General features: G+C 70.1%; 58 protein-coding genes (2 of these 58 cut by a window edge). 43 read left to right on the forward strand and 15 right to left on the reverse strand.

Annotated elements, in window-relative coordinates:
* Both INQ48_22425 and INQ48_22430 read left to right on the forward strand, forming a co-directional pair.
* Positions 1-1014, forward strand: partial view of an NAD(P)/FAD-dependent oxidoreductase gene (locus tag INQ48_22425; protein QRF56108.1) — the 3' portion only. 333 nt of this gene lie to the left of the window's left edge; the window shows 1014 of its 1347 coding nt (coding positions 334-1347); the start codon falls outside the window, past its left edge; it ends in the stop codon at positions 1012-1014.
* Positions 1015-1039: 25 nt separating this feature from the next.
* Positions 1040-1291 carry a hypothetical protein gene (locus INQ48_22430; protein QRF56109.1) on the forward strand — a complete coding sequence of 84 codons (252 nt, stop codon included), beginning with the start codon at positions 1040-1042 and terminating at the stop codon, positions 1289-1291.
* Positions 1292-1321: 30 nt separating this feature from the next.
* On the opposite strand, the gene INQ48_22435 is transcribed toward INQ48_22430, so the two are convergent.
* On the reverse strand, positions 1322-3244 hold the full coding sequence (locus INQ48_22435) for a PhoX family phosphatase (GenBank protein QRF56110.1): 1923 nt from the start codon (positions 3242-3244) through the stop codon (positions 1322-1324).
* 98 nt (positions 3245-3342) lie between these two features.
* On the reverse strand, positions 3343-3870 hold the full coding sequence (locus INQ48_22440) for a thermonuclease family protein (GenBank protein ID QRF56111.1): 528 nt from the start codon (positions 3868-3870) through the stop codon (positions 3343-3345).
* A 200-nt stretch (positions 3871-4070) separates the two neighbouring features.
* On the opposite strand from INQ48_22440, the gene INQ48_22445 reads away from it, so the two are divergent.
* Together INQ48_22445 and INQ48_22450 are read left to right on the forward strand one after the other, a co-directional pair.
* Positions 4071-4793, forward strand: a complete 723-nt coding sequence (locus tag INQ48_22445; GenBank protein ID QRF56112.1) for an SDR family oxidoreductase — start codon at positions 4071-4073, stop codon at positions 4791-4793.
* Between the two features lie 11 nt (positions 4794-4804).
* The gene (locus INQ48_22450; protein QRF56113.1) at positions 4805-5491 is read left to right on the forward strand and encodes an aspartate/glutamate racemase family protein; all 687 of its coding nucleotides are present in this window, start codon (positions 4805-4807) and stop codon (positions 5489-5491) included.
* Between the two features lie 9 nt (positions 5492-5500).
* On the opposite strand, the gene INQ48_22455 is transcribed toward INQ48_22450, so the two are convergent.
* Positions 5501-7198 carry a long-chain fatty acid--CoA ligase gene (locus INQ48_22455; GenBank protein QRF56114.1) on the reverse strand — a complete coding sequence of 566 codons (1698 nt, stop codon included), beginning with the start codon at positions 7196-7198 and terminating at the stop codon, positions 5501-5503.
* Positions 7199-7486: 288 nt separating this feature from the next.
* Here INQ48_22455 and INQ48_22460 point away from each other — a divergent pair, with 288 nt between their 5' ends.
* From INQ48_22460 to INQ48_22550, 19 genes are all read left to right on the forward strand, one after another.
* The gene (locus INQ48_22460) at positions 7487-7927 is read left to right on the forward strand and encodes an OsmC family protein (protein ID QRF56115.1); all 441 of its coding nucleotides are present in this window, start codon (positions 7487-7489) and stop codon (positions 7925-7927) included.
* Positions 7928-7974: 47 nt separating this feature from the next.
* Positions 7975-8940: a tripartite tricarboxylate transporter substrate binding protein gene (locus INQ48_22465; GenBank protein QRF56116.1), complete on the forward strand. Its 966-nt coding sequence runs from the start codon at positions 7975-7977 to the stop codon at positions 8938-8940.
* A gap of 408 nt (positions 8941-9348) precedes the next feature.
* A complete protein-coding gene (locus INQ48_22470) occupies positions 9349-10122 on the forward strand; it encodes a GntR family transcriptional regulator (protein QRF56117.1) in 774 nt (257 codons plus the stop codon).
* Positions 10119-10919: a transporter substrate-binding domain-containing protein gene (locus INQ48_22475; protein ID QRF56118.1), complete on the forward strand. Its 801-nt coding sequence runs from the start codon at positions 10119-10121 to the stop codon at positions 10917-10919. The genes INQ48_22470 and INQ48_22475 overlap by 4 nt, the downstream gene beginning before the upstream one ends.
* Positions 10920-10934: 15 nt before the next feature.
* Positions 10935-11597: an amino acid ABC transporter permease gene (locus INQ48_22480; GenBank protein ID QRF56119.1), complete on the forward strand. Its 663-nt coding sequence runs from the start codon at positions 10935-10937 to the stop codon at positions 11595-11597.
* A 6-nt stretch (positions 11598-11603) separates the two neighbouring features.
* Positions 11604-12257: an amino acid ABC transporter permease gene (locus INQ48_22485; GenBank protein ID QRF56120.1), complete on the forward strand. Its 654-nt coding sequence runs from the start codon at positions 11604-11606 to the stop codon at positions 12255-12257.
* 37 nt (positions 12258-12294) lie between these two features.
* On the forward strand, positions 12295-13023 hold the full coding sequence (locus INQ48_22490) for an amino acid ABC transporter ATP-binding protein (GenBank protein ID QRF60844.1): 729 nt from the start codon (positions 12295-12297) through the stop codon (positions 13021-13023).
* Positions 13024-13215: 192 nt separating this feature from the next.
* Positions 13216-13710 carry an ATP-binding protein gene (locus INQ48_22495; GenBank protein QRF56121.1) on the forward strand — a complete coding sequence of 165 codons (495 nt, stop codon included), beginning with the start codon at positions 13216-13218 and terminating at the stop codon, positions 13708-13710.
* Between the two features lie 29 nt (positions 13711-13739).
* Complete coding sequence (locus INQ48_22500; protein QRF56122.1) at positions 13740-14225, forward strand: GNAT family N-acetyltransferase; 486 nt, start codon at positions 13740-13742, stop codon at positions 14223-14225.
* A gap of 111 nt (positions 14226-14336) precedes the next feature.
* Positions 14337-14906 carry a DUF1439 domain-containing protein gene (locus tag INQ48_22505; GenBank protein ID QRF56123.1) on the forward strand — a complete coding sequence of 190 codons (570 nt, stop codon included), beginning with the start codon at positions 14337-14339 and terminating at the stop codon, positions 14904-14906.
* Entirely contained in the window at positions 14903-15925 is a 1023-nt protein-coding gene (locus INQ48_22510; GenBank protein QRF56124.1) for a glycerophosphodiester phosphodiesterase, read from the forward strand. Before INQ48_22505 ends, INQ48_22510 begins: the two co-directional genes overlap by 4 nt.
* Positions 15922-16203: a hypothetical protein gene (locus INQ48_22515; protein QRF56125.1), complete on the forward strand. Its 282-nt coding sequence runs from the start codon at positions 15922-15924 to the stop codon at positions 16201-16203. The genes INQ48_22510 and INQ48_22515 overlap by 4 nt, the downstream gene beginning before the upstream one ends.
* A gap of 26 nt (positions 16204-16229) precedes the next feature.
* On the forward strand, positions 16230-16655 hold the full coding sequence (locus INQ48_22520) for a hypothetical protein (protein ID QRF56126.1): 426 nt from the start codon (positions 16230-16232) through the stop codon (positions 16653-16655).
* Positions 16656-16756: 101 nt separating this feature from the next.
* Positions 16757-18214, forward strand: coding sequence for a TolC family protein (locus INQ48_22525; protein QRF60845.1), 1458 nt, complete (start codon positions 16757-16759; stop codon positions 18212-18214).
* 1 nt (position 18215) lies between these two features.
* A complete protein-coding gene (locus INQ48_22530; protein QRF56127.1) occupies positions 18216-19601 on the forward strand; it encodes a copper oxidase in 1386 nt (461 codons plus the stop codon).
* 39 nt (positions 19602-19640) lie between these two features.
* The gene (locus INQ48_22535; protein ID QRF56128.1) at positions 19641-20153 is read left to right on the forward strand and encodes a cupredoxin family protein; all 513 of its coding nucleotides are present in this window, start codon (positions 19641-19643) and stop codon (positions 20151-20153) included.
* A 19-nt stretch (positions 20154-20172) separates the two neighbouring features.
* Complete coding sequence (locus INQ48_22540) at positions 20173-20622, forward strand: DUF411 domain-containing protein (GenBank protein QRF56129.1); 450 nt, start codon at positions 20173-20175, stop codon at positions 20620-20622.
* A gap of 35 nt (positions 20623-20657) precedes the next feature.
* The gene (locus INQ48_22545) at positions 20658-20948 is read left to right on the forward strand and encodes a copper-binding protein (protein ID QRF60846.1); all 291 of its coding nucleotides are present in this window, start codon (positions 20658-20660) and stop codon (positions 20946-20948) included.
* 65 nt (positions 20949-21013) lie between these two features.
* The gene (locus INQ48_22550; protein ID QRF56130.1) at positions 21014-21226 is read left to right on the forward strand and encodes an addiction module protein; all 213 of its coding nucleotides are present in this window, start codon (positions 21014-21016) and stop codon (positions 21224-21226) included.
* A gap of 28 nt (positions 21227-21254) precedes the next feature.
* Here the strand turns inward: INQ48_22550 and INQ48_22555 are convergent, their stop codons facing one another.
* Positions 21255-22556 (reverse strand): FAD-dependent oxidoreductase, encoded by a 1302-nt coding sequence (locus INQ48_22555; GenBank protein ID QRF56131.1) that lies wholly within the window; start codon positions 22554-22556, stop codon positions 21255-21257.
* A 47-nt stretch (positions 22557-22603) separates the two neighbouring features.
* On the opposite strand from INQ48_22555, the gene INQ48_22560 reads away from it, so the two are divergent.
* From INQ48_22560 to INQ48_22580, 5 genes are all read left to right on the forward strand, one after another.
* On the forward strand, positions 22604-23638 hold the full coding sequence (locus INQ48_22560) for a P1 family peptidase (GenBank protein QRF56132.1): 1035 nt from the start codon (positions 22604-22606) through the stop codon (positions 23636-23638).
* A gap of 18 nt (positions 23639-23656) precedes the next feature.
* The gene (locus INQ48_22565; GenBank protein ID QRF56133.1) at positions 23657-25183 is read left to right on the forward strand and encodes a C4-dicarboxylate ABC transporter substrate-binding protein; all 1527 of its coding nucleotides are present in this window, start codon (positions 23657-23659) and stop codon (positions 25181-25183) included.
* A gap of 47 nt (positions 25184-25230) precedes the next feature.
* Positions 25231-26979 carry an aminodeoxychorismate synthase component I gene (gene pabB / locus INQ48_22570; GenBank protein ID QRF56134.1) on the forward strand — a complete coding sequence of 583 codons (1749 nt, stop codon included), beginning with the start codon at positions 25231-25233 and terminating at the stop codon, positions 26977-26979.
* Positions 26980-27048: 69 nt separating this feature from the next.
* Positions 27049-27555 carry a MerR family transcriptional regulator gene (locus INQ48_22575; GenBank protein QRF56135.1) on the forward strand — a complete coding sequence of 169 codons (507 nt, stop codon included), beginning with the start codon at positions 27049-27051 and terminating at the stop codon, positions 27553-27555.
* Positions 27464-27925: a carboxymuconolactone decarboxylase family protein gene (locus INQ48_22580; protein ID QRF56136.1), complete on the forward strand. Its 462-nt coding sequence runs from the start codon at positions 27464-27466 to the stop codon at positions 27923-27925. Before INQ48_22575 ends, INQ48_22580 begins: the two co-directional genes overlap by 92 nt.
* A gap of 15 nt (positions 27926-27940) precedes the next feature.
* Here the strand turns inward: INQ48_22580 and ettA are convergent, their stop codons facing one another.
* Positions 27941-29602, reverse strand: coding sequence for an energy-dependent translational throttle protein EttA (gene ettA / locus INQ48_22585; protein QRF56137.1), 1662 nt, complete (start codon positions 29600-29602; stop codon positions 27941-27943).
* A gap of 343 nt (positions 29603-29945) precedes the next feature.
* On the opposite strand from ettA, the gene INQ48_22590 reads away from it, so the two are divergent.
* Entirely contained in the window at positions 29946-31742 is a 1797-nt protein-coding gene (locus INQ48_22590) for a DEAD/DEAH box helicase (protein QRF56138.1), read from the forward strand.
* Positions 31743-31830: 88 nt separating this feature from the next.
* Positions 31831-32862 (forward strand): endonuclease/exonuclease/phosphatase family protein, encoded by a 1032-nt coding sequence (locus INQ48_22595; GenBank protein QRF56139.1) that lies wholly within the window; start codon positions 31831-31833, stop codon positions 32860-32862.
* Between the two features lie 141 nt (positions 32863-33003).
* On the opposite strand, the gene INQ48_22600 is transcribed toward INQ48_22595, so the two are convergent.
* The 5 genes from INQ48_22600 to INQ48_22620 form a co-directional block, all read right to left on the reverse strand.
* Complete coding sequence (locus INQ48_22600) at positions 33004-34200, reverse strand: mandelate racemase/muconate lactonizing enzyme family protein (GenBank protein ID QRF56140.1); 1197 nt, start codon at positions 34198-34200, stop codon at positions 33004-33006.
* Between the two features lie 191 nt (positions 34201-34391).
* On the reverse strand, positions 34392-35399 hold the full coding sequence (locus tag INQ48_22605; protein QRF56141.1) for a TRAP transporter substrate-binding protein: 1008 nt from the start codon (positions 35397-35399) through the stop codon (positions 34392-34394).
* Between the two features lie 61 nt (positions 35400-35460).
* Positions 35461-36762, reverse strand: coding sequence for a TRAP transporter large permease subunit (locus tag INQ48_22610; protein ID QRF56142.1), 1302 nt, complete (start codon positions 36760-36762; stop codon positions 35461-35463).
* Positions 36759-37325 (reverse strand): TRAP transporter small permease, encoded by a 567-nt coding sequence (locus INQ48_22615; GenBank protein QRF56143.1) that lies wholly within the window; start codon positions 37323-37325, stop codon positions 36759-36761. The genes INQ48_22610 and INQ48_22615 overlap by 4 nt, the downstream gene beginning before the upstream one ends.
* Before the next feature lie 92 nt (positions 37326-37417).
* A complete protein-coding gene (locus INQ48_22620; protein ID QRF56144.1) occupies positions 37418-38167 on the reverse strand; it encodes a FadR family transcriptional regulator in 750 nt (249 codons plus the stop codon).
* A 171-nt stretch (positions 38168-38338) separates the two neighbouring features.
* Here INQ48_22620 and INQ48_22625 point away from each other — a divergent pair, with 171 nt between their 5' ends.
* From INQ48_22625 to INQ48_22645, 5 genes are all read left to right on the forward strand, one after another.
* Complete coding sequence (locus INQ48_22625) at positions 38339-40078, forward strand: dihydroxy-acid dehydratase (protein ID QRF56145.1); 1740 nt, start codon at positions 38339-38341, stop codon at positions 40076-40078.
* Between the two features lie 8 nt (positions 40079-40086).
* Positions 40087-40998: a 2-dehydro-3-deoxygalactonokinase gene (locus INQ48_22630; GenBank protein QRF56146.1), complete on the forward strand. Its 912-nt coding sequence runs from the start codon at positions 40087-40089 to the stop codon at positions 40996-40998.
* Entirely contained in the window at positions 40995-41636 is a 642-nt protein-coding gene (locus INQ48_22635; GenBank protein ID QRF56147.1) for a 2-dehydro-3-deoxy-6-phosphogalactonate aldolase, read from the forward strand. Before INQ48_22630 ends, INQ48_22635 begins: the two co-directional genes overlap by 4 nt.
* Before the next feature lie 35 nt (positions 41637-41671).
* The gene (locus tag INQ48_22640) at positions 41672-42409 is read left to right on the forward strand and encodes an aldolase (GenBank protein QRF56148.1); all 738 of its coding nucleotides are present in this window, start codon (positions 41672-41674) and stop codon (positions 42407-42409) included.
* A 280-nt stretch (positions 42410-42689) separates the two neighbouring features.
* The gene (locus INQ48_22645; protein ID QRF56149.1) at positions 42690-43004 is read left to right on the forward strand and encodes a hypothetical protein; all 315 of its coding nucleotides are present in this window, start codon (positions 42690-42692) and stop codon (positions 43002-43004) included.
* A 63-nt stretch (positions 43005-43067) separates the two neighbouring features.
* Here INQ48_22645 and INQ48_22650 read toward each other — a convergent pair whose 3' ends face one another.
* The 4 genes from INQ48_22650 to INQ48_22665 form a co-directional block, all read right to left on the reverse strand.
* On the reverse strand, positions 43068-43775 hold the full coding sequence (locus INQ48_22650; GenBank protein QRF56150.1) for an SDR family oxidoreductase: 708 nt from the start codon (positions 43773-43775) through the stop codon (positions 43068-43070).
* 34 nt (positions 43776-43809) lie between these two features.
* Positions 43810-45225, reverse strand: coding sequence for an MATE family efflux transporter (locus INQ48_22655; protein QRF56151.1), 1416 nt, complete (start codon positions 45223-45225; stop codon positions 43810-43812).
* Positions 45226-45253: 28 nt separating this feature from the next.
* On the reverse strand, positions 45254-46576 hold the full coding sequence (locus INQ48_22660; GenBank protein QRF56152.1) for an MFS transporter: 1323 nt from the start codon (positions 46574-46576) through the stop codon (positions 45254-45256).
* A gap of 109 nt (positions 46577-46685) precedes the next feature.
* On the reverse strand, positions 46686-47141 hold the full coding sequence (locus tag INQ48_22665; protein QRF56153.1) for a winged helix-turn-helix transcriptional regulator: 456 nt from the start codon (positions 47139-47141) through the stop codon (positions 46686-46688).
* A gap of 56 nt (positions 47142-47197) precedes the next feature.
* Between INQ48_22665 and INQ48_22670 the strand changes: the two genes are divergently transcribed.
* Positions 47198-47746 (forward strand): PaaI family thioesterase, encoded by a 549-nt coding sequence (locus INQ48_22670; protein QRF56154.1) that lies wholly within the window; start codon positions 47198-47200, stop codon positions 47744-47746.
* Between the two features lie 27 nt (positions 47747-47773).
* Here the strand turns inward: INQ48_22670 and argC are convergent, their stop codons facing one another.
* On the reverse strand, positions 47774-48703 hold the full coding sequence (gene argC / locus INQ48_22675; protein ID QRF56155.1) for an N-acetyl-gamma-glutamyl-phosphate reductase: 930 nt from the start codon (positions 48701-48703) through the stop codon (positions 47774-47776).
* Between the two features lie 81 nt (positions 48704-48784).
* Here argC and INQ48_22680 point away from each other — a divergent pair, with 81 nt between their 5' ends.
* The 7 genes from INQ48_22680 to INQ48_22710 all read left to right on the forward strand — a co-directional run.
* Entirely contained in the window at positions 48785-49684 is a 900-nt protein-coding gene (locus INQ48_22680) for a LysR family transcriptional regulator (GenBank protein ID QRF56156.1), read from the forward strand.
* 123 nt (positions 49685-49807) lie between these two features.
* Complete coding sequence (locus INQ48_22685) at positions 49808-50854, forward strand: Fe(3+) ABC transporter substrate-binding protein (protein QRF56157.1); 1047 nt, start codon at positions 49808-49810, stop codon at positions 50852-50854.
* 124 nt (positions 50855-50978) lie between these two features.
* Positions 50979-52688, forward strand: a complete 1710-nt coding sequence (locus tag INQ48_22690; GenBank protein ID QRF56158.1) for an iron ABC transporter permease — start codon at positions 50979-50981, stop codon at positions 52686-52688.
* A complete protein-coding gene (locus INQ48_22695) occupies positions 52685-53368 on the forward strand; it encodes an ABC transporter ATP-binding protein (GenBank protein QRF56159.1) in 684 nt (227 codons plus the stop codon). Before INQ48_22690 ends, INQ48_22695 begins: the two co-directional genes overlap by 4 nt.
* A 94-nt stretch (positions 53369-53462) precedes the next feature.
* Positions 53463-54158, forward strand: coding sequence for a glutathione S-transferase family protein (locus tag INQ48_22700; GenBank protein ID QRF56160.1), 696 nt, complete (start codon positions 53463-53465; stop codon positions 54156-54158).
* A 61-nt stretch (positions 54159-54219) separates the two neighbouring features.
* The gene (gene gloA, locus INQ48_22705) at positions 54220-54633 is read left to right on the forward strand and encodes a lactoylglutathione lyase (protein ID QRF56161.1); all 414 of its coding nucleotides are present in this window, start codon (positions 54220-54222) and stop codon (positions 54631-54633) included.
* Positions 54634-54639: 6 nt separating this feature from the next.
* On the forward strand, positions 54640-55113 hold the 5' portion of the coding sequence (locus tag INQ48_22710; GenBank protein ID QRF56162.1) for a DUF1697 domain-containing protein. It continues 135 nt past the right edge of the window; 474 of the gene's 609 nt are visible here — the first part of the coding sequence; it begins with the start codon at positions 54640-54642; its stop codon lies beyond the right edge, outside the window.

The raw sequence follows: 55113 nt of genomic DNA on the forward strand, positions 1-55113 counted from the left end.
GGTGCCACCCACAGCTATTTCGGGCACGACGAATGGTCGGCCAATGCGCCGGGCCTCAAGACCCTGGCCGATGCCTTCGAGATCCGCCGCCGCGTGCTGCTGTCCTTCGAGACCGCCGAACTCACGACCGATGAACAACGCCGCCGCGCGCTGCTGACCTTCGTGGTGATCGGTGCCGGCCCCACCGGCGTGGAGATGGCGGGCACGCTGGCCGAGATCGCCAAGCACACGCTCGCGGGCGAGTTCCGCCACATCGATCCGGCGAGCGCGCAGGTGCTGCTGGTCGAGGGCGGCCCGCGCGTGCTGCAGGCGATGCCCGAGGGCCTGAGCCAGAAGGCGCTCGAGCAGCTCGAGAAGCTCGGCGTCGAGGTGCGGCTCAATGCGCGCGTGACCGCGATCGACGAAACCGGCCTCGAGGTGCAGACCGGCGGCGGCGCCGACGGCGCACCCGCGCAGAGCTACCGCATCGACAGCAGCTGCGTGGTGTGGGCCGCGGGCGTGGCGGCCTCGCCGCTGGGCCGCATGCTCGGCAGCGCCACTGGCGTCGAATGCGACCGCGCGGGCCGCATCAAGGTCGAGCCCGACCTGAGCCTCGCGGGCCATCCCGAGATCAGCGTGGTCGGCGACCTCGCGGCCGCCATGAGCCATGCGCCCGGCAAGCAGCCGCGGCCGGTGCCAGGCGTGTCGCCCGGCGCCAAGCAGGCCGGGCGCGCCGCGGCCGCCAACATCCTGCGCCGCATCGCGGGCCAGCCCACGCAGGCCTTCCGCTACCGCGACTACGGCAACCTCGCGACCATCGGCCGCAACTCGGCCGTGGTCGACCTGGGCACGCCCTTCGGCGCGCTGCGCTTCAGCGGCCGGCTCGCGTGGCTGTTCTGGCTGTTCGCGCACGCGTACTTCCTGATCGGCTTCCGCAACCGCATCGTGGTGATGATGGACTGGGCCAGCGCCTACTGGAGCTTCCAGCGCAATGCGCGCGTGGTGGCCGACGTGAACGGCCGCAGCGAGTCCTGAGCCGCGCCCACGGCCGGAGGTCCGCATGTCGCTGCTGCCCTGGATCGCGCTGCACGCCCTCACCGCGCTGTTCTGGCTCTGGATCCTGCGCTGGGGCGGCGCGCACTGGCTCGAAGGCACCTTCGCCTCGGGCGTCCTCGTGAGCATCTTCGCGCCGCGCTGGAGCGAGGAAGGCCTGCGCATGTGCGCGCTGCTGATGCTGATCGTCTGCGGCATCAGCTTCGTGCTCGGGCTGTTCATGCCCGGGCTGCGCTGCTGGTACGGCGGCGCCTGCTGAGCGCCGCCGCCCGCTCCCGGGGACCAGCGCTCAGGTCCCGACCACGCTGCCGTCGTTCTTCGTGATCGCGACCGTCGCCGAGCGCGGGCGGCCCGCGCCGTCGGGCCATTTCGACACCGCGAGCGGGCGATCGGGATCGCTGCGCTCGTTGGCCGGCTCGCCCGGATGCTGGATGTTGATGAACAGCGTGCGCAGGTCGGGCGTGGCCGTGAGGCCGGTGATCTCGCAACCGGCCGGGCCGAGCAGGAAGCGGCGGATCTCGCCCTGGGTCGGGTCGCAGGCCAGCATCTGGTTGTTCGGCAGGTTGGTGTAGTCGCCCTTGCCGAGCGTGGAGGTCGAGACGTCGGTCTGGATCCACAGCACGCCGCGCGCATCGACCATCAGGCCGTCGGGGCTGCCGAAGGCGTCGCCCTTGACGTTGCCCTGCGCTTCCCAGCGCGACTGCTTCGGATCGCCCGCGAGCACCACGTGGTTCCACGCGAACTTGGTGCCGTCGAGGTCGCCCTGCTCCTTCCAGCGGATGATCTGGCCCATGGTGTTGTTGGAGCGCGGATTGGCCGCGTCCATGAACGGCTGGCCGGCACCACCACGGTTGCTGTTGTTGGTCAGCGTGCAGTAGACCTCCTTGGTCAGCGGATCGACGGTGGTCCACTCCGGACGGTCCATCCTGGTCGCGCCCAGCAGGTCGCTGGCCTGGCGCGACTTGATCAGCACGTCGCCCTGGCTCGCGAAACCCTTGTCGGCCACGAGTCCGTTCTTGCCCTGCACGAGCGGCAGCCATTCGCCGCTGCCGTCGACGTCGAAGCGCGCCACGTAGAGCGTGCCGTGGTCGAGCAGCTCGCGGTTGGCGGCCGCGCCGCCGGGCTTCACCGCGTCGCGGCTCACGAACTTGTAGATGTATTCGAAGCGCGAGTCCTCGCCCATGTAGACCACGGCACGGCCGTCGGCGGTCAGCGCGGTGGCCGCGCCCTCGTGCGCGGCGCGGCCCATCGCGGTGCGCTTGCGCGGCGTGGAGGCCGGGTCCTGCGGATCGATCTCCACCACCCAGCCGTAGCGATTGGCCTCGTTCGGATGCTTCGCCGCGTCGAAGCGCGGCTCGTGCTCGTGCCAGCGGTACTTGGCGCCGTTGCCCTTGCGGATGCCCCAGCGCTTCTGGTGCGCGTCGGGCGACTCGGGGCCCTCGAAGTAGTCGGCGAAGTTCTCCTCGCAGGTCAGGTAGGTGCCCCAGGGCGTCTGGCCGTTCGAGCAGTTGTTGAAGGTGCCCAGCACCTGCGTGCCGCTCGGGTCGGCGGCCGTGCGCAGCATCGGATGGCCGGCGGCCGGGCCGCTCAGCGTCATCGGCGTGAGCGCGGTGACGCGGCGCGCGAAGCGCGAGGGCAGCACCTGCGACCACTTCGCGCCGTCGCGCCGCAGCTCGATCACCGACACGCCGTGCGCGTTCATCGACTTGCGCACCTTCTCGGGGGTCCAGGTCTTCATGCCATCGACGTGCAGCAGGCCGTCGTCGACGTACTCGTGGTTCAGCACCAGCAGGCCGCGGTTCGAGCCCTCGATCGGGAAGAAGGCCATGCCGTCGTGGTGCATGCCGGCCTGCAGCGCCTGATCGTCGGCCGAGTTGGAGCCGTCGGTTTTGAAGGCGGGCATGCTGCCGGCCACGCCGGTCGGGTCGCCCCAGCGGTAGAGCACCTGCGCGCTGTAGCCCTCGGGCACCACCACCTGGTCGACCGCGGCCATCGCGATGCCCTTGAAGCCGATCGCGCGGCCCAGGCCGGCGACCGCGCCACTGCCGCCAGCGGCGGTCGATGCACAGCCCGCGAGCGGGCCGAACAGGCCCGCCACCGCGGCCGCGAGGCCGCCGCGCACGAGCACGCGGCGCGCCGGATCGGACACCTCGTGGATCGTGGGGTTGGCGCTGGGGTTGGAGTCCTCCATCCGGTCGAAATTCTTGGCCATGTCGTTGTTCTCCGCGGTGCGGGGGTTGCAAGAACCCCGGATGCTCTTCGCGCCGCATGAATCTCGCGTGACATGGGCCATGCCCGACCCGAAAGCACTCAGAACGACGAGAAGAAGTTGTCGCTCCAATGCGATTCGCGCCGCTGCCGACGCCATTCCCAGGGCGGCGTGGGCCTGGTATCGGCCCACAGCCCGGCGCGCTGCGCGCGGGCGCCGTCCTGCAGCCGGAACAGGTCGCCGCCGCGCTTGCTCGCGATGCCGTGGTAGTCGTAGACCCAGGCCCAGCCCTCCGACACCATGCGCCGGCCCGCGTCCTCGCCGTTGCACGACACGTCGGCCACGGTGCGGCCGTAGCGGTCGGTGTCGCGCGCGGTGATCCGCGCCTGCTCGGCATAGCAGAGCCGGCTCAGCGCCTGGCGGCTGCGCTGGCCATAGGGCTGCGCCTTCTCGGGCGCGTCGATGGCCGCGATGCGCACCTTGACCTGTTCGTAGGCGCCGCTGCGGCCGCAACGCGCGGTCAGCGTGTCGCCGTCGCTGACGCCGACGACGAGGCAGTTGCGGGAAGCGGCGGCATGGGCCAGCAGGGGGAAGGCAAGAAGGATGGGAAGGAACGCGCGCAGGTGCATGAAGAAGACGGACGGAGCGACAACGGATGAGGACGCATCGAGGCTAAGGGATTCGCGTGCCGGGCGCGGTGGGGACACACATTTTTTCCAGCGGCGCGCGGCACCGTGCCGCGCGCTTGACAGGGCGGCGCGGCCTTCTATGATCGAGTTCAATTATCTTGACGCAAGTTCCGAAATATGGAACTTGTGAAAATCCGATCATGAGCAACACCTTCTCGCAGCAACGCGTCGCCATCGTCGGCGGTACCTCGGGCATCGGCCTCGCGGTGGCGCAGCGCGTCGTCCAGCAGGGCGGCCAGGTCCACGTGGGCGGTCGCTCGCCGCAGCGGCTGGCGGCGGCCCTCGAGCAGCTCGGTCCCGCGGCCACCGGCGCGACGGTCGACTCCTCCGACGCCGATTCGCTCGCCCGCTTCTTCGCACCGCTGCCCGCCATCGACCACCTGTTCACGCCCGGCGCGAGCTACAGCGTCGCGCCCTTCGGCAGCGAGGACGTGGCGCAGGTCGAAAGCCCGTTCCGCCAGAAGTTCTGGCCCCAGTACTGGGCCGTGCACCATGCGCTCGCCAAGCTGTCGCCGAACGGTTCGGTGGTGCTGATGTCGGGCGGCGCGGGCGCGCGGCCGCTGCCGGGCGTCGCCAGCTACGCGGCCTGCAACAGCGCGATCGAGGGCCTGGGGCGCGCGCTCGCGATCGACCTGGCGCCGCGGCGCGTCAACACCGTGTCGCCCGGCACCATCGACAGCCCGCTGTGGCGCGGGCGCCCGGCCGCCGCGCGCGAAGCCGCCTATGCGGGCTTCGCCGCGATCAGCACGCTGGGCCGGGTCGGCACCGTCGAGGAAGTGGCCGACGCGGTGGTGTTCCTCATGGGCAACGGCTTCATGAGCGGCACCACGCTGTTCGCCGACGGCGGCTACACGCTGCGCTGAGGAGTCGCGCCATGCCGATCCGCATCCGCGTCGTCACGCCCCCCGCGAAGCTGCGCGAGATCGAGGATCTCGCCGAAGGCGGCGCACTGCAGCTGTCGCAGGTCAACATCGCCGACGGGCCGCGCTCGATCGAGAGCCCGGCCGACGAGCACCGCTGCCTGCCCGGCGTGCTCGCGCGCATCGAGGAGGCCGAGGCGCAGGGCCTCGATGCGGTGGTGGTCGACTGTTTCGCCGATCCCGGCGTGACGGCCGCGCGCGAGTGCGTGGCAATGCCCGTCATCGGCCCGGGCGAGGCCAGCCTGCACCTGGCGGCGACGCTCGGCCGGCGGCTCGCGATCGTTACGGTGCTCGAGAGCGTGCGCCCGATGATCGATGCCCTCGCCGAGCGCACCGCGCTGGGCCCGCGGCTGGCGCCGCTGCGCGTGGTCGATACCGCGGTGCGCGAACTCGACGCCGATCCCGAACGGCTGCTCGCTCGCCTGACCGAAGCGGCGGCGCGGGCCGTGCGCGACGATGGCGCCGATGCGATCGTGCTGGGCTGCACCGGCTTCCTGGGCGTGAGAGATGCGCTCGCGCGGGCCCTGGCGGCCCAGGGCCTCGCGGTGCCCGTGATTCATCCGCTGCGCAGCGCGGTGCTGCTGGCCGCAACGCAGGTCCGGCTGGGATTGCGGCACCGGGCGGCGCGCCCGGCGCGCTGACTCGGCGCCTCAGGCGTTCTTGGCTTCCTGCAACAGCCGCCACATGACCTTGCCGCTGCCGCTCTTGGGCAGCGCGTCGACGAACTGCACCTGGCGCGGGATCTTGTAGACCGCCATGTTCTCGCGGCACCAGTCGATGATCTGCTGCGCGGTCGTGTCCTTGTGGGTGGCGCGCAGCACCACCACGGCCTTGACCGATTCGCCGCGGTAGGCGTCCTTGGTCGAGATCACGCAGGCTTCCTGGATCGCCGGATGGCGGAACATCAGCAGCTCGACCTCGGCCGGCCAGACCTTGAAGCCGCTGGCGTTGATCATGCGCTTCAGGCGGTCGGTGATGAAGAAGTAGCCCTCCTCGTCCATGCGGCCCATGTCGCCCGAGCGGAAGAAGCGCTTGCCCTCGAACTCGACGAAGGCCGCGGCCGTGGCCTCGGGCCGCTTCCAGTAGCCCTGGAACACCTCGGGGCCGTGGATGATGATCTCGCCCGATTCGCCCGGCGGCAGTTCCTTCAGCGTGTCGGGGTCGACCACGCGCGCGTCGGTGCTCATGAACGGGATGCCCAGGCACTGCTGCTTGGGATGCTCGGCCGGGTTCGAGTGCGAGGGCGCGGCCGTTTCGGTGAGGCCGTAGCCTTCCTGGTACTTGAGGCCGAACTGGTCCTGCAGCCGCTGCGCCACCGCCTGCGGCATGGCCGCGCCGCCGCCGCCGATGTAGCTCAGGCTCGAGAGGTCGTAGCTCGCGAAGTGCGGGCTCGCCATGAGGTCGATCACCATGGTCGGGATGTTGGTCCAGCTCGAGACCTTCCAGCGCGAGATCAGGCGCCCGGCCACGTCGCGGTCCCAGCGCGGCATGATGACCAGCGTGGCGGCTGCGAGGATCGCGGTGTGCATCATGCTGACCACGCCGGTGATGTGGAACATCGGCACCACGGCCAGCACCACCACCTCGGAATGCGCGCAGCCCCACAGCATGCCCGACATGGCGTTGTGCATCAGGCTCGAATGGTGGTGGATGCAGCCCTTTGGCAGGCCGGTGGTGCCGCTGGTGTAGGGCAGCAGCGCCATGTCGTTGGCGCCCACCACGTGCTCGGGCACCGGGTGGCTGGTTTCGAGCGCCTCGGTCCAGGCCATGACCTCGCCGCCGGCCAGCGCGGGCAGCGGATGGCGGATGCCGAGCCAGTCGACCCAGGCGGCCGCGGGCGCGTCGTCGCCGGTCACGCCGGGATCGAAGGCGTCGGTGAACTGGGTCACGATCATCCTCGACAGGCGTTCGCCCTCGGGCAGCGCGTCGCTGGCCCTGGCCAGTTCGCCGGCGAGGTCGCCGGTGGTGATCGCCACCTTGGCGTCGGCGTCGGTGATGTAGTGCTTGAGCTCCTCGGCCCGGTTCATCGGGTTGACCGGCACCACCACGGCATTGGCGCGCAGGATCGCGAAATGCGCGATCACCAGCTGCGGGCAGTTCTGCATGTCGAGCAGCACGCGGTCGCCGCGCTTCACGCCCAGCGCATGCAAGGTGCCGGCCAGGCGCTCGACCTGGCTCGCCAGCTCTCGGTAGCTGGTGACGCGGCCGAAGAACACCAGGGCCTTGTTGTCGGGGTAGCGCTCGGCGGCGGTCTTGAGGTTGTGCCAGAGCGACACCGCGGGCACGGTGATCGAATGCGGCAGGCGTTTGGGCCAGAACTTGTGATGCGGGCGTGGTTCCAGGGTCATGGCAGGCGGGCGGAAGGGGAATGGGGAATCCGGGCGGGGCGCGTCCGGCCGGAATGCCGGGCGCGCGAACCGCACGCCAGCCTAAGCCGAGCGCGGCGCGGCTCCCATCGGGGAAGCCCCCGGAGCGTCACCTTGGCGACGCCCTTTTTTCTACGTCGTCCGATCGCAGGCCCGTCGAAACGGCCGGGGCGACAGCGCCCGCGACTACAGACGCGGCGCCCGGTTTCGGCGATACCCGGGGCTCCGCATCCCGTTTCCCCATCCACCGACCACCGAAGGAGCATCTCCATGGCAGCAGAAAAGCACGCGAGCGTTCACTGGGAAGGCGCAGGCAAGACCGGCAAGGGCCAGGTCAGCACCGAGACCGGCGCGCTCAAGGACTACCCCTATGGCTTCGCCAGCCGTTTCGAGGACGACCGGCGCGGCACCAACCCCGAGGAGATCGTCGGCGCCGCGCACGCGGCCTGCTTCACGATGGCCTTCGCCTTCGCGCTCGAGAAGGAAGGCCTGGCCGCCACGAAGATCGACACCCGCGCGGCCGTGCGCCTGGCCAAGGACGGCGAGGGCTTCAAGATCGACCGCATCGCGCTCGAACTCGACGCCGCCGTGCCCAACCTCGATGAGGCGAAGTTCCAGCAGATCGCTGCCGCCGCCAAGGCCGGCTGCCCGCTGTCGAAGGCGCTCGCGAGCGTGCCCGAGATCACGCTGAAGGCGACGCTGGCCGGCTGAGCGGCTTGCCTATGATCGTCTCCTCGCCAAGAACAAGGAGACGGATCATGAACAACACCCTGCGGACCGCGCTCGCGGTCCTGTCGCTCGCCCTCGGCACCGCCGCCACGGCGGCCTTTCCCGACAAGCCGATCAAGGTCGTGATCGGCTTTCCGGCCGGCGGCCCGCTCGACCAGCATGCGCGCCTGCTGACCGACAAGCTGCAGGCGGCGCTGGGCCAGCCGCTGATCGTGGACTACAAGCCCGGCGCGGGCGGCTCGGTGGGCGCCGACGCGGTCGCCAAGAGCCCGGCCGACGGTTACACGCTGATGCTCGCGAACACCGGCGTGGCCGTGATCAACGGCGCGCTCTACAGCAAGCTGCCCTACGACACGCAGCGCGATTTCGTGCCGATCGCGCGCACCGCGATGCAGCCGCTGGCGCTGCTGGTCACGCCCAAGCTGCCGGTGCAGAACCTCAAGCAGTTCATCGACTATGCGAAGGCGCGGCCGGGCCAGGTCAACTACGGCTCGGCCGGCAACGGCGGCATCAGCCACCTGGTGCCCGAGATGTTCAAGACCGCGACCGGCATCTTCATGGTGCACATCCCCTACCGCGGCAGCGCGCCGGCCTTCACCGACCTGATGGGCGGGCAGGTGCAGTTCATGGCCGAATCGATCCCGCAGGCGGCCAACTACCACAAGCAGGGCAAGGTGCGCGCACTGGCCGTGACCAGCCGCGAGCGCAATCCCGCGCTGCCCGACATCCCGACCGTGGCCGAATCGGGCGTGAAGGGCTTCGAGGTGGTGGGCTTCTACGGTTTCTTCGCGCCCAAGGACACGCCCAAGGACGTGGTGGCGAAGCTCAGCGAGGCCTTCAAGCAGGTGCTGACCAGCGCCGAGGTGCGCGAGCGCATGGTGAGCCAGGGCGCCGACCCGGCCTTCCTGGGCAGCGAGGAGTTCGCGCGCTTCCTGGCGACCGAGACGCCGCGCTGGCGCGAGGCGGTGAAGGCTTCGGGCGCGCGGATGGATTGAATCGGGAAGACTGAGATACGCCGGGGGCGCGTGCACAGGACAGCGGGTACTTCCCTCCGCGAATGTCCCCCGGCCTTCGGCCTCCTCCTTTATTTCGCTGCGGGAAGCACCCACTGCCCTGTGCACGTGGGCGCAGCGGTGGTGCGGGCGCTTCAACAACCGTTGCGTCCAGGCTCACGTCGATGGGGTACTCCCCGCAGCGAAATAAAGGAGGAGCCCGAAGGGCGGGGGACATTCGCGGAGGGGAGTACCCCATCGGCGTGAGCCCGTCCCCGCCGTAAACGAAGACAGCTCCGACACACCCGTGCGAGCCCCAGCCATCCGCACCACCGGCGCACCCCGCCCGGCCCATTTCGGTGCACACATCTTGCATACCAGTTGGCACGGAAGCTGCTGGTATGCAGGCACATGGCCACCTCCGCTTCCGAAATCAGTGCGCGCATCGTCGAAGCGGTGATGGCGCAGAAGCTCGCGCCGGGTTCGCGCCTGGGCGAGCAGCAGCTCGCGATGCTGTTCGACTGCAGCCGCACCATCGTGCGCGAGGCGCTCACGCGGCTGGCGGCGCGCGGCATCGTCACCGTGAGCGCGCGGCGCGGCTGGTTCGTGATCGAGCCCTCGCAGGACGAGGCGCGCGAGGCCTTCGAGGCACGGCGCGTGATCGAGCTCGGCCTCATTCGCAGCGCGGGCAGCGCAGGCAAGCTCCAAAAGAGCGCGCTGCGCCAGCTGAAGACGCACCTGCAGCGCGAGAAAGCCGCGCTCAAGGAAAGCGACGTCGGCAACCGCAGCTTCCTGCTCGGCGACTTCCACGTCTGCCTGGCCGAATGCCTGGGCAACACGCTGCTGGCCGACACGCTGCGCGACTACACGGCGCGCACCACGCTGATCGCCATGCTCTACCAATCCACGCACGACGCGGTGCAGTCCTGCGAGGACCACGTGCAGATCGTCGCGGCGCTCGAGCGCGGCGACCATGCCGCCGCCGAGGCCCTGATGGCCGAGCACATCGGCACGGTGCAGTCGGCCCTGCGCGTGCAGGCACCCGCCGATCCGCTGGCCCAGCTGCGCGATGCGCTGGCGCCGCTCCAGAACACGGCCACCACGCCTGCCCCCAGGAGCAAGCGCCGAAAGCCCGGCGCGGCCCCCGATCCCGACTCTTCGACTTACCTAGGAGCCCTGCTATGACCTTCCTCGCATCCAAACGCCGCGTCGCTCTCGCGCTCGCCTCCCTCGCCCTGCTGGCCTCGGCCGGCGGTGCCCACGCCCAGAACGCGCTCGACAACGTGCTCAAGGCCAAGACCATCAAGATCGCCGTGCCCACCGACTACCCGCCCTACGGCTCGGTCGACAAGAACATGAAGCCGCAGGGCCTCGACGTCGAGATGGCCGAGCTCATCGGCGCCAAGCTCGGCGTGAAGGTCGAGCTGGTGCCCGTGACCAGCGCCAACCGCATCCCCTACCTGCAGACCAGGAAGGCCGACCTCGTGATCTCCACGCTCGGCAAGAACGCGGAGCGCGAGAAGGTGATCGAGTTCTCGTCGGCCTATGCCCCCTTCTTCCAGGCCGTCTACGCCGCCAAGAGCATGAAGCTCGCGAGCTTCGCCGACATGGCCGGCAAGACCGTGGCCGTGACGCGCGGCGCGATGGAGGACCAGGAACTCAACAAGGTGGCGCCGCCGAACGTCGACTACCGCCGCTTCGAGGACAACAACGCGACCATCGCGGCCTTCGTCGCGGGCCAGACCCAGACCCTCGCGACCAGCGCGGCCGTCGCCGGCGACATGCTCGCCAAGAACCCGAAGGTCAGCGCCGAGTTCAAGCTGCTGCTGAAAGACAGCCCCTGCTTCGTCGGCATCGCCAAGGGCGAGACCGCGCTCAAGACCAAGGTCAACGAGATCATCGCGACGGCCAAGAAGGACGGCACGCTCGACGCCCTGTCGAAGAAGTGGCTCGGCAAGGCCGCCGGCGACCTGCCGGTCTGATCGGACGGCGCGGCCATGGGCATCGAATTCGACTTTGGCGCCGTGCTCGCCGAATGGCCGCTGCTGCTGCGCGGCATCGCGTGGACCATCGGCCTCACCGCCGTGGGCACCGTGCTGGGCATGATCGTCGGCACCTTCTGCGCCTGGGCGCGCGCCGACGGCCCGCGCTGGCTGCGCGCCATCGTGGGCACCTACGTGGAGCTGATCCGCAACACGCCCTTCATCGTGCAGCTGTTCTTCATCTTCTTCGGGCTGCCGGCCGCGGGCGTCAAGCTCTCGCCGGAAGTGGCTTCGGTGATCGCGATGGTGCTGAACCTCGGCGCCTATTCCACCGAGATCATCCGCGCCGGCATCGAGGCCACGCCCAAGGGCCAGATCGAGGCCGCCGTGAGCCTGGCGCTGAGCCGCTCGCAGGTGTTCCTGCGCGTGGTCCTGCCGCCGGCGCTCAAGAAGGTGTGGCCCGCGATGGTGAGCCAGATCGTCATCGTGATGCTGGGCTCGGCCGTGTGCGGGCAGATCTCGACCGAGGAGCTGAGCTACGCGGCCAACCTGATCCAGAGCCGCAACTTCCGCGCCTTCGAGGCCTTCATCGTCGCCACGCTGATCTACCTCGCTCTCTCGGTGGCGCTGCGGCGGCTGCTCGACTGGGCCGGTCCCCGCTTCTTCTTCGGCCGCTGAATCGCCATGACCGATTTCTCCCTCTGGGACATCCTGCGCAACCTGCTGCTGGCGCTGCGCTGGACCGTCGTGCTCTCGCTCATCGCCTTCGTCGGCGGCGGCATCGTCGGCGCGCTGCTGCTGTTCCTGCGCCTGCGCGGCGGCCGGGCCGTCGGCAAGGCCGTGGGCCTCTACGTTCAGCTGTTCCAGGGCACGCCGCTGCTGATGCAGCTGTTCCTGGCCTACTTCGGCATCGCCCTGTTCGGCATCGACGTGTCGGCCTGGACCGCGGCCAGCGTGGCGCTCACGCTCTACACCAGCGCCTTCCTCACCGAGATCTGGCGCGGCTGCGTGGCCTCGATCCCGAAGGGGCAATGGGAAGCCTCTGGCAGCCTCGCGCTGAGCTTCGGCGAGCAGTTGCGCCACGTGATCCTGCCGCAGGCCGTGAGGATCGCGATCGCGCCCACCGTGGGCTTCCTGGTGCAGGTCATCAAGGGCACGGCGCTGGCCTCGGTCATCGGCTTCGTCGAACTCACCAAGGCCGGCAGCATGATCTCCAACGCCACCTTCCAGCCCTTCGTGGTGTTCAGCTGCGTGGCCCTGCTCTATTTCGTGCTGTGCTTTCCCGTGAGCCTGTACGCCAAGACCCTCGAGAGGAAAACCCATGGCCGCCGTGCTTGAACCGCAACAACAACCCGCCGTCGCGGTGGGCTCGCCGATCGTGCGCATCACCGCGCTGCGCAAGTCCTACGGCAGCAACGAGGTGCTCAAGGGCATCGACCTCGACGTCAAGCGCGGCGAGGTGATCGCCATCATTGGCAAGAGCGGCTCGGGCAAGAGCACGCTGCTGCGCTGCATCAACGGCCTCGAGGTGTTCCAGGAGGGCTCGCTCACCGTCGACGGCAAGCCGCTGCTGCACGAGAGCGCGATGGCGATGCGCGAGCTGCGCCAGCGCGTGGGCATGATCTTCCAGGGCTTCAACCTGTTCCCGCACCTCACGGTCGGCAAGAACGTGATGCTCGCGCCCACGCTGGTGAAGAGGCGCTCGTCGCTCGAGGCCGCCTCGCAGGCGCGCAAGCTGCTCACGCGCGTGGGCCTGGCCGAGAAGTTCGACGCCATGCCCGACCAGCTCTCGGGCGGCCAACAGCAGCGCGTGGCGATCGCGCGCGCGCTGGCCATGGAACCGGGCGTGCTGCTGTGCGACGAGATCACCTCGGCGCTCGACCCCGAACTGGTGGGCGAAGTGCTGCGCGTGGTGGAGTCGCTGGCCGACGAAGGCATGACGCTGCTGATGGTCACGCACGAGATGAACTTCGCGCGCAAGGTGGCCGACCGCGTGATCTTCATGCACCAGGGCCGCGTGCACGAGATGGGAGCGCCCGCCGAGCTGTTCGCGAATCCGCGCACGCCGGAGCTGCGGCAGTTCCTCTCGTCGCTGCACGACTGAAGCGCCCGGCCGTGGGCTATGCTCGGCCCATGGCCTGCCCGCGCATCATCGCGTCGATCATTCGCACCATTTTGAAGATGGTGGGTTGACGCGCGGTTCCTCGAGTTCATGCCATGCAACCCGCCCCAGAAGGCGGGTTTTTCGTTTTCGGGGGCGCTTCTTCCAAGCCCACCACCCTCCGGAGAAAACGAAATGACAGCGACCCCCTCCACCCCCGTGCTGCACATGGTCTGCGGCAAGATCGGCGCCGGCAAGTCCACGCTCGCGCGCCGGCTCGCCGCGGCGCCCGCCACCGTGCTGGTGAGCGAGGACGCCTGGCTCGCGGCGCTCTACCCGGGCGAGATCCGCGAACTGCCCGACTACGTGCGCTGCGCGGGCCGCCTGAAGCAGGCCATCGAAGGCCACCTGGCGGCGCTGCTCGCGGCCGGCGTGTCGGTGGTGCTCGACTTCCCGGCCAACACGGTCGCGAACCGGCGCTGGATGCGCGGCCTCTTCGAAGCCGCCGGCGCCGCGCACGTGCTGCACCTGCTCGAGCTGCCCGACGCGGTCTGCAAGCAGCGCCTGCGAGTGCGCAACGCGAGCGGCACGCACCCCTTCGAGACCAGCGAGGCGCAGTTCGACCTGATCGGCAGCCATTTCGTCGCGCCGACGCCCGAGGAAGGCTTCGAAGTGAAGCGGCACGCCTGAGCGAGCCGGGCCGCTATGCTTCGCAGCCCATGCTGATCGAACCCGCCCGCCCCGAGGAAGCCCCCACCGTCGTCGCCGTGCTGCATGAGGCTGCCCGATGGCTGGTCGAAGAAGGCCGCCCGCTGTGGTCGGGCCCGGAGATCGCGCCCGCGCGCATCGAGCGCGACTGCACGGCCGGCGGCTACTTCATCGCGCGCATCGATGGCCAGGTGGCCGGCGTGGTCCGGCTCGACCTCGAGGATCCGTATTTCTGGCCCGAGATCGAGGCCGGCAGCTCGCTCTACGTGCACAAGCTCGCGGTGCGCCGAGGCTTCGCGGGGCAAGGCGTGTCGAACGCCTTGCTGGTGTTCGCGCGCGAACGGGCGACGGCGCTTGGGCTGCGCCACCTGCGGCTCGACTGCGTGGCCGACCGCGCGCCGCTGCGCGGCCTCTACGAGCGCTTCGGCTTCGCGCTGCACAGCGAGATCCGCAACGACTTCGGCGCCTTCGCGCGCTACGAGTTGCCGCTGGGCTGAGTTCGGCTGTCGCCCGTACGTCCCCACGCCGGTCACGTCCTGCAACCAAACCGGCGCGAACTTGCGCACCTGTGGCAAGCTCCCACCGCCATGCCAAGCCACCGCCGCTCCATGCTCCCCTCCCCGACCCGCCGCCGCGCGCTGGGCGCCCTGCTCGGCGCCGCAGCGCTCCAGGCGCCGTTCGCCGCCTTCGCGGGCTTCAACTTCTTCACCAGCGAATACACCGCCAGCCGCGACGAGCTGCAGGCGCAGATCGCGCGCCGCTTCCCGGTGGCCGAGCGCTATGCCGAGCTGTTCACGGTCGGGCTGCGCGATCCGCAGCTGGGCCTGGACGCGGCCACCAACCGCGCCGCGATCACCGCCACGCTGACCATCGCGAGCCCGCTGCTCGGCGGCGGGCCGGTGCAGGGCACGGTGGCGGTCAGCAGCGCGCTCAGGTACGACGCCGCCACGCGCGCGCTGCGGCTCGACCAGCCCAAGGCCGAGCGCATCGAGCTGCAGGGCCTGGACGGGCGCGACGCCGAGCGGCTGCGGCGCGTGGGCGCGCTGGTCGCGCAGGAACTGCTGCAGGGCCAGCCGCTGCGCACCTTCAAGCCCGAGGAACTCACCGTCGGGCGCAAGACTTACGAGATCGGCGACATCACCGTGCTCGCCGACGGCATCAAGGTACAGCTCAAATGACACATCGCAGACGCACGCTCCTGCTCGCCCTGGGCGCCACGGCCGCGCTCGCCGCGGGCTGCAACAGCTTCGCGCCCACGCCGCGCACGCGCTTCGACCTCGAGGCCCACCGCGGCGGCCGCGGCCTCGCGCCCGAGAACACGCTGGCGGCCTTCGCCAACGCCATCGACCTCGGCGTGACCACGCTCGAGCTCGACATCGGCCTGAGCGCCGACGGCGTGGTGGTGGTGTCGCACGACACGGCCCTCAACCCCGACCACACGCGCGATGCCGCCGGCCAGTGGCTCGCGCTCGCGAACGGCCGCAGCGGACCCACGATCCGTTCGCTCACGCTGGCACAACTGCAGGCCTACGACGTGGGCCGGCTCAATCCCTCGAGCAGCTACGGCCGCCAGTTCGCGCTGCAGCAGCCGCGCGATGGCGAACGCATCCCCACGCTCGAGGCGGTGTTCGACCTGGTGCGCGCGCGCGGCCCGGCCGCGGCCACCGTGCGCTTCAACATCGAGACCAAGGTCGATCCGACCAAGCCCGACGAGACCGCCGCGCCCGAGCCCATGGTGCGCGCGCTGCTGGCCGTCATCGACAAGGCGCAAATGGCCGATCGCGTGACCGTGCAGAGCTTCGACTGGCGCACGCTGGCGCTGGTGGGCCAGCTGGCGCCCGCGATGTCGCGCGCCTACCTGAGCACGCCGCGCACGCTGAAGGACAAGCGCTGGACCGCCGGGCTCGATGCCGCGGGCTTCGGCTCCACGCCGCGGCTCGTGAAGGCCGCGGCCGGCACCAGTGGCGGTCCGCTCGTCTGGTCGCCGGCCTTCGCCGACCTCAACGCGGCGCAGGTGAAGGAAGCGCAGGGCCTCGGCATGAAGGTGCTGCCCTGGACCGTGAACCAGCGCGCCGACATGATCCGGCTGATGGACCTGGGCGTGGACGGCATCATCACCGACTACCCCGACGTGCTGCGCGACCTGGTGCGCGAACGCGGCCTGCCGCTGCCGCCCTCGGGAAGGAACGCCTCGTGAGCGCCGCGCTGCAACAGCTCGACGCCATCGCCGGGCAGATCGACGCGCTGCGCCGCCAGGGCGGCGGCCCCGCCGGCTCGCTGTCGGACGAGGCGCGCGGCAGCGCCGCGCTGCTGGCCGCCCTGCCGCCGCGCTACGGCGAGGTGCTGCTGAACCTGCTCGACCGGCTCGAATCGAGCGCGCTGTTCAGCGAGGAAAGCTGCTCGTTCAGCCAGAAGGATCTGCTCGACAACCTGAGCCTGTGGGTGGACAAGGCCCGCGCGCAGCTCGGCGGCTGAGGCACGCGGTTTATCATCGGCCCTCCATGCGCACCCTGTTCCTCGCCCTCATGATCGCCCTGCTGCCGATTCGCGGCTGGCTCGGCGACGCGATGGCGATCGAGATGGTGCGGCACGCGATGCCCGCGGCCGAGGCCGTCGCCGGCGCCGCTCAGGCGGCCACCGAGGCCCACTGCCACGAGGCCGGCGACATGGCCATGACGGCCATGGACAACGCCGCGCACGCCGACCACGCGATGGCCGACACCCACGGCGACGGCAGCGACAGCGACCACGCCAGCCACCAGGGCTGCGGCACCTGCACCGCCTGCCAGGTCTGCCACTCGGTGGCGCTCGGCGGCACCGAACTCAGGGGCATCGCGCACGATGCCCCCCAGGCCGCGCCCGCGGCCCCGGCGGCTCGCTTCGCGAGCACCGAGCCCTTCCTGGGCTTGAAGCCGCCCATTTCCTGATCTCCCTGCCCGTAGTCCGTCCGCGGTGAGCCCTTGCCGGCTCGCGGCGTCGATCGTATTGCTCATGGAGATCGAGCGTGAACCCTATCGTCCGCCGGCAGATGGCTGGCCCCATTCCCTTTCGCTGTCGAACAGCTGACGCGCTGCCGCGGCGCGCCCTTGCATTCGCCAGTGCCCTGTTCCTGGCCGGCTGCGCCAGCCTCTCGCCCGACGGCGGCACGGCCGACGTGCAGGCCCTGGTCGCGGGCAATCCCCTGATGGCGGGCCAGCCGGCCCAGCGCATGCCCGACGAGGCCTCGCGCAAAAGCGTCGATGCGCTGCTCGCCAGGCCGCTCGACGCCGAGGCCGCCGTGCGCATCGCGCTGGTCAACGGCCCGCGCGTGCAGGACGCCTTCGCCACCCTGCAGCTGAGCGACGCCGACCGCGTGCAGGCCGCGAGCCTGCCGAACCCGGTGCTCTCGTTCAGCCGGCTGGCGCAGGGCCGCGAGCGCGAGCTCGAGCGCATGCTGAGCTTCAACGTGATCGGCCTGGTCACGCTGCCGTGGCAGGCACGCTGGGCCGGTCAACGCCACGAGGCCGCCAAGCTGCAGGCCGCGCAGAGCGTGCTGCTGCTGGCCGCCGACACGCGCCGCGCCTGGGTGCGCGCGGTGGCGGCGCAGCAGAGCGTGGCCTACCTGCGCGATGCCAGGGAGGCGGCCGAGGCCGGCGCCGAACTCGCGCACCGCATGGCCCAGGTCGGCAACTGGAGCGCGCTGCAACGCACGCGCGAACAGCTGCTGCTGGCCGATGCCGCGGCGCAGCTCGCGCGTGCCGAGCAGGCCGCCGTGGCCTCGCGCGAACAGCTCACGCGGCTGCTAGGCCTGGCGGGCGAACGCACCGCCTACACCCTGCCCGACCGCCTGCCGCCGCTGCCGCAGGCCGCGCCCGAGCTCGGCGACGTGCAGGCGCGCGCGCTGCGCGACCGGCTCGACGTGCGCTCGGCGCGGGCGCAGAACACGGCCGTGGCCGATTCGCTGGGCCTCGTGCATGCCACGCGCGTCATCAACGCGCTGGAGCTCGGCGTGGTGCGCAACACCACCTTCGAGAACGATGCCGACCGTTCGCGCGCCACGCAGCGCGGCTTCGAGCTCGACCTGCCGCTGCCGCTGTTCGACTGGGGCCAGGCACGCGCCGGCCGCGCCGAGGCGCAGTACATGCAGTCGGCCGCGCGCGTGCGCGACGTGGGCGTGCTGGCCGCGAGCGAAGCGCGCGAGGCCTGGCGCGGCTGGAACACGGCCTATGGCCTGGCGCGGCGCTACCGCGACGAGGTGCTGCCGCTGCGCAGGCAGGTCAACGACGAGATGGTGCTGCGCTACAACGGCATGCTCGCGAGCGTGTGGGAACTGCTCGCCGAGACGCGCGCGAGCATGCTCGCGGTGAACGCCGGCATCGAGGCGCAGCGCGACTTCTGGCTGGCCGACACCGATCTGCAACTGGTGCTCACGGGCAGCTCGCCCGGCGGCATGACGGCGCTGCAGACCGCGGCCGCCAGCGACGCCCCCGCGGCGGGAGGACATTGAGATGAACCGCCGCAACTTCTTCGCGGGCGCCGCCACGGCCGTGGCCGCCACCACCGTCAGCCGCGTCTCGATGGCCGCGCTGCCCGAGCCCGTCTCGCAGAGCTCCACCGCCACGGCAGCGCCACTGGTGCCGCCCAACGGCCGGCCCTACAACCCCGTCGTCACGCTCAACGGCTGGACCCTGCCCTGGCGCATGAACGCCGGCGTCAAGGAATTCCATCTGGTCGCTGAGCCCGTGGTGCGCGAGATGGCGCCGGGCTTCAAGGTCAACATGTGGGGCTACAACGGCCAGTCGCCCGGGCCGACCATCGAGGTGGTCGAGGGCGACCGACTGCGCATCTACGTGACCAACCGGCTGCCCGAGCACACCACCGTGCACTGGCACGGCCAGCGCCTGCCCAACGGCATGGACGGCGTGGGCGGCATCACGCAGCCGCAGATCCCGCCGGGCAAGACCTTCGTCTACGAGTTCACCGCGCGCCGCCCCGGCACCTTCATGTACCACCCGCATGCCGACGAGATGGTGCAGATGGCGATGGGGATGATGGGCTTCTGGGTCACGCATCCGAAGGCCGATCACCCGCTGATCGAGAAGGTCGATCGCGACTTCTGCTTCCTGCTCGGCAGCTTCGACGTGGAGCCCGGCAGCGCCACGCCCAAGGTCAGCACCATGACCGACTTCAACCTCTGGAGCTTCAACAGCCGCGTGTTCCCGGCCATCGACACGCTCAACGTGCGCCGCGGCGACCGCGTGCGCATCCGCGTGGGCAATCTCACGATGACCAACCATCCGGTGCACATCCACGGCCACGAGTTCGAGGTGACCGGCACCGACGGCGGCCCCGTGCCGCGCACCGCGCGCTGGCCCGAGGTATCGGTCGACGTGGCGGTGGGCCAGATGCGGCAGATCGAGTTCATCGCCGACGAGGAAGGCGACTGGGCGCTGCACTGCCACAAGGCGCACCACACCATGGGGCCGATGGGCCACGAGGTGCCGACCATGATCGGCGTGGACCACAAGGGCGTGGCCGAGAAGATCAGGAAGCTGGTGCCCGACTACATGGTGATGGGCGACAAGGGCATGGCCGACATGGGCGAGATGGAGATGCCCATTCCCGACAACACGGTGCCGATGATGACGGGCACCGGTCCCTTCGGTTCGGCCGAGATGGGCGGCATGTTCACGCTGCTCAAGGTGCGGCGCGACCAGAAGCCCGGCGACTACCGCGACCCGGGCTGGTTCAGGCATCCGCCGGGCACGGTCGCGCGCGAAGTGCCGAACGCCAACGTGCCGCCGGCCCCGCGCGCGAAGGCACCGGCCCCGTCGGCCGCCGAGCCCGATGCCAGCGTGCGCAAGCCCTCAGGCCATGGCGCGCACCAGCACTGAGTTCGCTCATCCCCTTTCGATTTTTTCGGAGTTCCATCCATGAACAAGACACTCAAGCTCGCCGCCGCCGGCCTCACGCTCGCGGCCTTCGCCACCGCCTCGCTGGCGCACGAGAACCACGTCGCCAAGCCCAAAGGCGCGGCCGAACTCGCGCCCGAGCAGAAGCCCTGGGGCATCGTCGGCAAGCCCGGCGCCGTGAAACGCACCATCGACATCGCGATGGCCGACGACATGACCTTCACGCCCTCGGTGATCGAGGTGCGCGAAGGCGACACGCTGCGCCTGCGCCTGAAGAACAAGGGCCGTGACCTGCACGAACTCGTGCTTGGCACCACGGCCGAGATCGAGGCCCACGCGGCCATGATGAAGAAATTCCCCGGCATGGAGCACGACGAGCCCTGGATGGCGCACGTGCCGCCGGGTCGGACCGGCGAGCTGGTCTGGACCTTCAACCGCGCCGGCGACTTCGACTTCGCCTGCCTGGTGAAGGACCACTACGAACTCGGCATGGCCGGCCGCGTGCGCGTGCTGCCCGCCGCCGGCAAATCCTGAAACCGCGAAAGGAACTCCCATGCAAAGAAGACGACTGATGCTGGCCCTGGCGTCCACCGCCGCCCTGCCGTTCACCGCGCGCGCCGCGGCGCCGATGGTCGAGATCTGGAAGGACCCGAACTGCGGCTGCTGCCAGGACTGGGTCAAGCACCTCAACAAGAACGGCTTCGCCACGCGCGTGCACGACGAAGGCAACGCGGCCGCGCGCAAGCGCCTGGGCCTGCCCGAGAAGCTGGGCTCGTGCCACACGGGCCAGGTCGGCGGCTACGCCATCGAGGGCCACGTGCCCGCGCGCGAGATCCAGCGCCTGCTCAAGGAGAAACCCAGGGCCGTGGGCCTCGCCGTGCCCGGCATGCCGGTCGGCTCGCCGGGCATGGACGGTCCGGCCTATGGCGACCAGCGCGATCCCTACGACGTGCTGCTGGTGCTGGCCGATGGCGGCACGCGCGTGTTCCAGAGCTACCGATGAATCCTCCGATCCCCTTGCAAGAAAACCCGATCACCATGAAGAAGCTGTTCACCGCCCTCAGCGCCACCCTGTTCGCCGCCCTTGCCTTCGCACAGACGGCCCTGCCGCCCGTCGAGGGCGAGGTCCGCAAGATCGACACCGAAGCGAACAAGATCACCTTGCGCCACGGCGACATCCCCAACCTCGAGATGACCGGCATGACCATGGTCTTCCGCGTGAAGGACCCGGCGCTGCTCACGCAGGTGAAGCCCGGCGACAAGGTGCAGTTCACGGCCGACAAGGTCGATGGGGCGCTCACGGTGCTGTCGATCGCACCTGCGAACTGAGGGCCATGAGACCTTTCGTCGGCGCCTGGAAAATGCAGCGTTGATCCACTCTTCGGGAGATCGAGATGAAAAGCCCCGGCACGCAACGCGCTTTGCCCTGTGCGATGGAGCGCATCGAATCACCCGAAGAACTACGGCATGGCACGGAAGGCAACGCCGAGTCGTCAGAGCTGAGTCCCCTTGAACAGCAAGAGATCGTGCGCCTTCTCGCAGCGCATCGCGCCGACCCAGGTGCAGTGATCTCTTGGGATGAGGTCAAGACCCTCTTGAAGACCTGACCCTCGGCAGTCGTCTTCGGAGCAAGCGCTACGCCCCGAAGCGCCGCGGATCGAACGGCGCCAGCGCGATCTCCGACGCCAGCCCCGCCATCGCTTGCGCCGCCAGCCGCCCGGTGCGCGCCGAGCCGCACAGTCCCACGTGCCCATGGCCGAAGGCCAGCACCACGTCGGCGCTGCCGGCGGCGGGGCCGATGCAGGGCAGGCCGTCGGGCAGGCTCGGGCGATGGCCGAGCCAGCGCTGCAGCTCGGCCCCTTCGGGCGGCGCGTCGGCGAGCGCGGGAAACATCGAGCGCAGATGCTCGCGCAGGATCTCGGCGCGGCGCCAGTCGGGCGCGGCCTCGAGCCCCGCGATCTCGACCTGGCCGGCGGCGCGCAGGCCGCCGTTCATCCAGTGCGCGATGAGCTTGCCGTCGGCCACCATCACCGGCGTGCGCGGGCCCACCGCCGCCTTCGGCAGCACGACGTGATAGCCACGCTCCGATTCCAGCGGCACCGGCGAACCGGCCGCGGCGGCCAGGGCACCCGAGCGCGCGCCGGCGCAGACCGCGGCGGTGTCGCAGGCGATCTCGCCGGCTTCGGTGCGCACGGCGCGCAGCCGGCCGTCCTCGATGCGGAAACCGGTGGCGCGCGCGGCCACGCGTTCGGCGCCGAGCGCACGCGCATGCGCGGCCAGCGCCGCCACGTAGGCGCCGGGGTCGCGGCAGTGGCCGGCCTCGCCGACGTGGATGCCGAGCGTGTAGCGCGCATCGAGGTCGGGCTCTTGCCGGCGCAGTTCGTCGGCATCCCATTCGCTCCATTGCACGCCGGTGCGCGCGCGCACGCGCCAGGCCAGCGCATCGCCCTCGAACTCGGCGCGCGAACGGTAGGCATGCAGCAGGCCGCGCTGCTCGATCAGTTGCGGCACGCCGGCCTCGGTCGCCAGCCGTGCATGCAGCGCGGGTGCGTCGACCAGCAAGCTGCGCAGCGCGTCGGCGATGCGCTGCACGCGCGCCTCGGTGGCGCCCGAGGCCAGGTAGCGCAGCAGCCACGGCAGCGCGCGCGGCAGGTAGGGCCAGCGCACCGCGAGCGGGCCGAGCGGATCGGCCAGCCAGCCCGGCACCTTGCGCCACGCACCGGGCAGCGCGGGCGGCACCACCGAATGCGAGGAGAGCCAGCCCGCGTTGCCGTAGCTGGTGGCCTGCGGCGCACCGGGCTCGCCCGGCTCGACCACCGTGACGCGCAGGCCCGCGCGCAAGGCCTCGATGGCGGTGGCGCTGCCGACGGCGCCCGCGCCGATCACCACCGCATGGCGCCGCGCGCCGGACTGGAAACCACTTCTTTCAACTGTCATGGCGCCCATCGTAGGGGCCGCGCGGCATGGTTCCATAATCGGCCGCCATGTCCGCCACGCCTTCCCCCGCTTCCCTCTCCTCTTCCGACGGTGCCATCACCGACGTCGCCGGCATCGAGGTCGGCCACTTCTCCGACACCCGCCGGCCCACCGGCTGCACCGTGATCATCGCGCGCGAAGGCGCGGTGGCCGGCGTGGACGTGCGCGGCGCCGCGCCCGGAACGCGCGAGACCGACCTGCTCGCGCCCGGCAACCTGGTGCAGCAGGTGCACGCCGTGATGCTCGCGGGCGGCAGCGCCTGGGGCCTGGCCGCGGCCGAGGGCGCGATGCGCTGGCTCGAGGAGCGCGGCGTGGGCATGGACGTGCGCTTCGGCACCTTGCCGATCGTGCCCGCCGCTGTGCTGTTCGACCTGCCGATGGGCGATGCCCGCATCCGGCCCGATGCCGCGGCCGGCTATGCCGCCTGCGAGGCCGCGGGCCGCGACGCGCCGGCCGAGGGCAACGTGGGCGCCGGCACCGGCGCGCTGGTGGGCAAGCTGTTCGGCGTGCAGCGCGCGATGAAGGGCGGCATCGGCACCGCCTCGGTCACGGTCGGCGGCGTCACGGTCGGCGCGCTGATCGCTGTCAATTCGCTCGGCGACGTGATCGATCCCGACACCGCGCTGCCCGTGGCCGGCGCGCGCACCGAGGACGGCCGCGCGCTGCTCGACACGCGCCGCGCCCTGCTGCGCGGCGAGCTGCCCAAGCCGCTCCTGGCCGGCACCAACACCACCATCGGCGTGATCGCCACCGACGCGGTGCTGACCAAGGTGCAGGCCAACCGGCTCGCGACCGTGGCGCACGACGGCCTGGCGCGCGCCATCAATCCCGTGCACACCATGAGCGACGGCGACACCCTGTTCGCGCTCGCCACCGGCCGCGTGCCGCTGGCGGCCGACGGCCCGGGCATGACGGTGCTCAGCGCGATGGCGGCCGAGGTCGCCGCGCGCGCCACCCTGCGCGCGGTGCTGGCGGCGCGCTCGGTGACGGTCGGCGAGCTGCACATCCCCTCGGCCGCCGAGCTCGGCACCGCGCCGCGCTGACCCCACGAGCGAGACACCATGGCCTTCCCGAGAACCCTCAAGCTGATCCTGCTGTCGATCCGCGACCTGATCGCCTCCGCCGGCCCGATCCTGTTCCTCGTGATCGGCCTGTTGATCGCCGCCTACTGGTGGCTGCAGCCGCAGCCGCCCAAGCAGGTCACGCTGGCCACCGGCCCCACGGGCAGCGCCTACGCGCAGTTCGGCAAGCGCTATGCCGAGTCGCTGAAGCTCAGCGGCATCGAGGTCACGCTCAAGCCGACCTCGGGCTCGTCGGAAAACCTCGAGCTGCTGCGCAAGGGCGAGGCCGACGTGGGCTTCGTGCGCGGCGGCAGCGCCGACCCGGTGGCCGACGAGGAGGCCGGGCTCAGTTCGCTCGGCAGCCTGTTCTTCGAGCCGATCTGGCTGTTCTACCGGCCCGACGCGATCACGCGCGCGCCCGACAGCGTGATCGCGCAGCAGGCGGCGGAGGCCGAGAAGGCGAAGAAGGCGGCCAAGGCAGCCGCGAAGGGTCGCCACGGCGCCGAGCGCAAGAAGGCAGCGGCACCGCAACCCGCCGTGCCCCCCGCGCCGATCCCGCTGACCTCGCTGACGCAACTGCGCGGCCTGCGCGTCAACGTCGACATGCCCGGCAGCGGCCTGCCCGAACTCATGGGCCGGCTGCTCGAGGCCAACCGACTCGCGCCCGATGCGCTGCTGCTGTCGAACCTCGAGCAGTCCGCGGCCGCCGAGGCGCTGCAGGCCGGGCTGCTCGATGCGATCGTGCTGTCGTCGGCGCCGCAGTCGCCGCAGGTGCAGCGGCTTCTGCGCGCGAACGACATCCGGCTCATGGACTTCGTGCAGGCCGATGCGTACACGCGGCGCTTCCCCTTCCTCTCGGCCGTGAGCCTGCCGCGCGGCGTGGTCGACCTCTCGAAGGACCTGCCGGCCGGCGACGTGTCGCTGCTCGCGGCCACCACCTCGCTGCTGTCGCGAGAGGACACCCATCCGGCGCTGCGCCAGCTGTTCGCGCAGGCCGCGCAACACCTGCACGGCGGCGCCGGCTGGTTCAACCGGCCGCGCGACTTCCCGAACACGCGCACCAGCGAACTGCCCGTGAGCCCCGAGGGCGACCGCGCCATCAACGGCACGCCGCCGTTCTGGCAGCGCTACCTGCCGTTCTGGGCCAGCAACCTGATCGAGCGCATGTGGCTGGTGCTCGGCGGCCTGCTGGTGCTGATGCTGCCGTTGAGCCGCGTGGTGCCGCCGCTCTACCAGTTCCGCGTGCGCCGCCGGGTGTTCCGCTGGTATGCGCGGCTGCGCGACATCGAGGGCAAGGTCGACGGCCAGCGCGGCGATCCGGCCGAGCTCACGAAGGAGCTCGACGAGCTCGACCGCGTGGTCAACCGCGTGGCGGTGCCGCTGTCGTACGCCGACGAGCTCTATGCGCTGCGCAACAACATCTATGCGGTGCGCAAGCGGGCGCTGGCGCGCGGCGCCGGTGCGCCGGCCGGGCCCGCGATGCCACCGTCGCCACCGCTCTCGCCTTCGCCCTCCGCACCGCGCTGACCGGCACGCGGCGCGCTGGCGCCCGTGCCTTCTCCACAGACTCCATCGTGTCCACCCTGATCGATTTCGCCGACCCGCGCACCGATGGCGCGCAGCGGCTGCGCCTGGCGTTCGGCGCCCCTTCCCGCGTGCTCGTGGCGCGCAGCCTGTCCGAAGTGCGGCCCGTGCTCGCGCAGGCCGAGGCGCTGGCGCGCGCGGGCCACTGGTGCGTGGGCTACCTGCGCTACGAGGCGGCCGCGGCCTTCGATGCCGCGTTCGAGACGCATGCGGGCGACGGCGGGCCGCTGACCTGGTTCGGGGTGCACGACGAGGCCCTGCCCTGGCCCGAGGAAGTGCCGCCCGCGAGCCCGCCGATCGCCTGGCGCGACAGCCTCTCGCGCGCCGACTTCGATCGGCAGATGCAAGCTATCCACGCGGCGATTGCCGCCGGCGGTCTCTACCAGATCAACCACACGGCACCGCTGCTCGGCGACCATGCCGGCGACCCGCTGGCCCTGTTCGCCGCGCTGCGACTCAACCAGCCCGCGGGCTACGCGGCCTTCATCGACAGCGGCGAGGAACAGGTGCTGTCGCTGTCGCCCGAGCTGTTCTTCGACTGGCACGGCGAGCGCATCCTCGCGCGCCCGATGAAGGGCACCGCGCCGCGCGGCGCCACGCCGGCCGAGGACGAGGCCCAGGCACAGCGGCTTCGCAGCGTGCCGAAGGAGCGGGCCGAGAACGTGATGATCGTGGACCTGCTGCGCAACGACCTGTCGCGCATCGCGCAACCGTTCTCGGTGCGCGTGCCGCGGCTGTTCCATACCGAAGCGCTGCCCACCGTGTGGCAGATGACCTCGGACGTGGAGGCGGCGGTTCGGCCCGGCACCTCGCTGGTCGACGTGTTCGATGCGCTGTTCCCCTGCGGCTCGGTCACGGGCGCGCCCAAGGTGGCGGCGATGCGGCTGATCCGGGAGCTCGAGCAGGCGCCGCGCGGCGTGTACTGCGGCGCGGTCGGCGTGCTGCGGCCGGGCGGGCATGCGACCTTCAACGTGCCGATCCGCACCGTGACCCTGCGCGATGGCCAGGCGCGTTGCGGCATCGGCAGCGGCATCACGGCCGATGCCACGCCCGACGCCGAATGGGCCGAGTGGGGCCACAAGCGGGCCTTCCTGGGCGCGGCCGCAGTCGCCGAGGCGCCCGGCTTCGAACTGCTCGAAACGCTGGCGCTGGTCGACGGCACGCTGCGCGATGCGCCGCTGCACATCGAACGCATGGCCGGCGCGGCCGCCCACTTCGGCTTCGCCTGGGATGCCGCACGCGTCGAGGCAGCGCTGCGGTCGCTGCGCGATGCGCATGCCGAAGGCAGCTGGCGCGTGCGCCTGCTGCTCGATGCGCGAGGCCTGCCACGCGTCGAAGCGTTTGAAATGGGCGCTGCACCCAAGCGCGTGAAGCTGCAGCTGGCCGACCGCCCCTTCGACGAGGCGCACAGCGAGTTCACGCGCTTCAAGACCACGCGCCGCGCACACTACGAGGCCTTCGCGCCGACCCTGCCCGAGGCCTTCGACACGCTGCTGTGGAACCCCGAGGGCGAACTCACCGAATGCACGCGCGGCAACATCGCGCTGCGCCTGGACGATGGCCGCTGGGTCACGCCGCCGCTGCGCTGCGGCCTGCTGCCCGGCATCGGGCGCGCACAGCGGCTGGCCGAGGGCTCGCTGGTCGAGCAGACGGTGCGGCGCGACCAGCTCTCGCGCGTGACCGCGTTGGCCTTCGTCAACAGCCTGCGCGGCTGGATCGAGGCGGAACTCGTCCCCTGAATCGCCGCATCGGAGGAAGATGCGAAAAGCGCTTGACTTGGAGCGCGCTCCAACTTCGAGAATTCCCCCATGGAAAGCAACCTGAGCATCGCGGAAGTGGCACGGCGCACCGGCCTCACGGCCCACACGCTGCGCTACTACGAACGCATCGGCCTGATAGCAGCCGTGTCGCGCGCGCCGGGCGGCCAGCGCCGCTATGCCGCCGCCGACATGGAATGGCTTGCTTTCCTGTTGCGCCTGCGCGAGACCGGCATGCCCATCCAGGGCATGCAGGCCTTCGCCGGGCTTCGCAGTCAGGGGGACGCGAGCATCGGCGAACGCCGCGCGATGCTCGAATCGCATCTCGCCGAGGTGCGCTCGAAGGTGGAGGCGCTGCAGCAATCGATACAGGCGCTGGCGCAAAAGATCGAGCACTACCGCGGAATCGAGGCCCGGCGTCCCTCTTCATCGGGCATCGCCCCGGCTTCAACGAAGAGGAAGAAACATGCAGCACCCAATCCATCCGACGACGACCAGCCAGCCGACCGGCGAGCGCTACGCGCGCGGCCTCGCGAAACTGCGGCAGATCGACGGTGAGGGCGGCATCAAGGTCGTCGAAGGCCTGGCCGACATCGCGCCCGACTTCGCGCGCCTCTTGATCGAGTTCCCGTTCGGCGACGTCTATTCGCGCCCCGGCCTCGACCTGCGCTCGCGCGAGATCGCGGTGGTGGCCGCGCTCACCGCCATGGGCAATGCCGCGCCGCAGCTCAGGGTACACATCCAGGGCGCGCTCAACGTCGGCGTGACGCGCGAGGAAGTGATCGAGGTGATCATGCAGATGGCGGTCTACGCGGGCTTCCCCGCCGCGCTCAACGGCCTGAGTGCCGCGCGCGAGGTGTTCGCGGCCGACGATGAAAAAAGCGCGCGGCCCCTTGCGGAACCGCGCGCCCTGGTCGAGCCGGCCTGAGGGCCGGCACGGGCCTTACTTGAGGGCCTTGAAGCGCACGCGCTTGGGCTTGGCGCCCTCTTCGCCCAGGCGCTTCTTCTTGTCGGCTTCGTACTCCTGGTAGTTGCCGTCGAAGAACACCCATTGCGAATCGCCTTCGGCGGCCAGGATGTGGGTCGCGATGCGGTCGAGGAACCAGCGGTCATGGCTGATCACCAGCACGGTGCCCGCGTACTCGAGCAGCGCGTCTTCGAGCGCGCGCAGCGTTTCCACGTCCAGGTCGTTCGAGGGTTCGTCCAGCAGCAGCACGTTGCCGCCCTGGATCAGCGTCTTGGCCAGGTGCAGCCGGCCGCGTTCACCGCCCGACAGGTTGCCGACCTTCTTCTGCTGGTCCTGGCCGTTGAAGTTGAAGCGGCCCGCGTAGGCGCGGCTGGCCATCTGGAACTTGCCGACGTTGATGATGTCCAGGCCGTTCGAGATGTCTTCCCACACGGTCTTGTTGTTGGCCAGTTCGTCGCGGTGCTGGTCGACGAAGGCCATCTTCACGGTCTGGCCCACCACCACTTCGCCGCTGTCGGGCTGTTCCTTGCCGGCGATCAGCTTGAACAGCGTGGACTTGCCGGCGCCGTTCGGGCCGATGATGCCGACGATGGCACCCGCGGGGATGTTGAAGTTCAGCTTGTCGATCAGCAGGCGGTCGCCGAAGCTCTTGCTCACGTCCTTGAACTCGATCACCTGGCTGCCCAGGCGCTCGGCCACCGGAATGAAGATCTCCTGCGTTTCGTTGCGCTTCTGGTATTCGACGTCGCTCAGCTCCTCGAAGCGGGCCAGGCGCGACTTGCTCTTGGCCTGGCGGGCCTTCGGGTTCTGGCGCGACCATTCCAGTTCCTTCTTCAGGGCCTTGGCGTGGGCTTCCTCGCTCTTCTGCTCCTGCGCCAGGCGTTCGCCCTTCTGCTCGAGCCAGGTGCTGTAGTTGCCCTTCCATGGGATGCCGCGGCCGCGGTCCAGTTCGAGGATCCACTCGGCGGCGTTGTCGAGGAAGTAGCGGTCATGGGTGATGGCCACCACGGTGCCCGTGAAGCGCTGCAGGAACACTTCGAGCCACTCGACCGATTCGGCGTCCAGGTGGTTGGTGGGTTCGTCGAGCAGCAGCATGTCGGGCTTGGACAAGAGCAGCTTGCACAGCGCCACGCGGCGCTTCTCGCCGCCCGACAGCAGGCCGATCTTGGCATCCCACGGCGGCAGGCGCAGCGCGTCGGCCGCGATCTCGATCTGGTGCTCGGAATCGGTGCCGGCGGCGGAAATCACCGCCTCGAGCTCGCCCTGCTCGGCCGCCAGCGCGTCGAAGTCGGCGCCTTCCTCGGCGTAGGCGGCATAGATCTCCTCGAGGCGCGCCTTGGCGGCGTTGACCTCGCCCATGGCCTCGTCGATCGCGTTGCGCACAGTGTGCTCGGGATTGAGCTTGGGCTCCTGCTCGAGATAGCCGATCGACAGGCCGGCCATCGGAATGGCTTCGCCCTCGATCTCCTTGTCGACGCCGGCCATGATCTTGAGCAGCGAGGACTTGCCCGAGCCGTTCAGGCCGAGCACGCCGATCTTGGCGCCGGGAAAGAAGGACAACGAGATGTCTTTCAAGATCTGCCGCTTGGGCGGCACGGTCTTGGAGACTCTGTTCATGGTGTAGACGTACTGGGCCATCTTCTGTGTAGGACTGCTGATTGCTGAGGTGGCGAAAGCCGGAAAAAGCCGAAATCCCCTGGAGGAAGCCCCTGGAAGACGGCGGCAGGCCCGGCGCGCGGAATCGCGGAAACGGAGCGCGAAAAGCAGTGATTATCGACTCATGCGACAATCGCCACCGTGCCGGGTCCAGTTGCCCGCACACCGGCTCTCTGCCGGGGACGAAGAAAACCCTTCCGCAAGTCGGTTTTTCGGGCTCCCACTCCTGACCTTCATCAGCCTTGACTGGCTCGCGTCACAAGAACGAAAGACGCCGAGCGGGCCGATGTCACCGCGCCGTGTATGGCGCTTGTTGTTTCACACAATGACTTTTGATGAACTGAAGTTGGCTCCGGCCATCTTGAAGGCCGTGCACGAGCAGGGCTACGAGACCCCCACCCCGATCCAGGCCCAGGCCATTCCGGCCGTCCTCGAGGGCCACGACCTCCTCGGCGGCGCCCAGACCGGCACCGGCAAGACCGCCGCCTTCACCCTGCCGATGCTGCACAAGCTCACCATGAGCCGCAGCGCCACCAACAAGTTCGGCGGCATCGGCATCCGCGCCCTGGTGCTCACGCCCACCCGCGAACTCGCGGCGCAGGTCGAGGAATCGGTGCGCGACTACGGCAAGTACCTGCAGCTCGGCTCGACCGTGATCTTCGGCGGCGTGGGCATGAACCCGCAGATCGACCGCCTCAAGCGCGGCGTCGACATCCTGGTGGCCACCCCCGGCCGCCTGCTCGACCTGCAGCAGCAGGGCATGCTCGACCTGTCGACCGTGCAGATCCTGGTGCTCGACGAAGCCGACCGCATGCTCGACATGGGCTTCATCCACGACGTGAAGAAGGTGCTGGCGCTGATGCCGGCCCAGAAGCAGAGCCTGCTGTTCTCGGCCACCTTCAGCGACGAGATCCGCGAACTGGCCAACGGCCTGCTGCGCAACCCGCAGAGCATCCAGGTCACGCCGCGCAACACCACGGTGCAGCGCATCACGCAGGTGGTCCACCCCGTGGGCCGCGGCAAGAAGAAGGCACTGCTCGCGCACATCATCAACGAGCACCAGTGGAGCCAGGTGCTGGTGTTCACCCGCACCAAGTTCGGCGCCAACAGCGTGGCCGAATTCCTCACCAAGAACGGCATCGAGGCGATGGCGCTGCACGGCAACAAGAGCCAGAGCGCGCGCACCCAGGCGCTGGCCGGCTTCAAGAGCGGCGACATCCGCGCGCTGGTGGCCACCGACATCGCGGCCCGCGGCATCGACATCGATGAGCTGCCGCACGTCGTGAACTACGAGATCCCCAACGTCAGCGAAGACTACGTGCACCGCATCGGCCGCACCGGCCGCGCCGGTTCGAGCGGCGAGGCCGTGAGCTTCGTCTGCCTCGACGAGGAAGGCTTCATGCAGGAGATCGAGCGCTTCACCAAGCAGACGATCCCCGTGCAGGTCATCGAGGGCTTCGGTCCGGAAGAAGGCGAACGCGCCGAGCCCATCGCCATGGGCCGCCAGACCATCTGGGGCGGCGCCGGCCGTCCGCCGAGCCGCGAAGTCATGCAGGCGGCCGCCAAGGCCGCGCGCAGCGAGATGATGCAGCGCATCCGCGACAACAAGGCCGGCCAGGGCGGCGGCGGCGGTGGTGGCGGCAATGGCCAGCGCCGCGCCGGTGGCGGCGGCCAGGGCCAAGGCCAGGGCCGCGCTGCCAATGGCGGCGGCCAGCAGGGCCCGCGCGGCCAGGGCCAGGGTCCGGGCAATCGCGCGCCGCAAGGCCGCGCCCCGCAAGCCCAGCCGCGTCCGCATCACCATGCGGCGCATCCGCAGAACCATCAGCCGCACGACGAGCGCCAGCCGCGCCATCACGGCAACAGCCACAGCCCGACCCAGGCCAACCAGGTCGCACACCTGCGCGCCGAGGCGATCGCCGGCGCGGCCGGCCAGCCCGATCCGCTGCGCACCAGCGTCGACCACATGGGTGGCGGCCGCGGACGCGGTGGCCGCTCGGGCGGCGGTGGCGGCTACGGTGGCGGCAACCGTTCGGGCGGCGGTGGCCGTTCGGGTGGCGGCGGCTACGGTGGCGGCGGTGGCCGCTCGGGCGGCGGCGGCAGTGGCCGTTCGTTCGGCCGCTGAGGCGCGACGCACACGGAACACAGGGCGCTTCGGCGCCCTTTTTCATGTCCGCATGGTGCCGGAACACCTTCCGGACACAATCGTCTCCATGCAGTACATCCCGCCGAACTTCGCCACCCTTTTCGTGGCCACCTGCAACCTGCTCAATCTCGCGAACCCGCACCGCGTGTACTACGAGAACCAGGACGCCTACAACGAGCGCGAGTACGAACGCAAGATCGACTGGCTCGGCGAGCGCTTCCATGCGCTCAATGCCGACGTGCTCGCGGTGCAGGAGGTCTGGGACGAGGCGGCGCTGAAGGCCGCGATCCACCGCAGCGGCCTGCGCTACGACTTCGTGGCCGTGCCAGGCGCCGAGAACTCACCCGCGCAGCCCGGCCTGCCGCCGCGCCCCGGCGCGCAGGGCACGCCGCGCGTGGGCATCGCCACGCGGCTCAAGGTCGACCGCATCCAGTCCTTCGTCGATTTCCGGCCGGGCTTCGGCGTCGAGGTGCCGGGCCTCGGGCCGCACACCCGCTTCGAGCGGCCGCCGCTGCTGGCCACGCTGCGCATGAAGCACGGCCAGGCGGTGCACGTGCTGACGGTGCACCTGAAGTCGAAGCGGCCCAAGTTCCTGCAGGACGCGCAGGGCAACCACCTCGAGGACCGCGACGACCGCAAGGTGGGCGCAATGGCCTCGCTGCGCTCGCTGCTGATGCGCGGCGCCGAGGCCGCGGCCCTGCGCTGCATCGTGATCGACCTGCTGCAGGGCACCAACGTGCCGCTGGTGGTGATGGGCGACTTCAACGACAACCCGCACAGCGTGACCACCCAGCTCGTGGCCGCGACTTCCGAGGTGGCCTACGACAAGGCGGCGCGCGACGTGGCGCTGTTCAATGCCTACGAGATGCAGGGCGAGGCCGCGCTCAAGAAGGACGTGGCCTATTCGCACGTGCACCAGGGCTACCCGGAGGTGCTCGACCAGATCCTGGTGAGCGAGGAGTTCATCGCGGGCAGCCGCCACAGCCTGGGCGACGTGCGGCGCGTGGACTACTTCAACGACCACCTGCACGAAGGGCGCGACCGCTCGCGCTCGGACCACGGGTTCGTGCGGGCGCTGCTGCGGTTGCGGACGGACTGAATACGGGATCGGGGTCCGGACGCAGAGGACGCGAAGATTTCGCGAAGAACGCAAAAGAACAGCCAAAGAATTTTTGATTTTCTTTTTTGCGTCTTTCGCGAAACCTTCGCGCCCTCTGCGTTCGGCTGTCCGCCCCCGCTTTCAGACCTTCGAGATCCGCACCATCGCATCCGCGCGCTTGTGCAGGTCGGGCAGCAGCTCGAGCCCCAGCCCCGGCTTGTCGTTGAGGCTGATCATGCCGTTCTCGACCTTCGGCAGCTCGGTCACCAGGCCCTGGTACCAGCCCGTGAAGAAGGCGCGCACGCTCTCCTGGATCAGCGCATTGGGCGCATGCAGGCTCAGGTGGGTCGACGCGGCCCACACCACCGGGCCGGTGCAGTCGTGCGGCGCCACCGGCAGCTGCCAGGCATCGGCCATGGCCGCGATCTTGCGCGCCTCGGTGAGGCCGCCGCACCAGCTCAGGTCGAGCATCGCGACGCCGGCCACGCCGGTCTGCAGGTAGTCCTTGAAGCCCCACTTGTAGCTCAGCGTCTCGCTGGCGCAGACCAGCGCCTTGCAGTCGACGGCGTACTGCTTGAGCAGGTCGAGGCTGTCCATGCGGATCGCGTCCTCGTGCCAGAAGGTGTCGAACTCCTGCAGCGCGCGCGCGATCTTCTGCGCCATCGGCAGCCGCCAGAGGCTGTGGAATTCGACCATGATGTCCATGCGCTTGCCGACCGCGCCGCGGATCTTGCGGAAGGGCTCGAGCGCCGCGTCGAGGTCGGCGTTGCTGATGTACTGGCCGTGGCTGCGCTCGGCCGCCGGATCGAAGGGCCAGATCTTCATCGCCGTGATGCCCTCCGACAGCAGCGACTCGGCCAGCTCGTCGGCATGGTGCAGGAAGCCCTGCAGGTCCTCGTAGGGCCCGGCCGCGTTGCCGATGCCCCAGTTGGAACTGGTCTGGTTGGCGGCGCTGCGGATGTACTGGTAGCCCGCGCAGGTGTTGTAGATGCGGATTGCGTCGCGGCTCTTGCCGCCGAGCGCCGTGTGCACCGGCATGTTGGCGGCCTTGCCGAACAGGTCCCACAGCGCGATGTCCACGGCCGAGTTGCCGCGCGTCTCCACGCCCGACCCGCGCCAGCCCAGGTAGCCCGTGAGGTCGCGGTTGCGCGCCTCGATCGCCAGCGGGTCGGTGCCCAGCAGCTTGTGGGCGCCCCACTCGTGCAGGTAGGCCTCGACCGCCTCGGCGCCCATGAAGGTCTCGCCGAGGCCGACCAGGCCTTCGTCGGTGTGCAGGCGCACCCAGAGGATGTTGGGGAATTCGCCGAGGCGGATGGTTTCGAGCTGCGTGATCTTCATGTCAGTCATCCATGGCCCCCAGAGGGCACGAAATGGCGAATGGGTTCGAAAGCGGGAACGAACTTCCGAACGCAGAGGACGCGAAGGATTCGCGAAGCTCGCAAAAGGGAGACAAGAAAAATTTTGAGTTTCTCTTTCGCGCCCTTTGCGAAATCTTCGCGTCCTCTGCGTCCGGCTGCCCGTGTTTCAGCTCAACCGCCGCGCGCCTTCTTCAGCGCGTCCATCACCACGTTGACGGCCTCGGGGCCGATCGCCGGCACGTTCTTGTCGTACACCGGCTTCACCTTGTCGAGCATGCGCTTCTGCTCGGCCGGCGAGACCTCGTTGACCGTCATCGTCTTCTTGAGGCTCGCGAGCGACTTCTCGTTGAGCGCGCGGTTGGCGGCGCGCTCCACCTTCTGGCCCTCGATCGCGGCCTCGCGCAGCACCGCCTGCTCCTCGGGCTTGAGCTGGTCCCAGAGCTTCTTGCTGTAGAGCACCAGGAACGGCGTGTACGCATGGCGCGTCACGCTCAGGTACTTCTGCACCTCGCTGAACTTCGAGGTCTCGATGGTCACGAAGGGGTTCTCCTGGCCATCGATGGTGCGCGTCTCGAGCGCGGTGAAGATCTCGCCGAAGGCCATCGGCACGGCGTTGGTGCCCAGCGTCTTGAACGAGTCGAGGAAGATGTTGTTCTGCATCACGCGCACCTTGATGCCCTCGAGGTCCTCGACCTTGGCCACCGGCCGCTTGCTGTTGGTGAGGTTGCGAAAGCCGTTCTCCCAGTAGGCCAGGTTCACCAGCCCCGCGGCCTCGAGCTTCTTGTTGAAGTACTCGCCGGCCGGGCCGTCGAGCACCGCGTCGGCCTCCTTCTCGTTGTTGAACAGGAACGGCAGGTCGAACACGCCGAGTTCCTTCACGATGCCCACCAGCGGCGAGGACGAGGTGCACACCATCTCCTGCGTGCCCGCGCGCAGCGCCTGCGTGGCCGGCAGGTCGCCGCCGGCCGCGCCGCCCCAGAAGGCGACGATCTTCATCTTGCCGCCGGTCTTGGCGGCCAGCACCTCCTGCATCTTCTTCACGCCCAGGCCCACCGGATGGTCCTCGTTCACGCCGTTGGTGAACTTGATGGTGCGTTCGGCGAACTGGGCGAAGGCCGGCGTGGCCGCCATCAGGGCCGCGGCGGTCGCTGCCGCCATGAGGGTTCTGCGCTGGATCATGGTCTGTGTCTCCTACTTCTTGGGTGATGAACGAACGGACGGGAAACTCTGCGAAACGCCCTCAGCGCGCCAGCCACCACGACAGCGGCACGGTGACGATCTGCGGGAAGAACACCAGCGCGAACAGCACGATGAGCTGCGCGATCAGGAAGGGCATCACGCCCTTGAAGGCATCGTCCATGGTGATGCGCGCCACGCCGCACACCACGTTGAGCACGGTGCCCACCGGCGGCGTGATCAAGCCGATGGCGTTGTTCATGATGAACAGCACGCCGAAGTACACCGGGTCGATGCCGGCCTTGAGCACCACCGGCATCAGCACCGGCGTGAGGATCAGCACCGTGGGCGTGAAGTCGAGCGCGGTGCCCACGATCACGATCAGCACCATCATCATCAGCATCAGCAGCGTCTTGTTGCCCATGAAGGGCTCGAGCATCCGCGTGACCTCGCCCGGGATGTCGGCCACCGTGATCAGCCAGGCGCTGACCATGGCGGCGGCCACCAGGAACATCACGACCGCGGTGGTCTTGCCGGCCGCGAGCGTGAGGCGGTAGAGCATCGAGGGCTTGAGCTCGCGGTAGACGAACATGCCGACCACGAACGAGTACACGGCCGCCACCACGGCTGCCTCGGTCGGCGTGAAGATGCCGAACTTCATGCCGCCGATGATCACCACCGGCAGCGCGAGCGCGAGGCTGCCGCGCGCGGTGATCGCCAGCCGCTCGCCGAAGGGCACGCGCGGCGCGGCCTGCACCTTGTCGCGGCGCGCCACGATCCACCAGGCGATGCCGATCGCCACGCCCATCAGGATGCCCGGCACGATGCCGGCGAGAAAGAGCTTGGTGATCGAGACGTTGCCCGCCACGCCGAACACGATGAAGCCGATCGACGGCGGGATCACCGGCGCGATGATGCCGCCCGCGGCGATCAGGCCGGTCGAGCGGTTGGTGTCGTAGCCCGCGCGGTTCATCATCGGGATCAGCAGCGCAGCGAGCGCCGCCGTGTCGGCCACGGCCGAGCCCGAGATCGAGGCCATGATGATCGCGGCCACCACCGCCACGTAGCCCAGGCCGCCGCGGAAATGGCCGACCCAGGCCATCGCCATGTCGACGATGCGCCGGCTCAGTCCGCCGGCCGTCATGAACTCGCCGGCCAGCAGGAAGAAGGGCACGGCCAGCAGCGGGAAGTTGTCGGCGCCGTCGACGAAGCGCTGCGCGATGATCTGGCTGTCGAAGGCCGGCAGGCCGCCGGTGTAGGCCAGCCAGCCCATGAGCGAGACGCCGCAGACCAGCAGCGCGTAGGCAATCGGCATGCCGATCGCCATGGCGGCGAGCAGCGAGACGATGAAGACCGTGACCGTCATCGCGCACCTCCCGCGGTGCCCGAAGCGTTAGCGGGGGCGGCGACGGGCTCGTGCGCCACGTCCTCCGACTCCATCACCTGCACCAGCTCCTCGTCGGAGACGCGGCCGGTGGCCAGGCGCCACAGCTTGTTGAGGTTGATGATGCCCATCACCACCGACACCACGTAGCCGATGCCGTAGACCCAGATCATCGAGATGCCGACCACCGGCGAGACGTTGGTGCGCTGCAGCTCGTGCATCTCGAAGGTGCCCATGAAGAACAGCACGTTGCAGAACAGCATGAGCAGCTGGTTGAGCACGAAGCAGATGGTCTTGCCCAGCCGCGGCAGGCGGCGGATCAGCGTGTCGACGCCGAGGTGCGCGCCGTCGCGCATCGCGACCATGGCGCCGATGTAGGTGAGCCAGATGAAGCAGTAGCGCGACATCTCGTCGGACACCGTGATGCCCGAATTGAAGCCATAGCGCAGCACCACGTTGCCGAACACCATGACGACCATCGCCACCATGCATGCGACCACGAGGAATTCCAGCACCCGGAAGAATCCGTCGATCAACCTCTTCATTCGATGTCTCCTGTTGCCCTTGTGTTGTTGTTCGCTTGTTCCGTCGTTGCGCGGCTGCGCGCGGCCTCCTGCCGCCTCGTCGCCTTCGCCTGCTAGAGCGCGAAGGCCTTGAGCTGGGTCGCGGGCCGGCTGATGCGCGGGATCTTGCGGCGCGAGGCCAGCACGGTCTCGATGTCCTGGCGCGCGCCGTCGATCAGCACCAGCACCGCCTTCTCGGCGCGTGCCGGGTTGCGCGCGATCACCGCGTCGAGCACCGCGCGGTGCAGCGGCAGCGAGCTCGCGGGACCGTTCTTGCGCGTGGTCGATATCTCGAAGCTGGTGCGCAGCAGCGCGCCCAGCGCGCGGCTCATCTGCACCAGCATGCGGTTGTGGCTGGAGCGGATCAGCCCCTGGTGGAAGCGCAGGTCGGGCGTGATGTAGTCGCCGCCGAACTCGATGGCCTGCTTCATGCCGGCGTAGGCCTCCTCCATGTCGGCGATGTCCTCGGGCGTGGCGCGCGAGGCGGCCAGCGCCACCGCGGCCGGCTCGACCACGCGGCGCAGGTCCTGCAAATCGCGCAGGAACTCGATCGACAGGCCGGCCTGCGTCTGCCACACGATGACGTCGGCATCGAACCAGTTCCACTGGTCGGGCGGCTGCACGCGCGTGCCCACCTTGGGGCCGGTGGTGACCAGGCCCTTGGCGATCAGCGACTTGATGGATTCGCGCACCACGGTGCGGCTCACGCCGAGCTCCTCGCACAGGATCGGCTCGGGCGGGATCGCGGCGCCGGGCGCGTAGCGGCCCGCGACGATGTCGCTGCCGAGCCGATCGACCGTGTTGCCGTGGACGTTCTTGATCATGCGAAGCCGTTGGTTGTGCGACGCGGCCAAGGCCGCCCGGCGCGCCCCGCTCGCTCGGAAACCCTGAGCGCCCCGCCAGGACAGCGCGCTTATCATATGATGATTGAAAATGCGGTTCGGCAGGACAAACCCTGACCCCGCGGCGCCTTCCCGCAACCGGAGACATCCTCGATGAGCACCCCTCCCAAGAAGAAGAATCCCGAAGAGCTGCGCAGCCAGCAGTGGTTCGGACGACACGACCGCGACGGCTTCATCTACCGAAGCTGGATGAAGGGCAAGGGCGTGCCGCACGACCAGTTCGACGGCCGCCCGGTCATCGGCATCTGCAACACCTTCAGCGAACTCACGCCCTGCAACTCGCACTTCCGCACGCTCGCGGAGCAGGTGAAGATCGGCGTCTACGAAGCCGGCGGCTTTCCACTCGAGTTCCCGGTGATGTCGCTCGGCGAGACCCTGCTGCGCCCCACCGCCATGCTCTATCGCAACCTCGCGAGCATGGACGTGGAGGAAAGCATCCGCGGCAATCCGCTCGACGGCGTGGTGCTGCTCATGGGCTGCGACAAGACCACGCCCGCGCTGATGATGGGCGCGGCCAGCGTCGACCTGCCGACCATCGGCGTGTCGGGCGGCCCGATGCTGTCGGGCAAGTGGCGCGGCCAGGAGCTGGGCTCGGGCACCGGCGTGTGGCAGATGAGCGAGCAGGTGCGCGCCGGCACGCTCAAGCTGCAGGACTTCTTCGAGGCCGAGAGCTGCATGCACCGCAGCCACGGCCACTGCATGACGATGGGCACCGCGAGCACCATGGCCAGCATGGTCGAGTCGCTGGGCATCGGCCTGCCGGGCAACGCGGCCTTCCCGGCCGTCGACGGCCGCCGCAACGTGCTCGCGCGCGAAGCGGGCCGGCGCATCGTCGGCATGGTCCACGAGGACCTGAACATGTCGAAGATCCTCACGCGCCAGGCGATCGAGAACGCGATCAAGGTCAACGCCGCGATCGGCGGCTCGACCAATTTCGTGATCCACCTGCTGGCGATCGCCGGGCGCATCGGCGTCGAGCTCACGCTCGACGACTTCGACCGCCTGGCCTCCGAGCTGCCCTGCATCCTGAACCTGCAGCCCTCGGGCCAGTTCCTGATGGAGGACTTCTGCTATGCCGGCGGCCTGCCGGTGGTGATCAAGGAGATCGCCGACCACCTGCACAAGGACATCCTCACCGTCACCGGACAGAGCGTGTGGGAGAACGTGAAGCACGCCGAGAACTACAACCCGCAGGTGATCCGCACCCAGGCCGAGCCGTTCAAGGACAAGGCCGGCATCTGCGTGCTGCGCGGCAACCTCGCGCCCAACGGCGCGATCATCAAGCCCAGCGCGGCCACGCCCGAGCTGCTGGTGCACAAGGGCCGCGCGGTGGTGTTCGAGAGCGCCGACGACCTGCACCGCCGCATCGACGACGAGAACCTCGACATCGACGAGCACTGCGTGATGGTGCTCAAGAACTGCGGCCCCAAGGGCTATCCCGGCATGGCCGAGGCCGGCAACATGCCGCTGCCGCCCAAGGTGCTGCGCAAGGGCATCACCGACATGGTCCGCATCAGCGACGCGCGCATGAGCGGCACCGCCTACGGCACCGTGGTGCTGCACACCGCGCCCGAGGCCGCGGCCGGCGGTCCGCTGGCGCTGGTGCAGGACGGCGACATCGTCGAGCTCGACGTGCCGAACCGCAAGCTGCACCTGCACGTGAGCGACGAGGAACTGGCGCGCCGGCGCGCCGCCTGGGTCGCGCCGAAGGCACCCCTCGATTCGGGCTACTGGAAGCTCTACGTCGACACCGTGCTGCAGGCCGACGAAGGCGCCGACCTCTCGTTCCTGCGCGGCCGCCGCGGCGCCTTCGTGCCGCGCGACAACCACTGATGGCGGCGATGACGGGTCCCTTGGTCGCGGTCGACTGGGGCACGAGCTCGCTGCGCGGCGCGCTGATCGCGGCCGACGGCACGGTGCGCGAGGAGCGCAGCGACGCGCGCGGCATCCTCGCGGTGCCGGCGGGCGGCTTCCCCGCGGTGTTCGAGCAGCTGTTCGGCGACTGGATGCGCGAGCGCGGCGCGCGCTGCCTGATCTCGGGCATGGCCGGCAGCAAGCAGGGCTGGGTCGAGGCACCCTACTGCGCCTGCCCCGCGGGCCGCGTCGAGGTCGGCCGCAGCATCATCGCCATCGATGCCATTCCGGGCCAGCGCATCGCGATGGTGCCGGGCCTGAGTGACGAGCACGACGGCGTGCCCGACGTGATGCGCGGCGAGGAGGTGCAGATCTTCGGCGCGCTGTCGCTGCTGGGCCGCGACGAGGGTCTGTTCGTGCTGCCGGGCACGCACAACAAGTGGGCCACGGTGAAGAAGGGCCGCGTGACCGGTTTCCGCACCTTCATGACCGGCGAGTTCTATGCGCTGCTGAGCCAGCACTCGATTCTTTCGCGCACGCTCGACGCGTCGGCGCCGCTCGACGAGGCCGCCTTCGTCGAGGGCGTGACCCGCGCCGACAACGGCCAGGGCCTGCTGCACAACGCCTTCGGCGCGCGCACGCTGGCGCTGTTCGAGCGCATGCCGCGCGCCGAGCTCGCGAGCTATCTCTCGGGCCTGCTGATCGGCGAGGAGCTGCGCACCCAGTCGCTGCAGGCCGCGGGCGAGGTGGTGCTGATCGGCTCGTCCGCCCTCACTCAGCGCTATGCGCTCGCGCTGCGCGCCAGCGGCACGGCCACGCGCTCGCTGGGCGCCGAAGCCACCTGGGCCGGGCTGCATGCGCTGTCCGGCTTCCTCGATTCCTCCGCTTCCTCCCCATGACCACGCCCTTCGACAAATTCGACGCCGCCCTGCGCACCTTGCCGCTGGTGGCCATCCTGCGCGGGCTCGAGCCGCATGAAGCCGATGCCGTCGGCGACGCCATCGTCGAGCCCGGCTTCCTACTGCTCGAGGTGCCGCTCAATTCGCCGCGGCCGCTCGACAGCATCGCGCGGCTGCGCGCGCGCTTCCCGCGGGCGCTGGTCGGCGCCGGCACGGTGCTCGATGCGCAGCAGGTGCGCGAGGTGCAGGCCGCCGGCGGCGAGCTGATCGTGTCGCCGAACTTCGATGCCGCGGTGGTGCGCGAGGCCGCCCGCCTGGGCCTGGTGTGCCTGCCCGGCGTGATGACCCCGACCGAGGCCTTCGGCGCGCTCGCCGCGGGCGCCACCGGGCTCAAGCTGTTCCCGGCCGAGCTGGCCTCGCCCGCGGTGGTGAAGGCGCTGCTGGCCGTGCTGCCGCGCGGCACGCCGCTGATGCCCGTGGGTGGCATCACGCCCTCGAACATGACCGAATGGCGCGAGGCCGGTGCCGCCGGCTTCGGCATCGGCTCGGCGCTGTTCAAGCCCGGCAAGAACGCGCAGGCCGTGCGCGACGATGCGCAGCGCTTCGTCGCGGCCTACACGGGCACGACGCGCGCCTGATTCGACTTCCCCACGCAGAACACCAGAGGATCACGATGTCCGCCGATGCCGACTACGCCAGCCCCGACGTGCGCCAGCTGCGCGAAGACCTCGCGCTCGCGCTGCGCGCCGCCGCCCACCACGGGCTGTCGGAAGGCGTGTGCAACCACTTCAGCGTGATGCTGCCGGGCCGGCAGGACCGCTACCTGATCAACCCGCGCGGCCTGCACTGGAGCGAGATCGGCGCCGACGACATCGTGCTGATCGACGTGCACGGCGAGGTGCTCGCGGGCCGCCACCGCGTGGAGCCCACCGCCCTGTTCATCCACGGCGCGGTGCACCGCATCGCGGGCCATGCGGTGGTGCTGCACTGCCACATGCCCTATGCCACCGCGCTCACCATCACGGTCGACCGCGCGCTCGATCCGACCGCGAGCCAGAACGCGATGCGCTACATCGACCGCATCGCCGTCGACCGCGAATACAACGGCCTGGCGCTCGACGATGCCGAAGGCGAGCGCATCGCGCGCGCGATGGCCGGCAAGGACGTGGCCTTCCTCGCGAACCACGGCGTGATCGTGGCGGGCGCGACCATCGCCCATGCCTACGATGACCTCTACTACCTCGAGCGCGCCTGCCTGCACCAGGTGATCGCGCAGTCGACGGGCCGTCCGCTGGCACCGGTCAACCGCGAGCTGGCCGCGCGCGTGGCCGCGCAGATCCAGGGCGAGCGCGAGCAGTCCGACCTGTTCTTCGAAGCACTGCGGCGCATGCTGCCGGCACCGCGCGGCTGAGCCTTTTCGCGCGCTTTTCCTGTCGCCATGCGGCGACAGCGGCGGCCTCTTTGTGTCGAGGCGTTTCCCGTGCTTTCAATTGCCTTGCGGCGGTGGCCGCGGCGCGTTACGTCTGGCGCTGGACGCGGCATTCGCGCGGGCAGAATCCGCCCGGTCGCCGTGAGCGAAGTCCTACGCCCCGGCGTTACAGCGCTTCATCGGATTTCGCCCGCGCCTTACAAAGCGTTGACAAGAACGCGGGAGGATGACACCCATCAACAACCACTCCCCTGGAGTTGCCATGAAAAAGCTCACCTACGCATTCGGCGCCGCAGCCCTTCTCTCGCTGGCGGCGATCAGCGCTCCGGCCCAGGCGCAGAGCGGCCCCTTCATCCAGGCCCAGGTCTACGTGACCCCGGCACCGCCGCATCGCCATTACGACCGCCGCTACTACGCGCCCCCGCCGCCGCCCCACTACCACCCGGGCTATCACCGCGGCGATCGCTACTACCGCCATGACCGCTATGAAGGCCGCCGCTACGGGCGCCACGACAACGACCGCGACGGCGTGCCGAACCGCTACGACCGCCGTCCCAACAATCCGTACCGCTACTGACGCGGTCGTCACCAGCAACGAAAAAGCCGGGCCTCGTGCCCGGCTTTTTCATGGCCGCCGCATTCAGGCCGCGGGCACCTGCGCGTAGGGCGGCGTGTCGCTCGAGAAGCCCTGCTTGAGCCCGCGCGAGATCGCATCGGCCAGCACCTCGGGCAGGCCCTTCTCCACGCCCTCGTAGGCCAGCCGCGCCACCTCGTCGGGCGAGGTCTTCGGCGCATCGACGTGCGCGGCCATGTCGGTGTCCATGTAGCCCACGTGCACGCTGACCACCTGCGTGCCCTGGCCCGCGAGTTCGTTGCGCAGGCCGTTGCTCAGCGACCAGGCGGCCGACTTGGTGGCGCTGTAGGTCGCCACGCTCGGGAAGGTGGTCCAGGCCAGCGCCGACAGCACGTTGACGATGGCGCCGCCGCCGTTGGCCGCCAGCACCGGCGCGAAGGCGCGCGACAGCGCCCAGGGACCGAAGAAGTTGGTTTCGAGCTCGGCGCGCGCGGCCGCCACCGCGTCGGGCCCGAGCAGGTTCGAGCCGCGCGAGATGCCGGCGTTGTTGACCAGCACCGACACGTCGCCGCAGGCGCGCACCGCGGCCTCGATCTGCGCCGGCTGGGTCACGTCGAGCGCCACCGGCACCACGCCGGGCAGGGTGATGGTCTTCGGGTCGCGCGCGGCGCCGTAGACCTTGCGCGCGCCAGCCGCGAGCGCGGCCTTGGCGAAGGCGAGCCCCAGGCCGCGGTTGGCGCCGGTGATGAAGACGACCGAATCCTTGATGTTCATGGCAGACCTTTGGACAGTGGAGAAAAGAAATGCTTCAGGCCTGCGCCATGCGCCGCAGCAAGCCGCTGGTGGTGCGCGGCCAACCGACGCGGCCGAACCAGGCGCCACCCGCGATCGCCGAGCCGATGACCAGGCCGTAGACCACGAGCGCGATGCCCTGGGCCGCGAACACGCCGGTGAGCCCCGCGCCCCAGCGCAGCGCCAGCCAGCCGCCGATGCCCGCCACGGCCAGCCGCGCGAGGTTGCCGATCACCGGCCATAGCAAGCGGCCCGCGCCCTGCGAAGCGAAGTACAGCACCAGGCCGACGCCAAAGAAACCGTAGAGCGGACCCACCACGCGCAGGTAGTGGATGCCGGTGTCGAGCATCGCGGTGTCGTGGCCGAACAGCATCAGCCACGGCCGCGGGAACAGCGCGGCCAGCAGGCCGATGGTCTCGGCGAGCGTGAAGGCCAGCGCGGCGCCGATCCAGGTGGCGCGCAGCGCGCGCTCGCGCTGGCCCGCGCCCATGCAGGTGCCGACCATCGCGACCAGCGGCGCACCCAGGCCGAACACCAGCGGCACCAGCAGGTACTCGAGCCGCGAGGCCGTGCCGTAGCCGGCCAGGGCTTCGGGACCGAAGTGGCCGGTGAGCGCGGTGGCGATGCCGATCGAGAGGTTGGTGGCCACGGTCGACACCGTGCCCACGAGGCCCACGCGCAGGATGTCGCGGAAGAAGGGCCAGCGCAGCTTGAGCGCCGCCAGCGCGGGCTTGAGCAGGCTGCGCTGCGAGCGCAGGTAGACGATCAGCGCGATCGAGCCCAGCAGGTAATACAGCAGCAGCGCCATCGCGCCGCCCGCGATGCCCATGCCCGGCAGCGGGCCCCAGCCGAAGATCAGCAGCGGCGAGGCGGGGATCAGGAACACCACGCCCACCACCGTGACGTTGGCCGGCACCGCCATGTTGCCGGTGCCGCGCAGGATGGCCGACAGCGAGTTGAACAGCCACACCAGCACCGCGCCCGAGAACACCCAGTTGGAATAGGTCAGGGCCGCCTCGAGCGCCGGGCCGCTGCCGCCCATGATCCCGTAGAGCCAGCGGCCGCCGAACAGCAGCGCGAGCGAGAACAGCACGCCGAAGCCCAGCGCGATGACGATCGCATGCCACACCAGCGAGTCGGCATCGGCGCGGCGGCGCGCGCCGAGCGCGCGCGCGATGGCCGAGGAGATGCCGCCGCCCATGGCGCCGCTCGAGGTCATCTGCATCAGCATCACGATCGGGAACACCAGCGCCATGCCGGCCAGCGCGTCGGTGCCAAGCTTGCCGACGAAGTAGGTCTCGATCAGGCCGACCGAGGCCTGCGCCACCATCACGAGGACGTTGGGCGCGGCCAGCCGCAGCAGCGTGGGAACGATGGGCGCCTCGAGCAGGCGGCGGGTGCGCGGATCGAGATCGGCGGCGGAAGCGGTCATGGCCGGGTACTCCGTGGCGGGGGGACGATCAGGCGCGGGCCGGGGCGGTGCCGCCCGTGGCGGGCGCGGCATTGTTCTTGGGCGCCGACGGACGGCGGATCGCCATCACCATCAGCGCCGCCAGCAGGCAGGCCGCGCCGGCGACGTAGAGCGCCGGGGTGTAGGTCAGCAGCAGCGTGCGCGCGAAACCCGCGCCATAGGCCGCGGTGGCGGCGCCGAGCTGATGCGCGGCGAACACCCAGCCGAACACCATGCCGACCTTGGCCGGGCCGAAGGTGGCGCCCGCGAGCTTGACCGTGGGCGGCACGGTCGCGATCCAGTCGAGGCCGTAGAACATCGCGAACAGCCCAAGGCCGTAGATGGTGAATTCCGAATGCGGCAGCCAGAAGAGCGAGAGCCCGCGCAGGCCGTAGTACCAGAAGAGCAGCTTGCGGTTGTCGTAGCGGTCGGACAGCCAGCCCGACAGGATGGTGCCCACGAAGTCGAAGGCGCCCATCATCGCGAGCACCGAGGCCGCGGGCACCGCGCCCATGCCGTTGTCGCCGCACAGCGAGATGAAGTGGGTCTGCACCAGGCCGTTGGTGCTCAGGCCGCAGATGAAGAAGGTGGCGGCCAGGATCAGGAAGGTGCGGTTGGTCGCGACCTCCTTGAGCACGCGGAACGGCGTGGCGAAGGTGATCGCCGCGGCGGGCGCGGCCGGCGCCTGCGGTGCATCGGGGGCTTCGCCGAAGGGACGCAGGCCGAGGTCGGACGGCCGGTTGCGCATCAGGCACAGCGCCAGCACGCCGATCAGCAGGCTGCCGATCACGATCGGCACGATGGCCGAGCGCCAGCCCCAGTGCTCGATCATCCAGGCCGCGACCGGCAGGAAGGCGAGCTGGCCGGTGGCCGAGCTCGCGGTGAGCATGCCCACCACCAGCCCGCGACGCGCCACGAACCAGCGGTTGGCCACCACCGCGCCGAGCACCAGCGCCGTCATGCCGGTGCCCAGGCCCAGCATCAGGCTCCACAGCACGAACAGCTGCCACAGCTGCGAGGCCATCGTCACCAACGCCATGCCCAGGCCGACCAGCGCGAGGCCGGTGCAGATCACCGCGCGCAGGCCCCAGCGTTCCATCAGCACCGCGGCGAACGGGCCCATCAGGCCGAACAGCGCGAAGCGCAGCGCGAGCGAGGACGAGATCTGCTCGGTGCTCCAGCCGAACTCCTTGCCGAGCGGCTGCAGCATCGCGCCGGGCAGGCCCAGCGCGGCCGACATCGTCAGCATGGTCAGGAAGGTGATGGCGGCGACGATCCAGCCGTAGTGGATGCCGCGGCGCTGCAGCCATGCGGAGACTTGGGTGGCGAACATGGGACCTCTGGAGGAATGGGAATGGAGGAATCGGAGAAAAGAGGGGCCTGGACCGCGGGGCCTGCGGGCGTGGGGTGTGCGAAGAAGGAGAGGCCGGTGCGGGTGGGCGTCAGTCCAGCTCGCAGGCCTGGTCGTCCGCGCCGAGCAGCTCGAGCGATTCGTCGATCAAGAGGTGCAGCGCGAGCACGCGCTCCACACCCAGCAGCGCATTGAGCTTCTGCTGCGCCGTCTTCCAGTGGGCCAGCGCCTCGCGGCGCTTGGCTTCGCCGCTGTCGGTGAGCTGCACCAGGCGGCTGCGCGCATCGGCGCCGGCGCCCTGCGCGATCCAGCCCGCGGCGATCAGCGGCTGCAGGTTGCGGCTCAGCGTCGAGGGCGTCATCTTGAGTTCGCCCGCCAGGTCGACCGGGCGCGAGGGACCGAGCCGCGCCAGGTGCGACAGCAGCGAGTACTGCGTGGTCTTGAGTCCGCTGCGCGACACCTCCGCGTCGTAGTGCTGCGAGAGTCGGCGCGAGAGCTGGCGCACCTTGAAACTGGTGCAGCCGCGTGGCTTGGTGGGGGCGTCCATGGGCTATTATTGTAGCTGCAACTATTGCATATGCAACCAATTGGAGGAATGACCGCATGACCGAATCCCAGAACCTGCTCGAGACCTGGCTTGCCGAGGAGCGGGACATCATCGCGAAGCTCGAAGCCGGCCCGGGCCCCGGCGTGGCGCGTCCCGAGCAGGTGAGCGGCAAGACCGGCCTCGAGATCATGCAGGCCATGCTGCGCGGCGACATCCCCTATGCCGCCATCGCCAAGACGCTCGACTTCACCGTCATCTCGATCAGCCCCGGCGTCGCCATCTTCCAGGGCACCCCGCTGCCGCAGCACCTGAACCCGCTGGGCACCATCCACGGCGGCTGGGTCGCCACCCTGCTCGACTCCGCACTCGGCTGCTCGGTCCACACCATGATGCCGCCCGGTCGCAGCTACACCACGGCCGAGCTCGGCGTGAACTACGTGAAGGGCCTCACGCCCAAGGTCCAGCGCGTGCGCGCCGAGGGCAAGGTGATCCACTGCGGGCGGCAGCTCGCGACGGCGGAAGCGCGGCTGGTGGGCGCCGATGGCACGCTGTATGCGCATGCCACGACGACCTGCTTCGTGTTCGAGATTCCGGCGGGGCGCTGAGCTTCAGGGTCGGGCCGGTCACCTGCTCTACAGCGCGGGCGCCAGCGCCCTCGCCATCAACCGCAGGTTCTGCACCGCCGCCCCCGCCGCCCCCTTGCCCAGGTTGTCGAGCACCGCGCTCAACACGACCTGCCCCGTGCGTTCGTTGAACGCCACCGCCAGGCTCATGTCGTTCGTCCCGTTGTGGACCTGCGGATCCAGCTCGGTCGAAGCCGCACCGGCAGACAGCGGCAGCACCCGCACATGCGCCGCATCCAGATAGCGCTCGGCCAGGCATTCATGGATGCGCGCACCCGATACGCCGGCGGGAAGCAGCCGCGCATGCAGCCCGATCGTCAGCACGATTCCCTGCCGGTAGCTGCCGTAGGCCGGCACGAAGAGCGGCCGCTGCGACAGGCCGGCGTAGGCCTCGATCTCCGGCACGTGCTTGTGCTCGAGCCCCAACCCATAGACCGTCAATGAATGCGCGCCAGCCCCGGCCTCGTGGGCTTCCGCGCCCGCCCTGCCCTGGCCCGAATAGCCCGAGACGGCATGGATGACCAGCGGATAGTCGGCGGGCAGCAGCCCCGCATCCGTCAGCGGCCGCAGCAGGGCGATCGCGGCGGTGGGATAGCAGCCGGGATTCGTGACCCGCGATGCCGAGGCGATGCGTTCGCACTGCCCCGCGGCCAGCTCCGGCAGGCCGTAGACCCAGCCGGGGCTGGTGCGATGCGCCGAGCTCGCGTCGATGACGCGCACCGAGGGGTTCTCGATCATCGCCACCGCATCGCGTGCCGCGGCATCGGGCAGGCACAGGATCGCGATGTCGGCCTCGTTGAGCGCGGCGCGGCGCGCGGCCGGGTCCTTGCGCAGGTGGGTGGGCAGGGTGCGGATGCGGAATTCGCCGCCGCGCAGCCGGTTCTGCAGATCGAGCCCGGTGGTGCCCTGATCGCCGTCGATGAAGAGGTTGAGGTCCATGAGCGCGATCGTAGGGACGAGGCCGAGATGGCTCCAGCTAAATATATGGAACTCCAGATTAAGAAAAGATAAATTAGCCCGATGCGGGAACTGAGCCTCGACCATCTGCGCACCCTGGTCGCCATCGCCGATCTGGGGTCGCTGGCCAATGCGGCGCGCGCGCTGCACCTGGCTGCACCCACCGTCACCGTGCAGATCGCGGAACTGGAGTCGCGCCTCGGCGGCCAGTTGCTGGTCCGCGGGCGCGGGCCCGCGCAGCCGACGGCCCTGGGCGAGCGCTTCATCGCACGCGCCCGCCGCCTGCTGGCCGATGCCGACGATGCGGTGGAGGACGTGCGACGCCAGCTCGCCGGGCAGACCGGCCGCGTGCGCGTGGGCGCCTCGACGGGCGCGATCGCGCACCTGCTGCCGCCCGCGCTCGAACGGCTGGCGCGCGACCATCCGGGCATCGAGGTCAACGTGCAGGTGCTGACCTCCAACGACAGCATGGCGCGGCTCGCCGCGGGCAGCCTCGATCTCGCGGTGGTGGCGCTGCCGCAGCCGCCGGTGCGCGGCGTGCACGTCACGCCGCTGCGGCGCGAGGCCGTGCTCGGCTTCCTGCCGGCGAGCTGGAAGGCGCCGAAGCGCCTCACGCCGCAATGGCTGGCCGAGCGGCCGCTGATCATGAACGATGCCTCCACGCGGCTCTACCGGCAGACGGCCGAATGGTTCTCGGCGGCCGGCGTGCACTGCCGGCCGCGCATCGAGCTCAACTACAACGACGCGATCCGCACACTGGTGGCCGCGGGCTACGGCGCGGCCTTGCTGCCCGAGGAAGCGGATGGGCGCGCGCCCGATCCGCGCCTCGCGATCCGGCCGCTGAGCCCGGCGCTGTGGCGGCAGTTGGGCCTCGCGGTCGGCGACCGCGACGTCGGCGGGCCGACGCGTTTCGTGCTCGATGCATTGCAGGCGTCGAAGGGTCGCGGCGGCGCGGGCGAGTAAGCCTGCGGCTTGTAAGTCCAAACGACGCGCGCTCCACCTCCCTGTTGATAATCGTTCGCATCGGCGCCGCGGGCCGGCCGCCGCATCGCCCTAGAACACATCACCGCCCTGGAGGATCCCGTCATGACCCAACGCATCGGCGCGCGCGCAGCACACGCCCTGATCGGCGCCACCGGCGCCTGGCTCGCCCTCGCCGCCCTGCCCGCTCATGCGGCGGAAGAACTCACGCTCTACACCACGCGCGAGCCGGCGCTGATCCAGCCGTTGATCGCGGCCTTCAGCGCGCAGAGCAACATCAAGGTCAACACGGTGTTCGTGAAGGACGGCCTGCTCGAACGCGTGAAGGCCGAGGGCGCGCGCTCGCCGGCCGACGTGCTGATGACGGTGGACATCGGCAACCTGGTCGACCTGGTCGACGGCGGCGTCACGCAGTCCGTGAAGTCGGCCGCGCTCGAGTCGGCGATTCCGGCCAACCTGCGCGGCGCCGATGGCCAGTGGTTCGCGCTCTCGATGCGCGCGCGCGTGCTCTACGCCGACAAGGCGCAACCGCTCACGAACTTCCGCTACGAGGACCTCGCCCATCCCAAGTGGAAGGGCAAGGTCTGCATCCGCGCGGGCCAGCATCCCTACAACACCGCGCTGGTGGCCTCGCTGATCGCGCACGACGGCGAAGCCAAGACCGAGCAGTGGCTGCGCGGCGTGAAGGCCAACCTGGCGCGCAAGGCCACCGGCGGCGACCGCGACGTGGCGCGCGACATCCTCGGCGGCATCTGCGACGTGGGTCTGGCGAACTCCTATTACGTGGGCCAGATGAAGAGCGCCAAGGAAGGCACCGACGCGCGCAAGTGGGGCGATGCCATCAAGGTGGTGCGCCCGACCTTCGCCAAGACCGGCGGCACGCACGTCAACATCAGCGGCGCGGCGGTGGCGAAGAACGCGCCGCAGCGCGCCAACGCGGTCAAGCTGCTCGAGTTCCTGGTGTCCGAACCGGCCCAGTCCCTCTATGCCGACGCCAACTACGAATACCCGGTGCGCAAGGGCGTCGCGCTCGACCCGATCATCGGCCAGACCATCGGCGAGCTGAAGGTCGATCCGCTGCCGCTGACCGAGATCGCGAAGTACCGCAAGCAGGCCAGCGCGCTGGTCGACAAGGTCGGCTTCGACCAGTGAGATCGGGGAGCGCTCGAGCAGTAGAAACCGTTCACGCTGAGCCTGTCGAAGCGCCGCGCAAGGCTTCGACAAGCTCAGCCCGAACGGTTCTCGTGGATCGACCGGTTCTCTCCGATCGCAGATCATGCTGAGGGCCTTGCGCGGCCCCCGCACGCTGCAGGCGGTGGGCCCGCTGTGGCGCGGGGCCGCGTTGCTCGTGGCGGCCGGCGTGCTCGCGCCGGTGCTCGCCCTGCTGTGGCTCGCGCTCGGGCCTGGCGCCCAGGGCTTTGAGCACTGGCAATCGCTGTTCGCGCACGTGCTGCCGCAGGCCACGCTCAACACGGCCATGCTGCTGGGCGGCGTCGGCCTGCTGGTGCTGATCGTGGGCACCGGCTGCGCCTGGCTGGTCACGGCCTGCGACTTCCCGGGCCGACGCGTGCTGCACTGGGCGTTGCTGCTGCCGCTGGCCATGCCGACCTACATCGTCGCCTTCGCCTACCTCGACCTGCTGCATCCCATCGGCCCGGTGCAGGGCGCGATCCGCTGGCTGCTGGGCTACGACAGCCCGCGCCAGTTCCGCCTGCCCGACCTGCGCTCGATGGGCGGCGCGGTCTTCGTGCTCGGCTTCGTGCTCTATCCCTACGTCTACATGACGGCGCGCGCGATGTTCATGAGCCAGCCCGCGCACCTGATGGAGGCCGCGCGCATGCTCGGCGAGAACCGGCGCGGCGCCTTCTTCCGCGTGGCGCTGCCGCTGGCGCGCCCGGCGCTGGCCGTGGGCCTGAGCCTGGCGCTGCTCGAGACGCTCAACGACATCGGCGCGTCCGAATTCCTCGGCGTGCAGACGCTCACCGTGGCCGTCTACACCACCTGGATCACGCGCTCCGACCTCGCGGGCGCGGCGCAGATCGCCTGCGCCATGCTCGCCATGGTGATCGCGCTGGTCTGGCTCGAACGCAACGGCCGGCGCCACCAGCGCTACGGCTCGGCGCAGCGCATGCGCGCGCTGCAGCCGCGGCCGCTGCGCGGCGCCATGGCCTGGGCCGCGACGACGGCGGCCTCGCTGCCGGTGCTGATCGGCTTCGTCGCGCCGGCGCTCTACCTGGTCTGGGAGAGCGCCAAGCGGCTGCGCCAGGGCGGCGGCATCTCGCACGGGCTGCTCGCGAGCCTGGCCAACACCATCGCGCTGGCGGCCGGCGTCACGGTGGCCGCGGTGGCGGCCGGGCTGCTGGTGGCCTGGGCCGCGCGCAACCCGGGCGGCCAGGGCCACGCCGCGCGGCGTGGCCGCTGGCCCGCGCGCGTGGCCACGCTGGGCTATGCGGTGCCGGGCACGGTGCTGGCCATCGGCCTGCTCACGCCGGCGCTGGCCTTCGATGCCGCGCTCGCCACCGCGTTCGGCTGGCAGGGCCTGCCGCTGATGGGCGCGGGCGTGGTGCTGGTGGTGGCCTGCACCATCCGCTTCCTCGCGATGCCGGTCGGCAGCATCGAGGCCGGCCTGGCGCGCATCCCGCCGGCCATCGAGCAGGCCGCGCGCCTGCTCGGCGAGAGCGCCCTCGGCGCACTGCGGCGCGTGCACCTGCCGCTGCTGCAGCCCTCGATCGCCGCCGGCGCGCTGCTGGTCTTCGTCGACGCGATGAAGGAGCTGCCCGCCACCCTGCTGCTGCGGCCCGCCAACTTCGACACCCTCGCGACCTGGCTCTATGCCGAGGCCGCGCGCGGCACCTACGAGGAAGGCGCGATCGCGGCGCTGCTGATCGTGGCGGCCGGGCTGCTGCCCGTGATGCTGCTGGCGCGCAGCCAGCTCGCGGCCGCGCACGCCGCCGATCCCCTGCCCGTATCCTCCGCCACGCCATGAGCGCCAACCTGCACATCGACGCCCTCCGCCTCGCCTACGACACGCCGCGCGGCCCGCACGTCGTGGTCGACGGCTTCTCGCTCGCGCTCGCGGCCGGCGAGATCGCCTGCCTGTTCGGCCCCTCGGGCTGCGGCAAGACCACGGTGCTGCGCGCCATCGCGGGCTTCGAGCCGCTGCGCGCGGGCGAGATCCGGCTCGGCGAGCGCACGCTGTCCTCGACGCAGCAGCACCTGCCGCCCGAGGCGCGGCGCGTGGGCATGATGTTCCAGGAGTACGCGCTGTTCCCGCACCTCGACGCGGCGCGCAACATCGCCTTCGGGCTGCGCCGGCTGCCGCGCGCTCGACAGCAGGCACGCGTGGCCGAGATGCTCGCGCTGGTCGGGCTGGCCGAGGCCGGCGAGCGCTATCCGCACGAGCTCTCGGGCGGCCAGCAGCAGCGCATCGCGCTGGCCCGCGCGCTCGCGCCGGCGCCCGCGCTGTTGCTGCTCGACGAGCCCTTCTCCAACCTCGACGGCGCCACGCGCGAACGGCTCACGGTGGAGGTGCGCGCGATCCTGCGCCAGGCCGGCCAGACCGCGATCCTCGTGACCCACAACGAGGCCGAGGCGCAGGCCATGGCCGACCGCATCGGCGTGATGCATGGGGGGCGCATAACGCGCTGGATGGACACGTCGGCCTAGCACAAGACGCGCTTTTGCCAAATGGGCTTTTCGGGAAAAGGTTGTTCGCCCCCGGAAGAATCCGGCCCCACCGATTCATCCGGAGCGCCCGTCCATGTCCCAGCCCCTCACCCTCGTCAGCCATCTGCTGTGCCCCTACGTGCAACGCGCCGCGATCGCGCTGCACGAAAAGGGCGTCGCCTTCGAGCGCGTCGTGATCGATCTCTCGGCCAAGCCCGACTGGTTCCTCGCGATCTCGCCGCTGGGCAAGGTGCCGCTGCTGCGCGTGCAACGGCCCGACGGCGGCGAGACCGTGCTGTTCGAGAGCAACGTGATCTGCGAATACCTCGAGGAGACCCAGCCCGGCGCGCGGCTGCATCCCGAGGACCCGCTCGCGCGCGCCGAGCACCGCGCCTGGATGGAGTTCGGCTCGGCGATCCTGGCCGACCTCTGGGGCTACGAGACCACGAAGGACGCCGAGGTGTTCGCGCAGAAGCGCCAGGCCCTGGCCGACAAGTTCGCGCGCGTCGAAGCCGCGCTCGGCGACGGCCCCTTCTTCGCGGGCGAGCGCTTCAGCCTGGTCGACGCGGTGTTCGCGCCGGTGTTCCGCTACTTCGAGGTGTTCGACCGCCTCGTCGACTCGAAGCTCTTCGATGCCCTGCCGCGCGTCGATGCCTGGCGCCGGGCGCTGGCCGCGCGGCCCAGCGTGCGCGCGGCGGTGGTGCCCGAGTACCCCGAGCACCTGATGGACTTCCTGCGCAAGCACGAGTCGCTGCTGCTCACGCGCGCCGAGGAAGTCCGAGCGGCTTGATCGGGGCGCCGGGAGACCGACAATAGCGGGCTCCCACGACAACACCCACGGACTCCACGCGATGAGACTCCTCCACACCATGCTGCGCGTCGGCAACCTGCAGCGCTCGATCGACTTCTACACGAAGGTGCTCGGCATGAACCTGCTGCGCACCTCCGAGAACCCCGAGTACAAGTACAGCCTGGCCTTCGTCGGCTACGACGAGGGCAATCCCGGCCAGGCCGAGATCGAGCTCACCTACAACTGGGGCACCGAAAGCTACGAGCTCGGCACCGCCTACGGCCACATCGCGCTCGGCGTGCCCGATGCCTACGCGGCCTGCGAGAAGATCAAGGCCGCGGGCGGCAACGTCACGCGCGAGGCCGGCCCCGTGAAGGGCGGCACCACGGTGATCGCGTTCGTGACGGATCCCGACGGCTACAAGATCGAACTGATCCAGCGCGCCGAGCAGGCGGCCGGCGGCGGATTGCGCTGATCGGCGATGGCCACCGGCGCCGCGAAGAAGCAACCGGCCGCGAAGAAGGCCGGTGCCAAGGCCGGCGCAAAGGCTGGTAGCAAGGCCGTGCGCCACGTGGCGCTGCTGCGCGGCGTCAACGTCAACGGCATCACGATCCGCAGCGCCGAGCTGCAGGCGCTGTTCGTCGAGCTCGGCTTCGGCGCGGTGCGCACCGTGCTCGCGAGCGGCAACGTGCTGTTCGACACCGGCGAGACCGATACCGCCGCGCTGCGCCAGCGCATCGAGCAGGCGCTGCGCGAGCGCTTCGGCTACGAGGCCTGGATCGTGTTGCTCGCGCAGGCCACGGTGGCGCGCATGGCCGCGGGCTATCCCTTCGAGCGCGTCGACGAGGAGCGCCATCCGTACATCGTGTTCGGCTCCGACCCCGCGATGCTCGATGAGGTGATGGCCAAGGCCGAAGAACTCGAGACGTACACCGACCGGCTGCAGCGCGGCGAC

This window comes from Variovorax paradoxus, from assembly GCA_016806145.1.
Taxonomy (GTDB): domain Bacteria; phylum Pseudomonadota; class Gammaproteobacteria; order Burkholderiales; family Burkholderiaceae_C; genus Variovorax.

Coding starts and splice junctions, on each gene's coding strand:
- INQ48_22430 (QRF56109.1), top strand. CDS start 1,040: ATGTCGCTGCTGCCCTGGATCGCGCTGCACGCCCTCACCGCGCTGTTC.
- INQ48_22435 (QRF56110.1), bottom strand. CDS start 3,244: ATGGCCAAGAATTTCGACCGGATGGAGGACTCCAACCCCAGCGCCAAC.
- INQ48_22440 (QRF56111.1), bottom strand. CDS start 3,870: ATGCACCTGCGCGCGTTCCTTCCCATCCTTCTTGCCTTCCCCCTGCTG.
- INQ48_22445 (QRF56112.1), top strand. CDS start 4,071: ATGAGCAACACCTTCTCGCAGCAACGCGTCGCCATCGTCGGCGGTACC.
- INQ48_22450 (QRF56113.1), top strand. CDS start 4,805: ATGCCGATCCGCATCCGCGTCGTCACGCCCCCCGCGAAGCTGCGCGAG.
- INQ48_22455 (QRF56114.1), bottom strand. CDS start 7,198: ATGACCCTGGAACCACGCCCGCATCACAAGTTCTGGCCCAAACGCCTG.
- INQ48_22460 (QRF56115.1), top strand. CDS start 7,487: ATGGCAGCAGAAAAGCACGCGAGCGTTCACTGGGAAGGCGCAGGCAAG.
- INQ48_22465 (QRF56116.1), top strand. CDS start 7,975: ATGAACAACACCCTGCGGACCGCGCTCGCGGTCCTGTCGCTCGCCCTC.
- INQ48_22470 (QRF56117.1), top strand. CDS start 9,349: ATGGCCACCTCCGCTTCCGAAATCAGTGCGCGCATCGTCGAAGCGGTG.
- INQ48_22475 (QRF56118.1), top strand. CDS start 10,119: ATGACCTTCCTCGCATCCAAACGCCGCGTCGCTCTCGCGCTCGCCTCC.
- INQ48_22480 (QRF56119.1), top strand. CDS start 10,935: ATGGGCATCGAATTCGACTTTGGCGCCGTGCTCGCCGAATGGCCGCTG.
- INQ48_22485 (QRF56120.1), top strand. CDS start 11,604: ATGACCGATTTCTCCCTCTGGGACATCCTGCGCAACCTGCTGCTGGCG.
- INQ48_22495 (QRF56121.1), top strand. CDS start 13,216: ATGACAGCGACCCCCTCCACCCCCGTGCTGCACATGGTCTGCGGCAAG.
- INQ48_22500 (QRF56122.1), top strand. CDS start 13,740: ATGCTGATCGAACCCGCCCGCCCCGAGGAAGCCCCCACCGTCGTCGCC.
- INQ48_22505 (QRF56123.1), top strand. CDS start 14,337: ATGCTCCCCTCCCCGACCCGCCGCCGCGCGCTGGGCGCCCTGCTCGGC.
- INQ48_22510 (QRF56124.1), top strand. CDS start 14,903: ATGACACATCGCAGACGCACGCTCCTGCTCGCCCTGGGCGCCACGGCC.
- INQ48_22520 (QRF56126.1), top strand. CDS start 16,230: ATGCGCACCCTGTTCCTCGCCCTCATGATCGCCCTGCTGCCGATTCGC.
- INQ48_22525 (QRF60845.1), top strand. CDS start 16,757: ATGGCTGGCCCCATTCCCTTTCGCTGTCGAACAGCTGACGCGCTGCCG.
- INQ48_22530 (QRF56127.1), top strand. CDS start 18,216: ATGAACCGCCGCAACTTCTTCGCGGGCGCCGCCACGGCCGTGGCCGCC.
- INQ48_22535 (QRF56128.1), top strand. CDS start 19,641: ATGAACAAGACACTCAAGCTCGCCGCCGCCGGCCTCACGCTCGCGGCC.
- INQ48_22540 (QRF56129.1), top strand. CDS start 20,173: ATGCAAAGAAGACGACTGATGCTGGCCCTGGCGTCCACCGCCGCCCTG.
- INQ48_22545 (QRF60846.1), top strand. CDS start 20,658: ATGAAGAAGCTGTTCACCGCCCTCAGCGCCACCCTGTTCGCCGCCCTT.
- INQ48_22550 (QRF56130.1), top strand. CDS start 21,014: ATGAAAAGCCCCGGCACGCAACGCGCTTTGCCCTGTGCGATGGAGCGC.
- INQ48_22555 (QRF56131.1), bottom strand. CDS start 22,556: ATGACAGTTGAAAGAAGTGGTTTCCAGTCCGGCGCGCGGCGCCATGCG.
- INQ48_22560 (QRF56132.1), top strand. CDS start 22,604: ATGTCCGCCACGCCTTCCCCCGCTTCCCTCTCCTCTTCCGACGGTGCC.
- INQ48_22565 (QRF56133.1), top strand. CDS start 23,657: ATGGCCTTCCCGAGAACCCTCAAGCTGATCCTGCTGTCGATCCGCGAC.
- INQ48_22575 (QRF56135.1), top strand. CDS start 27,049: ATGGAAAGCAACCTGAGCATCGCGGAAGTGGCACGGCGCACCGGCCTC.
- INQ48_22580 (QRF56136.1), top strand. CDS start 27,464: ATGCAGCACCCAATCCATCCGACGACGACCAGCCAGCCGACCGGCGAG.
- ettA (QRF56137.1), bottom strand. CDS start 29,602: ATGGCCCAGTACGTCTACACCATGAACAGAGTCTCCAAGACCGTGCCG.
- INQ48_22590 (QRF56138.1), top strand. CDS start 29,946: ATGACTTTTGATGAACTGAAGTTGGCTCCGGCCATCTTGAAGGCCGTG.
- INQ48_22595 (QRF56139.1), top strand. CDS start 31,831: ATGCAGTACATCCCGCCGAACTTCGCCACCCTTTTCGTGGCCACCTGC.
- INQ48_22600 (QRF56140.1), bottom strand. CDS start 34,200: ATGAAGATCACGCAGCTCGAAACCATCCGCCTCGGCGAATTCCCCAAC.
- INQ48_22605 (QRF56141.1), bottom strand. CDS start 35,399: ATGATCCAGCGCAGAACCCTCATGGCGGCAGCGACCGCCGCGGCCCTG.
- INQ48_22610 (QRF56142.1), bottom strand. CDS start 36,762: ATGACGGTCACGGTCTTCATCGTCTCGCTGCTCGCCGCCATGGCGATC.
- INQ48_22615 (QRF56143.1), bottom strand. CDS start 37,325: ATGAAGAGGTTGATCGACGGATTCTTCCGGGTGCTGGAATTCCTCGTG.
- INQ48_22620 (QRF56144.1), bottom strand. CDS start 38,167: ATGATCAAGAACGTCCACGGCAACACGGTCGATCGGCTCGGCAGCGAC.
- INQ48_22625 (QRF56145.1), top strand. CDS start 38,339: ATGAGCACCCCTCCCAAGAAGAAGAATCCCGAAGAGCTGCGCAGCCAG.
- INQ48_22630 (QRF56146.1), top strand. CDS start 40,087: ATGACGGGTCCCTTGGTCGCGGTCGACTGGGGCACGAGCTCGCTGCGC.
- INQ48_22635 (QRF56147.1), top strand. CDS start 40,995: ATGACCACGCCCTTCGACAAATTCGACGCCGCCCTGCGCACCTTGCCG.
- INQ48_22640 (QRF56148.1), top strand. CDS start 41,672: ATGTCCGCCGATGCCGACTACGCCAGCCCCGACGTGCGCCAGCTGCGC.
- INQ48_22645 (QRF56149.1), top strand. CDS start 42,690: ATGAAAAAGCTCACCTACGCATTCGGCGCCGCAGCCCTTCTCTCGCTG.
- INQ48_22650 (QRF56150.1), bottom strand. CDS start 43,775: ATGAACATCAAGGATTCGGTCGTCTTCATCACCGGCGCCAACCGCGGC.
- INQ48_22655 (QRF56151.1), bottom strand. CDS start 45,225: ATGACCGCTTCCGCCGCCGATCTCGATCCGCGCACCCGCCGCCTGCTC.
- INQ48_22660 (QRF56152.1), bottom strand. CDS start 46,576: ATGTTCGCCACCCAAGTCTCCGCATGGCTGCAGCGCCGCGGCATCCAC.
- INQ48_22665 (QRF56153.1), bottom strand. CDS start 47,141: ATGGACGCCCCCACCAAGCCACGCGGCTGCACCAGTTTCAAGGTGCGC.
- INQ48_22670 (QRF56154.1), top strand. CDS start 47,198: ATGACCGAATCCCAGAACCTGCTCGAGACCTGGCTTGCCGAGGAGCGG.
- argC (QRF56155.1), bottom strand. CDS start 48,703: ATGGACCTCAACCTCTTCATCGACGGCGATCAGGGCACCACCGGGCTC.
- INQ48_22680 (QRF56156.1), top strand. CDS start 48,785: ATGCGGGAACTGAGCCTCGACCATCTGCGCACCCTGGTCGCCATCGCC.
- INQ48_22685 (QRF56157.1), top strand. CDS start 49,808: ATGACCCAACGCATCGGCGCGCGCGCAGCACACGCCCTGATCGGCGCC.
- INQ48_22690 (QRF56158.1), top strand. CDS start 50,979: ATGCTGAGGGCCTTGCGCGGCCCCCGCACGCTGCAGGCGGTGGGCCCG.
- INQ48_22695 (QRF56159.1), top strand. CDS start 52,685: ATGAGCGCCAACCTGCACATCGACGCCCTCCGCCTCGCCTACGACACG.
- INQ48_22700 (QRF56160.1), top strand. CDS start 53,463: ATGTCCCAGCCCCTCACCCTCGTCAGCCATCTGCTGTGCCCCTACGTG.
- gloA (QRF56161.1), top strand. CDS start 54,220: ATGAGACTCCTCCACACCATGCTGCGCGTCGGCAACCTGCAGCGCTCG.